The sequence below is a fragment of the Marinococcus sp. LNHM5E3-2.1 genome, from assembly GCF_056034365.1.
The window spans coordinates 1-56,486 of sequence record NZ_JBQLIB010000012.1; the positions used below are offsets into that span (position 1 = coordinate 1).

Annotated in this window: 60 protein-coding genes, 5 tRNA genes, 1 pseudogene and 2 riboswitches; of the genes and pseudogenes, 49 read left to right on the top strand and 17 right to left on the bottom strand. The window is 47.5% G+C overall.

Annotated features, from left to right (window positions below):
• From ACTRXH_RS12605 to ACTRXH_RS12690, 18 genes are all read left to right on the top strand, one after another.
• A partial coding sequence (locus ACTRXH_RS12605; protein ID WP_474282424.1) for a Na/Pi cotransporter family protein occupies positions 1-729 on the top strand: 729 nt, incomplete at its 5' end.
• A 94-nt stretch (positions 730-823) separates the two neighbouring features.
• Positions 824-1,306 (top strand): DUF456 domain-containing protein, encoded by a 483-nt coding sequence (locus ACTRXH_RS12610; protein ID WP_474261797.1) that lies wholly within the window; start codon positions 824-826, stop codon positions 1,304-1,306.
• A gap of 78 nt (positions 1,307-1,384) precedes the next feature.
• Positions 1,385-1,459: transfer RNA gene (locus ACTRXH_RS12615), tRNA-Asn, on the top strand.
• A 1-nt stretch (position 1,460) separates the two neighbouring features.
• A tRNA-Met gene (locus ACTRXH_RS12620) sits at positions 1,461-1,537 on the top strand.
• A gap of 21 nt (positions 1,538-1,558) precedes the next feature.
• Positions 1,559-1,634, top strand: a tRNA-His gene (locus ACTRXH_RS12625).
• Between the two features lie 24 nt (positions 1,635-1,658).
• A tRNA-Ile gene (locus ACTRXH_RS12630) sits at positions 1,659-1,735 on the top strand.
• Positions 1,736-1,765: 30 nt separating this feature from the next.
• Positions 1,766-1,858: transfer RNA gene (locus ACTRXH_RS12635), tRNA-Ser, on the top strand.
• Between the two features lie 361 nt (positions 1,859-2,219).
• Positions 2,220-2,831, top strand: coding sequence for a superoxide dismutase (locus ACTRXH_RS12640; protein ID WP_091611828.1), 612 nt, complete (start codon positions 2,220-2,222; stop codon positions 2,829-2,831).
• A gap of 142 nt (positions 2,832-2,973) precedes the next feature.
• A complete protein-coding gene (locus tag ACTRXH_RS12645) occupies positions 2,974-5,100 on the top strand; it encodes a peptidoglycan D,D-transpeptidase FtsI family protein (protein ID WP_474282426.1) in 2,127 nt (708 codons plus the stop codon).
• A gap of 184 nt (positions 5,101-5,284) precedes the next feature.
• Positions 5,285-5,434 carry a 50S ribosomal protein L33 gene (rpmG, locus tag ACTRXH_RS12650; protein ID WP_298787882.1) on the top strand — a complete coding sequence of 50 codons (150 nt, stop codon included), beginning with the start codon at positions 5,285-5,287 and terminating at the stop codon, positions 5,432-5,434.
• Positions 5,435-5,517: 83 nt separating this feature from the next.
• Positions 5,518-6,081 (top strand): 5-formyltetrahydrofolate cyclo-ligase, encoded by a 564-nt coding sequence (locus ACTRXH_RS12655; RefSeq protein WP_474282428.1) that lies wholly within the window; start codon positions 5,518-5,520, stop codon positions 6,079-6,081.
• Positions 6,071-6,841 (top strand): DUF92 domain-containing protein, encoded by a 771-nt coding sequence (locus ACTRXH_RS12660; protein WP_474282430.1) that lies wholly within the window; start codon positions 6,071-6,073, stop codon positions 6,839-6,841. The genes ACTRXH_RS12655 and ACTRXH_RS12660 overlap by 11 nt, the downstream gene beginning before the upstream one ends.
• Positions 6,842-6,896: 55 nt before the next feature.
• Complete coding sequence (locus ACTRXH_RS12665; protein WP_474282432.1) at positions 6,897-7,652, top strand: HAD family hydrolase; 756 nt, start codon at positions 6,897-6,899, stop codon at positions 7,650-7,652.
• The gene (locus tag ACTRXH_RS12670) at positions 7,645-8,826 is read left to right on the top strand and encodes a rhomboid family intramembrane serine protease (protein ID WP_474261802.1); all 1,182 of its coding nucleotides are present in this window, start codon (positions 7,645-7,647) and stop codon (positions 8,824-8,826) included. Before ACTRXH_RS12665 ends, ACTRXH_RS12670 begins: the two co-directional genes overlap by 8 nt.
• A gap of 60 nt (positions 8,827-8,886) precedes the next feature.
• Positions 8,887-9,087 carry a YqgQ family protein gene (locus ACTRXH_RS12675; RefSeq protein ID WP_298787873.1) on the top strand — a complete coding sequence of 67 codons (201 nt, stop codon included), beginning with the start codon at positions 8,887-8,889 and terminating at the stop codon, positions 9,085-9,087.
• 4 nt (positions 9,088-9,091) lie between these two features.
• A complete protein-coding gene (locus tag ACTRXH_RS12680; protein ID WP_474261803.1) occupies positions 9,092-10,063 on the top strand; it encodes an ROK family glucokinase in 972 nt (323 codons plus the stop codon).
• 36 nt (positions 10,064-10,099) lie between these two features.
• Positions 10,100-11,518 (top strand): aspartate ammonia-lyase, encoded by a 1,419-nt coding sequence (aspA, locus tag ACTRXH_RS12685; RefSeq protein WP_474282434.1) that lies wholly within the window; start codon positions 10,100-10,102, stop codon positions 11,516-11,518.
• 9 nt (positions 11,519-11,527) lie between these two features.
• A complete protein-coding gene (locus ACTRXH_RS12690) occupies positions 11,528-12,550 on the top strand; it encodes an MTH1187 family thiamine-binding protein (RefSeq protein ID WP_474282436.1) in 1,023 nt (340 codons plus the stop codon).
• Positions 12,551-12,614: 64 nt separating this feature from the next.
• On the opposite strand, the gene ACTRXH_RS12695 is transcribed toward ACTRXH_RS12690, so the two are convergent.
• The 8 genes from ACTRXH_RS12695 to comGA are packed head-to-tail and all read right to left on the bottom strand — an operon-like array spanning position 12,615 to position 16,642.
• Positions 12,615-13,031 carry a hypothetical protein gene (locus tag ACTRXH_RS12695; protein WP_474282438.1) on the bottom strand — a complete coding sequence of 139 codons (417 nt, stop codon included), beginning with the start codon at positions 13,029-13,031 and terminating at the stop codon, positions 12,615-12,617.
• Entirely contained in the window at positions 12,964-13,476 is a 513-nt protein-coding gene (locus ACTRXH_RS12700; protein WP_474282440.1) for a competence type IV pilus minor pilin ComGF, read from the bottom strand. Before ACTRXH_RS12700 ends, ACTRXH_RS12695 begins: the two co-directional genes overlap by 68 nt.
• A complete protein-coding gene (locus tag ACTRXH_RS12705) occupies positions 13,379-13,705 on the bottom strand; it encodes a hypothetical protein (RefSeq protein ID WP_474261808.1) in 327 nt (108 codons plus the stop codon). Before ACTRXH_RS12705 ends, ACTRXH_RS12700 begins: the two co-directional genes overlap by 98 nt.
• Positions 13,689-14,141 (bottom strand): competence type IV pilus minor pilin ComGD, encoded by a 453-nt coding sequence (gene comGD, locus ACTRXH_RS12710; protein WP_474261809.1) that lies wholly within the window; start codon positions 14,139-14,141, stop codon positions 13,689-13,691. The genes ACTRXH_RS12705 and comGD overlap by 17 nt, the downstream gene beginning before the upstream one ends.
• Positions 14,141-14,440 carry a competence type IV pilus major pilin ComGC gene (gene comGC, locus ACTRXH_RS12715; RefSeq protein ID WP_091611794.1) on the bottom strand — a complete coding sequence of 100 codons (300 nt, stop codon included), beginning with the start codon at positions 14,438-14,440 and terminating at the stop codon, positions 14,141-14,143. Before comGC ends, comGD begins: the two co-directional genes overlap by 1 nt.
• On the bottom strand, positions 14,433-14,585 hold the full coding sequence (locus ACTRXH_RS12720) for a hypothetical protein (RefSeq protein WP_474261811.1): 153 nt from the start codon (positions 14,583-14,585) through the stop codon (positions 14,433-14,435). Before ACTRXH_RS12720 ends, comGC begins: the two co-directional genes overlap by 8 nt.
• A 15-nt stretch (positions 14,586-14,600) precedes the next feature.
• Positions 14,601-15,641, bottom strand: coding sequence for a competence type IV pilus assembly protein ComGB (gene comGB, locus ACTRXH_RS12725; protein WP_474282442.1), 1,041 nt, complete (start codon positions 15,639-15,641; stop codon positions 14,601-14,603).
• The gene (gene comGA / locus ACTRXH_RS12730) at positions 15,638-16,642 is read right to left on the bottom strand and encodes a competence type IV pilus ATPase ComGA (RefSeq protein WP_474282444.1); all 1,005 of its coding nucleotides are present in this window, start codon (positions 16,640-16,642) and stop codon (positions 15,638-15,640) included. Before comGA ends, comGB begins: the two co-directional genes overlap by 4 nt.
• Positions 16,643-16,949: 307 nt before the next feature.
• Here comGA and ACTRXH_RS12735 point away from each other — a divergent pair, with 307 nt between their 5' ends.
• From ACTRXH_RS12735 to ACTRXH_RS12760, 6 genes and pseudogenes are all read left to right on the top strand, one after another.
• Positions 16,950-18,803, top strand: coding sequence for an assimilatory sulfite reductase (NADPH) flavoprotein subunit (locus tag ACTRXH_RS12735; protein WP_474282446.1), 1,854 nt, complete (start codon positions 16,950-16,952; stop codon positions 18,801-18,803).
• Between the two features lie 27 nt (positions 18,804-18,830).
• Complete coding sequence (cysI, locus tag ACTRXH_RS12740; protein ID WP_474261816.1) at positions 18,831-20,549, top strand: assimilatory sulfite reductase (NADPH) hemoprotein subunit; 1,719 nt, start codon at positions 18,831-18,833, stop codon at positions 20,547-20,549.
• A gap of 171 nt (positions 20,550-20,720) precedes the next feature.
• Positions 20,721-21,173 (top strand): N-acetyltransferase family protein, encoded by a 453-nt coding sequence (locus tag ACTRXH_RS12745; RefSeq protein ID WP_474261818.1) that lies wholly within the window; start codon positions 20,721-20,723, stop codon positions 21,171-21,173.
• A 127-nt stretch (positions 21,174-21,300) separates the two neighbouring features.
• Positions 21,301-22,608, top strand: coding sequence for a Na+/H+ antiporter family protein (locus tag ACTRXH_RS12750; RefSeq protein WP_474282448.1), 1,308 nt, complete (start codon positions 21,301-21,303; stop codon positions 22,606-22,608).
• A 354-nt stretch (positions 22,609-22,962) separates the two neighbouring features.
• Positions 22,963-23,049 (top strand): annotated as a pseudogene (locus ACTRXH_RS12755) (Na-translocating system protein MpsC family protein); the annotation flags it as partial.
• A 99-nt stretch (positions 23,050-23,148) separates the two neighbouring features.
• A complete protein-coding gene (locus ACTRXH_RS12760) occupies positions 23,149-23,658 on the top strand; it encodes a Na-translocating system protein MpsC family protein (protein ID WP_474261878.1) in 510 nt (169 codons plus the stop codon).
• A 34-nt stretch (positions 23,659-23,692) separates the two neighbouring features.
• On the opposite strand, the gene ACTRXH_RS12765 is transcribed toward ACTRXH_RS12760, so the two are convergent.
• Entirely contained in the window at positions 23,693-24,544 is an 852-nt protein-coding gene (locus ACTRXH_RS12765) for a glycosyltransferase family 8 protein (RefSeq protein WP_474282450.1), read from the bottom strand.
• A 384-nt stretch (positions 24,545-24,928) separates the two neighbouring features.
• Here ACTRXH_RS12765 and cynS point away from each other — a divergent pair, with 384 nt between their 5' ends.
• Complete coding sequence (gene cynS / locus ACTRXH_RS12770; protein WP_462867746.1) at positions 24,929-25,375, top strand: cyanase; 447 nt, start codon at positions 24,929-24,931, stop codon at positions 25,373-25,375.
• A 75-nt stretch (positions 25,376-25,450) separates the two neighbouring features.
• Here cynS and ACTRXH_RS12775 read toward each other — a convergent pair whose 3' ends face one another.
• The 4 genes from ACTRXH_RS12775 to ACTRXH_RS12790 all read right to left on the bottom strand — a co-directional run bounded on the left by ACTRXH_RS12775 (position 25,451) and on the right by ACTRXH_RS12790 (position 28,817).
• Complete coding sequence (locus ACTRXH_RS12775) at positions 25,451-26,158, bottom strand: 3D domain-containing protein (RefSeq protein ID WP_474282452.1); 708 nt, start codon at positions 26,156-26,158, stop codon at positions 25,451-25,453.
• A 519-nt stretch (positions 26,159-26,677) separates the two neighbouring features.
• A complete protein-coding gene (locus ACTRXH_RS12780; protein ID WP_474282454.1) occupies positions 26,678-27,040 on the bottom strand; it encodes a DUF2513 domain-containing protein in 363 nt (120 codons plus the stop codon).
• 158 nt (positions 27,041-27,198) lie between these two features.
• Positions 27,199-28,329, bottom strand: coding sequence for a 5-methyltetrahydropteroyltriglutamate--homocysteine S-methyltransferase (locus ACTRXH_RS12785; RefSeq protein WP_474282456.1), 1,131 nt, complete (start codon positions 28,327-28,329; stop codon positions 27,199-27,201).
• A 155-nt stretch (positions 28,330-28,484) separates the two neighbouring features.
• Positions 28,485-28,817, bottom strand: a complete 333-nt coding sequence (locus tag ACTRXH_RS12790; protein WP_474282458.1) for a hypothetical protein — start codon at positions 28,815-28,817, stop codon at positions 28,485-28,487.
• Between the two features lie 156 nt (positions 28,818-28,973).
• On the opposite strand from ACTRXH_RS12790, the gene ACTRXH_RS12795 reads away from it, so the two are divergent.
• Together ACTRXH_RS12795 and ACTRXH_RS12800 are read left to right on the top strand one after the other, a co-directional pair.
• Positions 28,974-29,447: a hypothetical protein gene (locus ACTRXH_RS12795; RefSeq protein ID WP_474282460.1), complete on the top strand. Its 474-nt coding sequence runs from the start codon at positions 28,974-28,976 to the stop codon at positions 29,445-29,447.
• A gap of 95 nt (positions 29,448-29,542) precedes the next feature.
• A complete protein-coding gene (locus ACTRXH_RS12800) occupies positions 29,543-30,685 on the top strand; it encodes a CapA family protein (protein ID WP_474282462.1) in 1,143 nt (380 codons plus the stop codon).
• Between the two features lie 100 nt (positions 30,686-30,785).
• On the opposite strand, the gene ACTRXH_RS12805 is transcribed toward ACTRXH_RS12800, so the two are convergent.
• Positions 30,786-31,427: an MBL fold metallo-hydrolase gene (locus ACTRXH_RS12805; RefSeq protein ID WP_474261826.1), complete on the bottom strand. Its 642-nt coding sequence runs from the start codon at positions 31,425-31,427 to the stop codon at positions 30,786-30,788.
• A gap of 193 nt (positions 31,428-31,620) precedes the next feature.
• Positions 31,621-31,709, top strand: a riboswitch (glycine riboswitch).
• A 3-nt stretch (positions 31,710-31,712) separates the two neighbouring features.
• Positions 31,713-31,800, top strand: a riboswitch (glycine riboswitch).
• An 81-nt stretch (positions 31,801-31,881) separates the two neighbouring features.
• On the opposite strand from ACTRXH_RS12805, the gene gcvT reads away from it, so the two are divergent.
• The 3 genes from gcvT to gcvPB are packed head-to-tail and all read left to right on the top strand — an operon-like array spanning position 31,882 to position 35,835.
• Positions 31,882-32,988 (top strand): glycine cleavage system aminomethyltransferase GcvT, encoded by a 1,107-nt coding sequence (gene gcvT, locus ACTRXH_RS12810; protein ID WP_474282464.1) that lies wholly within the window; start codon positions 31,882-31,884, stop codon positions 32,986-32,988.
• A 17-nt stretch (positions 32,989-33,005) separates the two neighbouring features.
• Positions 33,006-34,367, top strand: coding sequence for an aminomethyl-transferring glycine dehydrogenase subunit GcvPA (gene gcvPA, locus ACTRXH_RS12815; protein ID WP_474282466.1), 1,362 nt, complete (start codon positions 33,006-33,008; stop codon positions 34,365-34,367).
• Entirely contained in the window at positions 34,354-35,835 is a 1,482-nt protein-coding gene (gene gcvPB, locus ACTRXH_RS12820; RefSeq protein ID WP_474282468.1) for an aminomethyl-transferring glycine dehydrogenase subunit GcvPB, read from the top strand. The genes gcvPA and gcvPB overlap by 14 nt, the downstream gene beginning before the upstream one ends.
• Before the next feature lie 69 nt (positions 35,836-35,904).
• Here gcvPB and ACTRXH_RS12825 read toward each other — a convergent pair whose 3' ends face one another.
• Positions 35,905-36,297: a rhodanese-like domain-containing protein gene (locus ACTRXH_RS12825; RefSeq protein WP_474282470.1), complete on the bottom strand. Its 393-nt coding sequence runs from the start codon at positions 36,295-36,297 to the stop codon at positions 35,905-35,907.
• 164 nt (positions 36,298-36,461) lie between these two features.
• Between ACTRXH_RS12825 and ACTRXH_RS12830 the strand changes: the two genes are divergently transcribed.
• Positions 36,462-37,298, top strand: a complete 837-nt coding sequence (locus ACTRXH_RS12830) for a lipoate--protein ligase family protein (protein WP_474282472.1) — start codon at positions 36,462-36,464, stop codon at positions 37,296-37,298.
• Positions 37,299-37,375: 77 nt separating this feature from the next.
• Here the strand turns inward: ACTRXH_RS12830 and dat are convergent, their stop codons facing one another.
• On the bottom strand, positions 37,376-38,251 hold the full coding sequence (dat, locus tag ACTRXH_RS12835; RefSeq protein ID WP_474261833.1) for a D-amino-acid transaminase: 876 nt from the start codon (positions 38,249-38,251) through the stop codon (positions 37,376-37,378).
• A gap of 235 nt (positions 38,252-38,486) precedes the next feature.
• Here dat and mntR point away from each other — a divergent pair, with 235 nt between their 5' ends.
• Complete coding sequence (gene mntR, locus ACTRXH_RS12840; protein ID WP_322525818.1) at positions 38,487-38,903, top strand: transcriptional regulator MntR; 417 nt, start codon at positions 38,487-38,489, stop codon at positions 38,901-38,903.
• 19 nt (positions 38,904-38,922) lie between these two features.
• On the opposite strand, the gene ACTRXH_RS12845 is transcribed toward mntR, so the two are convergent.
• A complete protein-coding gene (locus ACTRXH_RS12845) occupies positions 38,923-39,294 on the bottom strand; it encodes a hypothetical protein (RefSeq protein ID WP_022793589.1) in 372 nt (123 codons plus the stop codon).
• A gap of 441 nt (positions 39,295-39,735) precedes the next feature.
• On the opposite strand from ACTRXH_RS12845, the gene ACTRXH_RS12850 reads away from it, so the two are divergent.
• The 17 genes from ACTRXH_RS12850 (at position 39,736) to lpdA (ending at position 56,474) form a co-directional block, all read left to right on the top strand.
• Entirely contained in the window at positions 39,736-40,806 is a 1,071-nt protein-coding gene (locus ACTRXH_RS12850; protein WP_474282475.1) for a M24 family metallopeptidase, read from the top strand.
• A 74-nt stretch (positions 40,807-40,880) separates the two neighbouring features.
• Positions 40,881-41,438 (top strand): elongation factor P, encoded by a 558-nt coding sequence (gene efp / locus ACTRXH_RS12855; RefSeq protein WP_474282477.1) that lies wholly within the window; start codon positions 40,881-40,883, stop codon positions 41,436-41,438.
• Between the two features lie 140 nt (positions 41,439-41,578).
• Positions 41,579-41,962 carry a hypothetical protein gene (locus ACTRXH_RS12860; protein WP_322525822.1) on the top strand — a complete coding sequence of 128 codons (384 nt, stop codon included), beginning with the start codon at positions 41,579-41,581 and terminating at the stop codon, positions 41,960-41,962.
• Between the two features lie 30 nt (positions 41,963-41,992).
• Positions 41,993-42,397, top strand: coding sequence for an Asp23/Gls24 family envelope stress response protein (locus ACTRXH_RS12865; protein ID WP_474261837.1), 405 nt, complete (start codon positions 41,993-41,995; stop codon positions 42,395-42,397).
• A 96-nt stretch (positions 42,398-42,493) separates the two neighbouring features.
• Positions 42,494-42,907 carry a transcription antitermination factor NusB gene (gene nusB / locus ACTRXH_RS12870; protein ID WP_022793584.1) on the top strand — a complete coding sequence of 138 codons (414 nt, stop codon included), beginning with the start codon at positions 42,494-42,496 and terminating at the stop codon, positions 42,905-42,907.
• On the top strand, positions 42,904-43,764 hold the full coding sequence (gene folD / locus ACTRXH_RS12875; RefSeq protein ID WP_474282479.1) for a bifunctional methylenetetrahydrofolate dehydrogenase/methenyltetrahydrofolate cyclohydrolase FolD: 861 nt from the start codon (positions 42,904-42,906) through the stop codon (positions 43,762-43,764). Before nusB ends, folD begins: the two co-directional genes overlap by 4 nt.
• Positions 43,765-43,768: 4 nt before the next feature.
• Positions 43,769-45,154, top strand: coding sequence for an exodeoxyribonuclease VII large subunit (gene xseA / locus ACTRXH_RS12880; protein ID WP_474282481.1), 1,386 nt, complete (start codon positions 43,769-43,771; stop codon positions 45,152-45,154).
• Positions 45,155-45,156: 2 nt separating this feature from the next.
• Entirely contained in the window at positions 45,157-45,390 is a 234-nt protein-coding gene (gene xseB / locus ACTRXH_RS12885) for an exodeoxyribonuclease VII small subunit (RefSeq protein WP_474282483.1), read from the top strand.
• Entirely contained in the window at positions 45,387-46,274 is an 888-nt protein-coding gene (locus tag ACTRXH_RS12890) for a polyprenyl synthetase family protein (protein WP_474282485.1), read from the top strand. The genes xseB and ACTRXH_RS12890 overlap by 4 nt, the downstream gene beginning before the upstream one ends.
• 858 nt (positions 46,275-47,132) lie before the next feature.
• The gene (locus ACTRXH_RS12895) at positions 47,133-47,744 is read left to right on the top strand and encodes a hypothetical protein (RefSeq protein WP_474282487.1); all 612 of its coding nucleotides are present in this window, start codon (positions 47,133-47,135) and stop codon (positions 47,742-47,744) included.
• Positions 47,745-47,754: 10 nt separating this feature from the next.
• On the top strand, positions 47,755-49,653 hold the full coding sequence (dxs, locus tag ACTRXH_RS12900) for a 1-deoxy-D-xylulose-5-phosphate synthase (protein WP_474261842.1): 1,899 nt from the start codon (positions 47,755-47,757) through the stop codon (positions 49,651-49,653).
• A complete protein-coding gene (locus tag ACTRXH_RS12905) occupies positions 49,650-50,477 on the top strand; it encodes a TlyA family RNA methyltransferase (RefSeq protein ID WP_474261843.1) in 828 nt (275 codons plus the stop codon). The genes dxs and ACTRXH_RS12905 overlap by 4 nt, the downstream gene beginning before the upstream one ends.
• Before the next feature lie 143 nt (positions 50,478-50,620).
• Positions 50,621-51,070: a transcriptional regulator AhrC/ArgR gene (gene ahrC, locus ACTRXH_RS12910; protein ID WP_079476774.1), complete on the top strand. Its 450-nt coding sequence runs from the start codon at positions 50,621-50,623 to the stop codon at positions 51,068-51,070.
• A 25-nt stretch (positions 51,071-51,095) separates the two neighbouring features.
• The gene (recN, locus tag ACTRXH_RS12915; protein WP_474282489.1) at positions 51,096-52,820 is read left to right on the top strand and encodes a DNA repair protein RecN; all 1,725 of its coding nucleotides are present in this window, start codon (positions 51,096-51,098) and stop codon (positions 52,818-52,820) included.
• Positions 52,821-52,952: 132 nt separating this feature from the next.
• Complete coding sequence (gene spo0A / locus ACTRXH_RS12920) at positions 52,953-53,723, top strand: sporulation transcription factor Spo0A (protein WP_474261845.1); 771 nt, start codon at positions 52,953-52,955, stop codon at positions 53,721-53,723.
• A gap of 30 nt (positions 53,724-53,753) precedes the next feature.
• On the top strand, positions 53,754-54,854 hold the full coding sequence (locus ACTRXH_RS12925; RefSeq protein ID WP_474282491.1) for a Leu/Phe/Val dehydrogenase: 1,101 nt from the start codon (positions 53,754-53,756) through the stop codon (positions 54,852-54,854).
• 204 nt (positions 54,855-55,058) lie between these two features.
• Entirely contained in the window at positions 55,059-56,474 is a 1,416-nt protein-coding gene (gene lpdA / locus ACTRXH_RS12930) for a dihydrolipoyl dehydrogenase (protein WP_474282493.1), read from the top strand.
• Positions 56,475-56,486: the final 12 nt, after the last annotated feature.

The window sequence follows — 56,486 nt, forward strand, 5'->3', positions numbered from 1 at the left end:
GGGGCGCTGGCCTACCTGGTCACGAAGCTCGTGCCGGGCAAAGGGGACGAAATCGAGTACAAAGCCAAGCACCTCGATCCGGCCTTTATCCAGCAGTCCCCGGCGATCGCGCTCGACCAGGCGAAGCTCGAAACCCTGCGGATGGCGGAATATGCAGGTAAAGGCCTCCAGAAGAGCGAAAGTTACCTGGAGACCAAAAATAAAAAGGACGCGGAAAACATCGTCCGGTACGAAGAAGCGATCAACAATCTCGACAAAAATATTACGGATTATTTGATCGGTATTTCCGCCCGCTCTTTGTCTAAGGAAAATTCGCGGAAACACTCAGTTGTGATGGATACTGTCCGCGACATTGAACGTGTCGGCGATCACATGGAAAATGTGATGGAGCTTGTGGACTATCAGCTGACCAATAAAGTGACGCTTTCAGAAGAAGCGTACAAAGACTTAAATGAAATGTTCACGCTGACGATCAGCACATTTAACCGTGCTGTCGAAGCACTTGAAAAAGATGATTATGAGATTGCCCAGCAGGTTGCCAGACAGGAAGAAGATATCGATAAGATGGAGCGGAAGCTGCGTAAAAAACACATCCTGCGTCTGAATGAAGGCAGGTGCTCTGGTTCTGCCGGTATCGTGTTTGTCGACATGATCAGTAATTTAGAGCGTATCGGCGACCATTCTGTAAATATTGCCGAAACGGTACTGGATGACCGGGAGGTTTCATAAGAAAAAGAAGGAGGATTGCCTCCTTCTTTTTTATTGATTATATAGAGAGAAAAGCGGCTATAGAATTATCATACATCTGCAAAGGGAGGTACGTATGGAACTGATATGGTATTTACTGGGGATTGCCTGCTACACACTGGCGCTTGTCGCGGTTGTTTATCCGATTCTGCCGGGTGGTATTTTTCACGCAGCTGCTGCCCTTATGTTTGCACTGGGCTATGGGTTTGCAGATATCGGTGTAGTTTACTGGGTGATTCAGGCAGTTATTGCGGTGCTGCTGTTTGTAATTGATTACGCGGCTAATTATTATGGTATCCAGCGGAGTGGAGGTACGAAATACGGCATCTGGGGGAGCCTGATCGGTCTGGTTGTCGGCCCGTTTATCATTCCGGTCGCCGGCATTCTGATTGGCGCACTTGCCGGAGCTGTTATTGGAGAGTTAATCGGAGGCCAGAAATCGTGGAAGCAGCTTGGTAAAATTGGTGTAGGATCTGTCGGCGGGTTTGTCGCAAGCGTTGTTATAAAGGGCGGTATATTGCTAGTGAATGCCATTTATATTATAATAATTCTTGTTTAAAGAAATACAAAAATCTGTTTGACGCGTTTTTAAGGAAATGATATAGTAATTACTGTCGTAAAAACGGCAGTAACACATTCCGCAGTAGCTCAGTGGTAGAGCAATCGGCTGTTAACCGATTGGTCGCAGGTTCGAATCCTGCCTGCGGAGCCATGGCGGCGTAGCTCAGCTGGCTAGAGCGTACGGTTCATACCCGTGAGGTCGGGGGTTCGATCCCCTCCGCCGCTACCAATATATTTACATACTCATACGGCGGTTGTGGCGAAGTGGTTAACGCACCGGATTGTGGTTCCGGCATTCGTGGGTTCAATTCCCATCAACCGCCCCATTTTTTTGTCTGCAATGCTTTTAAGGACCCTTAGCTCAGTTGGTTAGAGCAGACGGCTCATAACCGTCCGGTCGTAGGTTCGAGTCCTACAGGGTCCACCACTTTAAGAATCAGTGGGTAAATATGCATCTGGAGGAATACCCAAGTACGGCTGAAGGGGACGGTCTCGAAAACCGTTAGGAGCTTTACGGCTCGCGAGGGTTCGAATCCCTCTTCCTCCGCCATTATTATATTAAATACTAATTTTTATATAACTGGACAGCTAACTTTTCCGCAAATGCCGGAGAAGTTTTTTTATTTTGAAGACAGCTCTGGGCGGGACGTGGCAAATCGGGAATATAGACGCTTTTGAGAGGCTGGTTTTTCCATGTGCAGCGAAAGCTGGTTAGATTTTTATGTTTAAAGAAGAAGTATAAGGGAATAATTAACTTTGGCAGGCTTTCTAGTTGATTACAGCAGAAAGCCGATTTGAAAAATAAGAATTGTTTTGGTAAAGTAAAAGTAGACTAAGTGTAATTTTGTATACTAAATTAACGCAAAGTCACTTTGAACAAATCACCAGAACTTTCAAGGAGGGCATTTTGTATGAGTACACATCAACTACCAGATCTACCTTATGCACCAAACGCATTGGAGCCTCATATTGATGAGCAGACAATGAATATTCACCATGATAAACACCACAACACGTATGTGACAAAATTAAATTCAGCCTTGGAAAATCACAGCGATCTTCAAAACAAGAGCGTTGATGAACTGATCAGCGATTTGAACGCTGTACCTGAAGATATCCGTACCGCAGTAAGAAATAACGGCGGCGGCCACTCCAACCACTCCATCTTCTGGAAGCTTCTCAGCCCTAATGGCGGCGGCGAACCAAAAGGCGAAGTGGCAGATGCCATTAAGAGCAAATGGGGAAGCTTTGACAAGTTCAAAGAAGAATTCGGCGCAACAGCAGTTGGACGTTTTGGTTCCGGCTGGGCTTGGCTCGTATTAAACAACGGCGAGCTTGAGCTTATGGATACGCTCAACCAGGATTCACCGATCATGGAAGGTAAAACTCCACTTCTCGGCCTGGATGTCTGGGAGCACGCGTATTACCTGAAGTATCAAAACCGTCGTCCGGATTATGTAGCAGCATTCTGGAATGTTGTAAACTGGGACGAAGTTGAAAAGAACTATCAGGCAGCTAAATAATATATTTAAAGAGTCCGTTCCCGGAAACCGGGAACGGATTTTTTCTGTTTAGGAAGAGAGCAGAAGTTCGGCAGCGGCTTTTTTCTATGCTATACTTAACTGGAAACAAGCAAACTTACATATATTAAGAGAGGGATTGCGTGTGGCTTCCAGAAAAAATAAAAAACCTTCCATTCCTTTTCGGCTGAACGTACTTTTTTTCGCTGTTTTTATATTGTTTTCAATATTAATCCTGCGGCTTGGCTACGTACAGATCGTTGAAGGTGATACGTACGAAGAGGATGTGAATGAAACGGCCTCCACATCGGCGAGCCGGGTCGATGCCCCGCGCGGAATTATGTACGACCGCAATGGAACCGAGCTGGTGGATAATAATCTTATTCTGACTTTAACGTATACGAACCAGAGAAGCTATGAGGACGAAGAACGCCTTCAGACGGCTGAAGAACTGGCTGAACTGATTGAATTTGATGAAGAGGAAACAGACCGTGAGAGCATGCCGGAAAGAAACTTGCAGGACTACTGGCTGTTAACTCGTGAAAGTGAAGCAAAGGAGCTTGTCTCAGACAAAGAAGAAGAGCGCCTGATGGAAAACGATAAAGATCCATATGAAGTACAGCTCGATCGGATTACAGAGGAACAATTGAATGATATCAGTGACGAAGAGCTGGAAGTTGTAGCCATCTGGAGTGAAATGATTTCGGGGTACTATGACTCGCCGCAGCGTGTTAAACGGGATTTGACAGAAGAAGAGGCCACGGCGATCAGCGCCCGTCTCGATGAACTTGATGGTGTGGATGTAACGAGGGACTTCCGGCGTGACTATCAGTATACGCAGGCCTTCCAGAGCCTTTACGGAAAAGTGGGGTCAATTCCTGAAGAAACCGTAACCGAGTTTCTTGCTAAAGGGTATCAGCGCTCCGATGAGGTTGGCCAGAGCTTTCTCGAGGAATACTATGAAGACACGCTGAGAGGCAAAAAGGGAACTGTCAGCGGTGAGGATGATGACGCCGAGGAGACGAATAACGGAAGCCGTGGCAATGACCTCGTGTTGTCGATTGACATGGATCTGCAGCAGGAAGTACAGACGATACTTGATAATCAGATGGGGCAGTCGGAGGGATCGTTTCCAAACGATCAGCAGGCCTATGTGACTGCAATCGATCCGAATACCGGGGAAATACTTGCTATGAACGGTTATGATGATCAACTCGGGAACGTAACGAATACGTACGAGATGGGGTCGACAATCAAACCGGCAACAGGCATGATCGGCCTCCAAGAGGAAGTTATCACGGAAGATACAAAAATTAATGACAGGCCGATTGACCTTCCAGGCCCAGGAGGACAAGTCGAATCTTCTCACGAAATCGGCACAATAGATATTGTCGGTGCTATCCAGGAATCATCCAACATATTTATGTCCGAAATTGCGATGCGGCTGATGGACTATGAGTATGGAAGCGGCGATGGTTTCAACGATCAAAAGGTGGACGAGGCATATGCGACAATGAGAGACTATTATCATCAGTTCGGGCTTGGGGTGGAAACTAGCATCGATCTGCCATCAGAAGCTACTGGTTTAAATGCTGGGAGGCAGGTGCCGGGCAGCTTGTTGTTCTTCTCCTTCGGCCAGCTTGACACGTACACACCGCTGCAGCTGGCGCAGTATTCCGCGACTATTGCTTCCGACGGTAAACGGATGGAGCCTCACCTCGTGAAAGAAATTCGTGAACCAAACCGTAATACGGACGAAATGGGTGCAGTGCTTCACCAGTTTGAACCAGAAATGCTGAACCGGGTTAATATTGACAAAGAATACTTTGATATTGCCCAGGAAGGTATGTACGATGTGGTAAACACGGATTTGGGAACCGCGGACAGCTATTTCACGGACGTAAATATGGAAATTGCCGGGAAAACAGGGACGGCCCAGCGCAGTGTCCGCAGAGAAAGCGACAATGAAGTAGTAGAGGTAAACAACCAGACCTTTATCGCCTACGGGCCGTATGAAGACCCGGAGATAGCGATTGCGGTAGTGGTTCCTAACGCTTATTCGAGTGATGAGGGTGGACGCTCGGGTATCGCCAACAGCATTGCCGCTGATACGATGCAGGCATATGTGAATCTTAAGGAAGAACGTCCGGGAGCCGGAAACAGCGAAGACGAAGCTGAAGGTGAAAATGAAGAAAATGGCGAAACCACGGACGACAATGAAGAAAACGCAGGAGACGAAGAAAACTCCGGCGGCGACGGGGAAGAACAGTAATCCTGCTGGAATAAAAGACTGCAGCAAGTTGTTTTGTTCTTAACACTTTTTACTGATTTGCCGCTTTTACAAAAAATATTCTTAACTTTCCTGAGAAAAACTAACATCACAGACTTGAAGCACAAATAGGAATCTGATAGTATTACTAAGTATGAAAAATGTACGAAAGTAGGGAGGGAATCACATGCGTGTACAAGTAACGCTTGCCTGCACAGAGACTGGTGACCGTAATTACATCACCAGCAAAAATAAACGCACAAACCCTGAGCGTATTGAGTTGAACAAATATTCTCCTCGTTTAGGAAAGCACACTCTTCATCGCGAAACGAAATAAGCAGCAGGAGATTACATCTCCCAGCTGCTTTTTCTTTTGTCTTTAAAGCATGGTCCAATGAAAAGACATGGGAGGGCAAATAATTGAATAAACATATGCTCCGGCAGCAGGTAAACAGCGCCTATCAAAATCTTTCCGGAAGTGATCGCCTGGCGGCAGAAAAAAAGATTTATGAGTACTTATTCCAATGGAGCGGATGGAAACAGGCGGAGACGATTGCTGTAACTGTTTCGCTCAAAAATGAAATAAATACCGGGCCGATTATTGAAACGGGATGGCAGCAGGGAAAGCGGATGTGTGTACCTAAAATTGAACCTGAGCAACGCGGAATGGATTTTTATGAAATACAGGAATTCGGTGAGCTCGAGCGCTCGATCGGTCAGATATATGAGCCTAAAAAAAGTGTCTGTCCCCTGGTGCCTCCGGAGCAGCTGGATCTTGTTCTTGTGCCTGGTCTTGTATTTAACAGGCAGGGCTACCGCGTTGGGTTCGGGGGCGGATACTATGACCGCTTTTTAAACCGGGCGGATTTTGCTACGGCCTCCCTGATTCATCCTTTTCAGCTTCAGGAGTGTATTCCGGTGGAAGCGCACGACGTGCCGGTCCAAACCCTTATCAGCAGCGAAGGCCTTATTCATGTGGGGTGAAACGGCACTCGGTTTAGTATTCGTGCTGTTTTTAATGATGATTTGGCAAAAAGGATCATTAACGTTTACCGCAACGGTATCAGCCGGAGTGCTCGGCACGCTTATATACACATGGACAGGATGGCTGGGGGCAGCAGCGCTGCTTACTTTTTTTGTAAGTTCGACAGCTCTGTCACGTTTAAATAAACAGGAAAAGGAACAGCGGGACAGCGGGCAGGTATGGGCGAATGGAGGACCGATGCTTATATTTGCTGCTTTGTCCAGCGCCGCTTCTTGGGAAGGGTTTTTAGCTGCTGCTGCAGGTGCAGCGGCGGCAGCAAATGCGGATACGTGGGCGTCAGAGCTTGGCCGCCGGTTTGGTGGCCGGCCGTTTCACGTGCGCAGCCGAAAACGAATAGAAAACGGTTTTTCCGGAGCGGTTTCCGGAGCAGGAACGCTGGGAGCTTTTGGCGGTGCTTTGCTTGTGGGAGGGGTAGTTTATTTTATTTCTTCGGAGCCGAATGTCTTTATGCTTATTGCTGTAAGTGCTGCTGGCGTATGCGGCTGCTTTATTGATACATTTCTCGGAGCCTATACAGAACGGATGAATCGCTGCAGCGTATGTGGGTCCTATACGGAAGCTGCAGTCCATCATGGAAGGGAAACCATTCACGCCTCGGGCATTTCATGGATGACAAACAACGCTGTGAATGCGTTAAGCTCCTTTGGAGGCGGTGTGGTGGTTGTGGTGCTGTACATTGTTTCTTTCTTTTCCTTTTGATTTCGCCTTTAGCGGGAGGTTGCTATAATAGAAGGAAGAAAGGTGGCACAAGTACATGCGCTGGACAACGATTTGTTTCGATCTGGACAATACCCTCTACGATCACGAAAAAGCTTTTCAAAAAACAATCAAAGCTGTGTTTGTTTCCATCAGACAGCAGATGAATAAAGAAGCTCCGTTCGTTCATGAAGATAAGTGGTTCGAGGTGTTTAAATATCACTGTGATTTGTTTTGGCGGGAATACGAGGAAGGCACTCTTACGCAGGAGCAGTACCGGGTAAAGCGGTATGCAGAAACGATGCACGTGTTTGGGCTCCCGGCGTCACGCCGGGAAGCACTCGAGTTTCATCAGGAGTATGAGCAGCGGCTGCCGGAATTCAGCGAACTGTTTGAGAGTGTACCTGGTTTGTTGGAATCGCTCACAAAAAGCAGCGTCCGCCTCGGTATTATTACAAATGGGTCAGAGAAACTGCAGAAAGAAAAGTTTTATCAGCTTGAGCTTGATCGCTGGATCGACCACCGTCATCTTTTTATTTCTGAAATGGCCGAAGCTCCGAAGCCGAAAGCGGCAATTTTTGATGAAGCGCTGCAGCTTATGGATAGCCGGAAAAAACGGGCGCTGTTTGTCGGTGACTCGTGGGCCCACGATATAAGGGGAGCGGAAAATGCAGGATGGGAAGCTATCTATGTGAACACCCGCGGGGAGAAAGCAGGACCTTCGGCAAATACAGTAAAAGAGTTTAGCGAATTCAATCAGGCAGCATCATATTTAAGAGAAATAGTGGAAGAAGGACGGCGTTCGGATGTCTAAACGGGAAGCTCACCAGTTTTGGAAATTTACAGAGCAGCTTATGGAGGAAGAATCCTTCCGCCTGATTGACGTCGGTCCGGACCGGAAGCGCGTATGGCTTCAGGGGGATGTGGACGGACAACCCTGGATTGTGCGCATGGCACGGGTGGAATATGAACGTCTCGGGCGGCTGGAAGAAGACAGGCATGAAGCGGAAAAAAGCTTTCACGGGTGGAAACGGCGGCTCGCCTTAAGGAAAGCAAAATTTGCGAACGTATATATTACTTCTTATCCTCCGGCAGATATGACAGAGCCGATGGAGAGCGGAGACCGCGAAGCCCGCTCCTTTTTGTTCGCCGATGACAACGGGCGGGGCCTGGCGGATGCGCCCCCTTCTGTCAGTACGTATCTAAAAACCAATGAATGGGCATGGGGCGGCCTGGAAGAAGAGCTCGAACCCGAAGAGCATGAACAAAGAGCCTCCTTTTACCGCCGGCAGGCGGAAAAAAAGCAGCGGGAGCTTGAAGAGCAGGACATGTCCTTTTTTTCAAGCGGGAAGCCGATTGTGACCTATATTGTGCTGGCACTGCTTGCCATGATTTTTTTAGTGCTGGAGCAATCGGGAAGCAGTATGAACGTCAACACTCTCATCGAGCTTGGAGCGAAATACAATCCGGGAATTGTAGACGGAGAATGGTGGCGCCTGGTTACTGCTATGTTCCTTCATATCGGTTTTCTGCATTTGTTTATGAACAGCCTGGCGTTGTTTTTTATTGGCGGCATCACAGAACGTATTTACGGCACAACGCGCTTTATTATCATTTATTTTGCCGCAGGTGTATTTGCATCGACGGTCAGCTTTGCTATGAATGAACAGGTGTCAGCCGGAGCCAGTGGTGCTATCTTTGGCTGTTTCGGGGCCCTTTTATATCTGGGACTTGCCCATCAACGGCTGTTTTTCCGTACACTTGGCATGAACGTGCTTGTCATACTCGGGATTAACCTGATATTTGGGTTTACCGTGCAGGCAGTGGATAACGGGGCCCATATTGGCGGTCTTGTCGGTGGATTTATAGCCTCCGTTCTTGTGCATCTTCCGGGACACCGATGGCAGTTTGTGCGTGTAGGAGCGTTTGCGTTTTTTGTTTTGGCGTTTGCCATCTTTTTTGCGATCGGTATGTACCGGTGGAATTAATCAAAATACGTAGTAGAAAAACGCCTTTCGCTTGCTATAATGAAAGGAAGCAGGATAACTATGGAATCCATGACAGAAATCCGGATGTGGCTGCGCACGGTCGGGGCCTTCATCTATACGAAAAATCGTTTAATGGATTTAGACTTAATGGAAGAAGAAATCAGAGAAGCCTATAAAAACGGACTTTTGGATGTCAGGATGTATCAGACTGCTTTATTAACGATAAAAAGAGAACGACGAATCGAGCAGGAAAAGGGGTAGACAAATGGCTGAAAATTACGTGATCGGAATCGATATCGGCGGCACCGCGGTAAAAATGGCGCTTTTTGACCAGGACGGGGGCATGCAGCATAAATGGAGCATCACGACCAGCAAGGAAGAAAACGGAAAATACGTGCTCGATGAAATTGCCGCATCGATCGAGCATGAACTGAATGAAAAGCAAATTCCACTGACGAAAATCGCCGGCGCCGGTGCGGGGCTTCCCGGCTTTATCGACATAGAAAATGGCATTATCGAATTCGCAACAAACATAGGGTGGAAGGATTACCCGGTCGCTCGTATTCTCGAAGAAAAGCTCGGTTTTCCCGTGGCGCTCGATAACGATGCCAATCTTGCAGCGGCGGGCGAATACTGGAAAGGGGCCGGGACAGACGTCCGGGATATGATTTTTATCACGCTCGGCACGGGCGTCGGAGGAGGAATTGTGCTTAACGGGGATTTGGTGAACGGCAAAGATAATATGGCTGGGGAAATCGGCCATATTACCGTGAAACCGGAGGGAGGCCGGCTTTGTAACTGCGGCAAACGCGGCTGTCTGGAAACCATCTCTTCAGCAACAGGCATGGTGCGCGGGGCCCTGGAGCATATCGACGAAGCCGAAGGTTCTCCGATTTATGATGTGCACCAGCGTGGGGAAGAGATTACGACTAAGGATTTGTTCGCCTATGCCACATCCGCTGACCCGTATTGTGCCGGCGTGATTGACCACGCCATGTATTACCTGGGACTTGCCGTCGGCAATATGGCCAACACCCTGAATCCGGAGCGAATCGTGATCGGCGGCGGTGTGGCTGCTGCCGGAGATGACTTACTGCAGACGCTGCGCGCTCATTTTGATATGTTTGCGCTCGACAAAGTCAAAAGAGGAACAGATTTTGTTATTGCCGATCTTGGGAACGACGCGGGGGTGGCAGGAGCCGCGTGGCTGGCTAAAAATCATTACTTGAACGGATAAAATAGAAAAAATGATCGTTAAAAAGGGGCTAAAAACATGGAAAACTACCGTGTGGAACGTGACTTTTTAGGAGAAAAGAAAGTACCTAAAGATGCTTATTACGGAATTCAGACACTGAGGGCAAAAGAAAACTTTCCAATAACCGGCTATCCGCCGCACACGGAATTGATTAAAGGATTCGGCTACGTAAAAAAAGCAGCGGCAACTGCCAACGCGGAAGTGGGCTTTTTGAATGAATCAATTGCTCAGGCGGTCACAGAAGCAGCAGACGAAGTGATCGAAGGTAAATTTGATGATCAATTTATCGTGGACTCTATTCAGGGAGGGGCGGGGACCTCCTTTAACATGAACGCAAACGAAGTTATTGCTAACCGCGCCATTGAATTACTGGGCGGTGAAAAAGGGGATTACCTTCGGGTGAGTCCGAATTCCCACGTAAACATGGCTCAGTCCACCAACGACTCATTTCCTACAGCTATTCACATTTCGGCTCTTCGTCTTTCACAGGGTCTTGTAACTGCGCTCGATAATTTGATCGAAGCGATGGGCGAAAAAGAAGAAGAGTTTGACAATGTTATCAAAATGGGACGTACGCATCTGCAGGACGCCGTGCCGATCCGCCTTGGTCAGGAATTTGGTGCCTACCGACGGGTGCTGACAAGAGACCTGCGCCGCATTAAGCGGTCAGTGGATCATTTGTATGAAATTAACCTCGGGGCCACAGCTGTGGGCACAGGGCTCAATGCGATGCCCGAATACATTGACCGTGTAGCAGAAATTCTTGCTGAGCAGACAGGGATGCCATTTTACAGTGCAACTGACCTTGTGGACGCAACGCAAAATACGGATTCCTACACCGAACTGTCAGCGGCACTCAAAGTACATGCGATTAACCTGTCCAAGATGGCAAACGATCTCCGGCTGATGAGCTCCGGGCCCAGAACCGGCCTGAATGAAATTAACCTCCCGTCCCGACAGCCGGGTTCCTCCATTATGCCGGGGAAGGTGAACCCAGTCATGTGCGAACTAATTAATCAGATCTCATTTCAGGTCATTGGCAATGACCATACGATCAGCCATGCTTCGGAAGCCGGTCAGCTCGAACTGAATGTAATGGAGCCGGTGCTCGTATTTAATCTGCTTCAATCCCTTTCAGTGCTGCAGAATGGTCTGAAAGTGTTCCGGGAATTTACTATTGAAGGAATAACAGCCAATATTGAACACTGCCGGAGCATGGTAGAACGAAGCGTAGGCATTATTACAGCCATCAACCCGCACGTTGGGTATGAAACAGCTGCGAGAATCGCAAGAGAAGCGATTGAAACGGATCAGAGCGTACGCTCGATCTGCATCGAACGGGGAATATTGTCTGAAGAAGAACTCGATGAAATTTTAGATGCCAAGGAAATGACCAAGCCGGGGATCGCAGGTTCACGATTCATGTACGGCGAGTAACAGCCGTACATGAAAATTCGCGGGCTTTCCTATCAGCGCGGCGTGTTTTTCTTTGGAGCTTCTTTTATCAGCAGAGCCTATGTTGGCAGTGAAGGAAAGATACATGCCGAACTGCTTCCCCTTTCCATGCGGTCTTACTTAAAAGTGGCGGCAGTGGTTATAGGGGCGATGCCCGTCTGGTACAAGCTCACAGCTGCGGCCTGGCTCACAGCGGTCTTATTTCAACTGCTTCCTTTGTATTCGTTTTTACTATTTATCATGGGGACTCACTTTATTTTTCCGCAGCAGCTCAAAAAGTTTCACGGCGCAGAGCATAAGGTTTTCAGCTTTACCGGCGTCCCTAAAAAAAGCTCGTGGAAAAGAGTGGGGAGGGCATCGATCACAAACCGTCACTGCTCCACGAACATTGTTTTTATATACTTCGTTTTGTTTCTTGTCATGGCGTCTCCGGTTTACATTGTTTCTTCTCCGGGAAATGTTTTTATAGCTGTCAGCGCTTATATATCACTGCCAATGGCTTTTGCGGCAGAAGAAGTGCTCCAGCGGCATTTTGCCGGCAGCAGAAACACATGGCTGAAGCCTTCGTATTGGCTTCAACGAAATATTACATGTTCCGTGCCGGAGAAGGTACACGTTCAAACTGCGATTACAGCGTTTCGGATGCTTGCTGAACGTGAATTTCCGGGCCGGCTTGGAAGAAAACGAAAGGAGCAGTTATCTATGGCAATTGTTGATGTGACAGTCTCTCCTATAGACAAACAGGGAACCGGGATGTCGGACACAGTAGCAAAAATTCAGGACGTGCTTGAAAAACACAATGATAAAATTGATATTGAAATGACGCCAATGAGTACACTTCTCGAAGGAAATATTGACGATCTGCTTCAGGCCGTCAGAGAAATACACGAAATTCCTTTTGAAGAAGGCTATCAGCGTGTATCAACAAATATTCGCATTGACGACCGCCGTGATGCAGAAGGCAAGCAGATGAAAAAGAAAATGGAATCAGTACGGAATGCACGAAAGCAGTAACCAATACGGAATGCACGAAAGCAGTAACCAATACTGAAAGCCGGCAGAATTAACTCTGCCGGCTTTATCTATGTTCTGGGTAAGAAAGAGCTTTATAAACAGAGGCTTTCCAATCTGCGGTGTAAGTTACCTGCTTGGAAAATCCCAGGCGGTGACGGGCAGTGAATTTGATTTCGCCGCTCCTGGATTCTTTCCATTCGACGGTGCCATCCGGCATCGATACGGTGCCGGATTCAGAAGGTGCTTCAATATAAATATTTTCGGCATTCCGGATCATCCATTTTGCATCCAGGGATCCAAACTCCTCATTTTGCTGCAGAAGCTGAAGCTTCAAAAGTCCGGCAGCCAGTACCATAAACAAGAAAATGAATAAAAGAAAGAAAATAGTGGAGGGAAGAACAAAGCCTTCACGTTTATAAAGGGAAGAGCTTCTTCGTAGCTGCATGATAGGAAAGAAACGACTGAAGATGCTGCCCATCATTTAAAATCACCTCCACGTCTGCGCCGTAGTCTCCTGTCTCTACAAAAAAAGCAGAAGCTCCCTGGAGCATAATTTCAAATCCTTCGTTATCCACCCGGCGTACGATCCGCCCGTTAGACATAAAATATTCGTACGTATTTTGTCTGGATTCAATATAAAACCGTTGCTTCTCATACGTTAATGACTGAGCAATTTGCATATCTTCTTCCATTTGCTGAACGAATAAACGTGCTTCGGTATCGGGAGCCGGGACATCAGTTAAAAGAAGGCTGCTGAATTTAGCAGCGGCCAGTGCCCACAGGCTGAACAGCAAAAGAGTTATAATCATTTCAGGAAGTGTGACCCCTTTATTGCTTCGGAAGGACGTAAACGCACTGTTTGTTCCGGCTCCCTTCGATCGAAGTACACACTTTGTATCCTTCCTCGTATTCTTTAATGTGAACATGAATCCTTCCTTTCGAATAGGAAGCAGCATTGACGGCGGGAGAGGCAGACTGGTGAATGCGCCCTGCTTCCTTTTCCATCACATACAGCTGCTCGTAGTACAGCTGCTGGCTGCTCCAGGTCTGATAAGTCTGATGAAGAAGAGGGAGCATAAATAAAGTGACAGCGAACAGAAGCGAGAGGGCACTGACGGCTTCGATCAGCGTGAATCCATTACGAAGATGTCTCAACCCGGAGCCGCCCCCTTCCAATTTGAAATATAAACCGGTATGACCGTGACGGGCCGTGAAGGGCTACAGTACCAGCTTTTTTAATATTTCCTTTCTCCGTATAAGACAATGTATGGAACTGCAGCTTAGAGGCAGTAGGAGCAAAAAAGCCCTCGGGGATGTCACGCTGGATCAAAGGTTCACTGCGGTCGTTGCCTATAAGGGCGTAGTAGCCCTCATCTTCCTTCCAATCGAGACGGGTGGATATATGGTGAGTATAAGCATAGTGCTGGCTGTAAACGAGATCAGCCTGTAGCTGCTGGACGAAATGCTCTTCACGTGCGCTTTCATAGGCCGAAGAGAAATGAATAAATGGCACAGCAGCAAGCACACTAAACACAAGCAGTACTACGACAGCCTCAGGAAAGGTGTAGCCCTTCGAACTGAAAAGAGGCATCAGGATCCTTTACTTACGGCTCCGTTGTTATATACAAGCGGAGTGTTGTCCGGGCAGGTGGTCGTTTCAACATAGTCAGCTTCAACGAGATCCTGAAGAGAAGACGGCTCGCTGCCGTATTCAACTTCATAAGCAGCAGCCTGGGTTTCTAAAAGCTGGATGGTGGCGTCGCATCCTTTGGACTGGGCGACCTGGTTGTTTGTACCGATGTTCGGGATAGCAATTAAAAGAAGCACAGTAATAATGAGCAGCACAATCAGCATTTCCACCATAGTAAAACCTTTATTGTTTTTAAGCATATGTTTTTTCCTTTCTGGAAGAGCGGGATTGGCGAAGCATCTTTAATAAAGAAGCAATGTCTTCTTCTTTCTGCGTTTCAAGATCCGTCAAGCGTTTTTCAAGTACCGAGAGTCGTTCAGAAAAATAATCGTGAGGGGTTTGCATGGATGGTCACTCCTTTTACTGTATGGAAGTAATCATGTGATACATAGGTAAAAATACTGCAGCGAAAAGACTTAAAATCAGAATGCCGACTGAAAAGAAAAGAATAGGCTGGGCAGTCATGGTCATCCGCTGGATGTCTGTTTCGAGTTTATGCTGCGTCTGGCTGCTGTATTGCACAAGCACCTGGCCGAGCGCTCCAATAGACTGGCCGTACTGCACCGCCTGTCCGAGGCTTTCAAGGTACCATGACTGCCGGAATGTTTCCGGCAGAGGAGTCCCGGCAGCGAGCATCTGTTCAATACGCGCACCTTCTTCCTGTATTAACTGGGAATGCTTTTGATTTTTTAACACCAGACAGCTTTCGGAAAGAGACAATCCATTTAAGAGCAGGTAGCCGAACTGTTCGGCGAAAGAAGCGGTAGTTCTCATAGTAATAAAAGGATGGAGAAACGGCAGCCTGGTCCAAAAAAGAGTCCGATGAGAGGCAGGTTTCGGGCGGACAGCCAAAACATAAAATACTCCGAGGCCAGCGAGCAGAATAAAAACAAAGGCAAAGAAAAAAGGAGCGGCGGAAATCATTTTCATCACCATCCGGGTGTAAAAAGGGAGCTCCATGCTCAGCTGTTCAAACAGCTCGAGAAACTGGGGAAAAAGGTAGCGGACAAACACATAAGCGAGAATTATCAGCAGCCACAGAAGAAATAACGGGTAGTACAGAACTTTACGGAAGCTGCTCCAGGCCTCGAGGCGGCTCATATAATGATTACCCGCTGCAGTTAATCCTTCAGAGAGACGGCCGGACTGCTCCGCAAAATAAACAAAAGCAGCAATGTCCGAGGGGAAATGGTGTTCAAGTAAAAGCTCATGCAGCTCCCGGCCGCTGCGGAGATGTCTTCGTATGCTGCGCAGGGAAGCAGTGACGAAAGCGGGCTGTTCCCAGGAAAGCATCTGTATGGATTGATCCAGATGATATCCGCTGCCGAGCAGATCGCCCAGCTGTTGAAGAAATAGTGCTTTAGCCTCCGGCTTCCAGCTTCTTTTTAACAGCTTGCTCATACCCTGGTCTCCGCAAAGGCTTCCTTGTCGAACAAGCCGAGCGCATAACCCCGCTTCAGCTGCTCATTTATCCGGGGTGACTCGAGTGGTTTATTGGAATCAAGCATGGAATGGATATCCTGTCGGGTGGAAAAATCAAATAGCGCTAAGCGTCCGGGGGTGGAAAGAGAAGTGGTGGAAATAAGCCGTTGGTGGGCAATGAAGGTGGTGGTTTCAAGGAGGTCCGTTTTTGAAAGGCCAAGGTCCAGCAGTCTGCGGAGGACCCCAAAGGTACTGCCAGCATGCAGCGTAGTGAGCACCAGATGGCCGGTAAGTGCTGCCCGCAGTGCCAGCTTTGCTGTTTCAGTGTCACGTATTTCTCCGATCATAATAACGTCTGGATCATGTCTCATAGAAGCCTTCAGAAGTGATGCGTAGGTAAGCCCCGCTTTTTCGTTGACCTCGGTTTGAATGCAGCCGGGTATCCGGAGCTCTACAGGGTCTTCGATTGTAATAATGCGCTGCGTGTGGGAGGTGAGCAGGTGCTCGAGCATGGCGTAAAGGGTGGTGGATTTTCCAGACCCGGTGGCGCCAGTCAAAAGAACCAGTCCTTTACGGGAGGCAAGAACGTCTTCGAACGAGCGTGTAGTGGTGGAAGTTAAAAACAGCTGCGGGAGGGTGAATTGAAAAGTCTGTGGAAGCAGCCGGATAGAAAAGCTTTCCATACGTTCTGAAGGCATGGTGGAAAAACGGAGATGGACAGGGGGATGAAGCGAGCGGTAAGTAAGTGAACCATCCTGCGGACGCCTTCGTTCGCCGATATCCATACCGGCTCTGAACTTTAAGTGCGTAATAAGCCTGTGAGCAAAAGCCGAGGAATACGTATCTGAAAGCTCAAGGCGTCCATGGATACGAAAATAGAGAGAGGCTTCTGAATAAGACGGCAGCAGATGAATATCTGATGCGCCGGCGGCCGCTGCCTGATGGATCAATTGCCGTGTAAATGATTCGATGTTGGTCAAGGCCTCACCTTCTTTCTGAAAAGTAATTTTATTATATGGTAAAACAAAGGAATAATCTACCATTTTTTTCAATGTATTAATTTTTTAAGGAAAGCGTAACGGAAGCAGTGGTGTGATAAAATATAAAGGGCTTCGCAATATTCCGTCAGGAATTTAAAACCAACTTGACACATAAGAATTATACGGATAAAATTGACCATAATAAAATGACCAGTTTATATACATGGATAAAATAAAGCTAAAGAGAAAATTATTTTGTCCTTAGAACGATTAGATTGCAGTTAAATTTATTTGTGAGGTGGAGAGAGTGCAATTGCAGGTTACGAATAGTCCTTTTAGCCAGGAGCAGGTAGATTTACTGAACCAGCTCCTGCCGACATTAACAGAAAATCAGAAAATTTGGTTAAGCGGATATTTAGCTTCCCAGGCAGCTTCGGGTGCTGCGCCGGCAGCAGCTGAAGCGCCAGCTGTCCAGGAAGCAGTTGTACCCCAGGCATCCCAGGCAGACGCGGCTTCCAAGGAAGTGACCATTTTATTTGGCTCCCAGACCGGTAACGGCCAAATGATTGCAGAAGACAGCTCAAGAAGACTGAAAGATCAGGGCTACAATGTAACTGTAAGTTCGATGGACGATTTTAAGACGAAAAACATGAAAAAGGTGGAAAACCTACTAGTCATCGTAAGTACGCATGGAGAAGGCGATCCTCCGGATAACGCTATTTCCTTCCATGAGTTTCTGAACGGGCGTAAGGCTCCGAAGCTCGAAGATGCACGTTTTTCCGTACTTGCGCTTGGAGACACCTCCTACGAATATTTCTGCCAGACAGGCAAGGATTTTGATCAGCGGCTAGAAGAGCTTGGAGGCACCCGTCTGTATCCAAGAGTAGACTGCGATGTTGATTTTGACGACGACGCCGAAGAATGGATCCAGGGTGTTCTTTCGAGCCTGAATGAGCTCCAGGAGGAAACGGTGCAGACGGCAGCAGCCCCTGCAGGAGCGGCCGCGCCAGCTGCCCCTGCCACGGAACAGCCGGCATATTCAAGAACTAATCCGTTCCGGGCGGAAATATTGGAAAATATTAATTTAAATGGCCGGGGCTCAGCAAAGGAAACCCGTCATGTAGAGCTTTCACTTGAAGGGTCAGGCCTGACTTTTGAGCCTGGGGACAGCCTCGGCATGTTCCCGGAAAATGATCCGCTTCTGGTTGACCAGCTGATTCGCGAAATGGACTGGAATCCGGAAGAAACAGTAGTATTAAACAAGCAGGGTGATATCCGGTCGCTTCGTGAAGCACTCCTCTCTCATTTTGAAATTACGGTTTTAACGAAACCGCTGCTTGAAAAAATGAGCAAGCTGACAAACAACGAAAAACTCCCGGAGCTTTTGGAAACAGAACAGGCGGATGACCTGCGCTCATACCTTGAAGGGCGCGACCTTCTGGATCTGTTGAAGGACTACGGGCCATGGCAGGGAGGAGCTGCAGACGTGGTCGGTAATTTACGGAAAATACCGCCGCGCCTGTACTCGATTGCAAGCAGCCCATCCGCCAATCCTGATGAAGTGCATTTAACCGTAGGGGCTGTCCGCTACGATGCGCATGGCAGACCACGTACAGGTGTCTGCTCCGGACAGTGTGCAGAACGTACGGAACCGGGAGATACGCTGCCTATTTATATTCAGCACAACCCGAATTTCAAACTTCCGGATAATCCGTCTGCCCCTGTTATTATGGTAGGGCCGGGTACTGGTATTGCACCTTTCCGTTCATTTGTTGAAGAACGTGAAGAAGTGGAGGCGGACGGAAAATCATGGCTGTTCTTCGGAGACCAGCATTTCCGGACGGACTTTTTGTATCAGACTGAATGGCAGCAATGGCTTGACGAGGGCTCGTTATCAAAAATGGATGTAGCCTTTTCACGGGATAACGAAGAAAAGGTATACGTCCAGCACCGGATTCTCGAAAATAGCGGAGAAGTTTATCAATGGCTGCAGGACGGGGCGTTTCTGTACATCTGTGGAGATGAAAAGCGGATGGCCCATGACGTTCATGAAGCCCTGGTGACGGTGCTTGAAAAAGAAGGAAATATGACACATGAAGAAGCTGAAGCGTACATGCTCGATCTGCAGCAGCAAAAACGCTACCAGCGTGATGTATATTAATAACTACCGGGGAGGAACCAAACGCATATGTCAGAATACAGCAGCTTAAAAAACATTCAGGATGCCCCGTTAGATGGAATGGAGCACTTGAAAAAAGACAGTAACTTCTTACGCGGTACGCTTGTTAAAACGATGGCAAACCCTATTACTGCGAGCATTCCTGAAGCAGATGGAAAGCTGATGAAGTTTCACGGCAGCTACATGCAGGACGACCGGGACCTGCGCAACGAACGCCGCCAGCAAAAGCTTGAACCAGCCTATCAGTTTATGCTCCGTGTCCGCCTGCCGGCCGGCGTTATTACGCCGGAGCAGTGGCTCACAATGGATGAAGTGTCGCATAAATACGGAAATGGTACTCTCCGGCTGACTACACGCCAGACGTTTCAAATGCACGGGATTCTCAAATGGAATATGAAAAAAAATCTGCAGGAAATTAATGCAGCCATGATGGACTCCATCGCCGCCTGTGGGGACGTGAACAGAAACGTTATGTGCAATGTGAACCCCAATCAATCCGATGTGCACGGGGAAGTTTATGAGTATTCCAAACAAATTAGCGACCATCTGCTGCCGCGCACAACGGCTTATCATGAAATATGGCTTGATGAAGAGAAAGTAGCAGACAGCAAAGAAGAAGTGGAGCCCATTTACGGCGAAACGTATCTCCCAAGAAAATTCAAGATCGGGGTGGCTGTTCCGCCGTCCAACGATATTGACGTTTTCTCCCAGGACATCGGCTACATTGCCATTGTGGAAAACGGGGAGCTGCAGGGTTTTAACGTATCAGTCGGCGGCGGCATGGGAATGACGCACGGAGAGCCGGATACTTATCCGCAGCTTGGACGCGTTATTGGCTATGTGCCAAAAGATGAAGCGGTAAATACAGCGGAAAAACTGCTGACGATTCAGCGCGATTACGGCAACCGCTCCAACCGGAAAAACGCCCGTTTCAAATATACGATTGACCGCTACGGGGTCGAATGGCTGAAAAGCGAATTGAATGAACGGCTCGGCTATGAAATAGAGGCTGCCCGCCCGTATGAATTTGAAAGCAACGGAGACGAATATGGATGGATCAAAGGCAACGACGGTAAGTGGCACTTTACTCTCTTTATTGAAAATGGACGAATCAAGGATGAAGAAAATTATCAATTGATGACCGGGCTGCGGGAAATAGCCAAAATTCATACCGGCGACTTTAGGATGACGCCGAACCAGAACGTGGTCATATCCGATATTACGAGCTATAAAAAACGACAGATCAGCAAATTGATCGAGGATTACGGGCTGACAGACGGAAAGCATTATTCCGCTCTCCGCCGCAATTCCATGGCCTGTGTTTCCTTTCCGACCTGTGGACTTGCCATGGCGGAAGCAGAGCGCTATCTTCCGTCTCTGGTCGATAAACTTGAAGTAATGCTTGAAGAGCAGGGCCTGCGGGATGAGGATATTATTATCCGTATGACGGGCTGTCCAAATGGATGTGCCCGTTCAGCGCTCGGAGAGATCGGCTTTATCGGAAAAGCACCCGGAAAATACAATATGTATCTAGGTGCAAGCTTTACCGGCGACCGCCTGAGCAAGCTTTACCGGGAAAACATCGGGGAAGAGGAAATTTTAAGTGAACTTGAACCGATGATTGCCCGTTTTGCGAAGGAGCGTCACGAGGGAGAGCACTTTGGGGACTTTGTCATCCGTGCAGACTACGTTAAAGCAACTACAGACGGAATAAATTTTCATGACTGATAACAACGGGGGCGCGCTTAGGCGGCTCCCGTTTTTCTATGAATATAAAAGGAATATTTTTTCTTCAGTGCTTTTTTTCAGGGTTGTATCCTGTTTCCATGTGCCATAAGATGAAATATAGTGCGTTAAAACAATTATACGCAAGGTAATAGAACTATGCAGGAGGCCGTCATGAGTATAAGAATACGAACCGTAGAAGCAGAAGACATTCCCAGTCTAGCAGCAGTCATGCAGACTTATATTGTGGATCATTACGAGCATCCGGATCCCGGCATCAGCAAATTAAAAACGTTAATCAAAAAGCTTTTGGCCCAGCCGGAAATCGGCATCCAGTTTATTGTGGAACATTACGGCGACTTGATCGGTTTTGCTACCTTATATCAGACATTCAGCACCCTTCAGGTTAAAAAAACAGCGATTTTAAACGATCTGTATATTTCTCCCGAATTCCAGGGACAGCATTACGGGAAAGAGCTTCTCGAATTTGTCCTTTCTTACGTGCAGTCGGAGGATTTTGCCGGCATGGTGCTTGAAACAGACCGGACCAACAAAAAAGCACGGAGACTTTACGAATCGCTCGGCGGAGCTAAAAGCGCATGGACGCATTACGAGTGGGAATTTTAAATAAAGCAAAACATTTTACTCTGATAAAGTTTGAGCAGACTAAAGGATCTATGCTAAAATCTTCTTTGTGCGTTTAATTTACATAGTTGTACGTAAACGATAAAAGAAGAGAAACGAGGGAAACAAAGTGGAGTACGCAGTTATAGTTTCAGTCCTGGTATTGATTGTACTCAGCCTCTTCCGGCTGAATGTCATTCTGGCACTGATGGGAGCAGCAGTGGCGGCAGGACTGTTGGCCGGCCTGTCATTCACTGATACCATTGAAATGCTCGTATCCGGCATGGGCGGGAGGGCTGACACCGCTCTCAGCTACATTCTGCTCGGTGTTTTTGCAGTTATGATTGGCTATTCGGGTATTACAGGATTTTTAGTGACGAATCTGGTAAAGCTGTTAAAAAATAAACGGGCTGCTTTGCTTCTGACAATTGCCGGAGTGGCATGTTTATCACAAAACCTTATTCCGGTACATATTGCTTTTATTCCAATACTTATACCGCCGCTTCTGCATTTGTTTGATCATATGAAAATCAACCGGCGGGCCGTGGCCGTGAGTTTGACGTTCGGCTTAAAGGCGCCGTATATCCTGATTCCTGCAGGATACGGGTTAATTTTTCACGATATTATTTTTGAAAGCATGAACGAAAATGGCATGGATATTGATTTCGGTCAGATCTGGCAGGCAATGATTATTCCAGTAGGCGGAATGGTGGTCGGTCTGCTGATAGCTGTGTTCGTGACGTACCGCAAAGACAAAGAAATGAACACCGGAAGCATAGATGTTACGGAAGCAGAAGCTTCCCTGAAGGATACGAAAAAATTTCAGCTGTCGCACCTGTTAACGCTGATAGCGATTGTATTGGCGCTATTAGTACAGGTATGGACAGAGTCCCTGGTGATTGGTGCATTGATGGGTATTGCAGCTATGTTTATCTTCCGGATCGTTCCGGTGAAAGAGGCCGACCAGACGGTGAACGATGGAGTTCGCATGATGGGAATGATCGCCTTTGTAATGCTGCTTGCCTCCGGTTATGCAACTGTGCTGCAGGAGACCGGAGCAGTAGAGCAGTTAGTGACAGTTACATCGGACGTTCTTGGAGGCAGCCAGATGCTCGGGGCTTTGGTGATGCTTTTAACTGGACTGCTGATTACCATGGGCATTGGCTCTTCATTCGGGACGATTCCGATTCTTGCGGCGTTGTTTGTGCCACTGAGTGCCACGCTCGGCTTCTCTCCGCTTGCCACTGCAGCTTTAATCGGCACCGCGGGGGCGATTGGGGATGCAGGCTCACCGGCTTCTGACAGTACGCTAGGTCCAACTGCAGGCTTAAATGCCGATGGACGCCATGATCATATATGGGACACATGTGTACCAACATTTCTACACTTCAACATTCCGTTGTTTATCTGCGGACTGGCTGCAGCTTTTCTTCTGTAGGATCCCCGCAGCAAATGGATTGCAAAATTAGTCCAAAACAGGTAAAGTAAAACATGAATAAATAATGTATGTTTTATATGAACGATAGAAATTTTTAGACAATAGGGCTGAAAATAAGTCGTTACACTGCCAGGAAATGAACCCCGGGAGTCGTCTCTGGCGGCTCCCTGTAAAATTTAATACACAGTAAATGATGCAGGATCGTTAGACAGTTGAGCTAAACGGTAAGCTACAAAGGATATTTTTCCTCTGTGGCTTTTTTTATGCTTTTATAAGCCTGCGTTTCTTCTGTGAAGACCGCGCAAGAGCAAAAGCAAAACAAAATGAGGTTTGGAAGAAAAGGAGAAGAATGTGATGTCAGAAATAAAGGAAGTACAATCAGCGATAGCTGGATATATTGGAAAGGTTTTGAGGGAAAGCTTTGGAAAAGGTCCGATCTCAGTACATACTACGTGGGCTCCGCCTTATTTTTGTGTCCATATCCGTGATTTTTTGGTACCGATGGAACAAATTTTAATCCAAAAAAATGAGGGCAGGAAAGTGGAAGAATTGAGAGAGATGCTGATGAGCGTTCTTTATGCAGATATAAAATCAGAACTCGAAGCGGTCACAGGGAAGGAAATACTTGATATTTATACAAACTGGAATCTCGATCAACGCTCTGGAGTAATTTTCGGTACAGTTGATGCGCCTGCGGAATCCGGGATCGTGGAAAAGTGGCAGGAGGAATTAAACAGCGTCGTAAAAAAAGCAGGAGAAAACAAAGAAGGTCTGTCTGCTTCGGTAAATACAAAACCTTTAAATCACCGTGTAGTGCTGATTGAACGAACGAATGTATTGACCCCGGTAGAACGCCAGCTTCTTGAAGAAGGATATGCAGAGAAAGTGGAAGAAGCAAAAACCTCCCTCGTAAAAGGTATCATCGAAGAAACAGATTTACTGACACGGATGCCGCGGGAAGTGATCGATCCATTTATTATCTGGGACGTGGATAAAGACATTAATTATTTAATATTTGTCTGCAGCAGCAAGGAGTCTGAAACAAAATAAAGCCGCTCTTTTGATTAAAAGAGCGGCACTGGTATTAAAGGGAAGTAGGCTTTACGACAATTTCATCTTTTTGGGTAGCGTATTCATGATACAAATGCTTTAAAGGGTGTTTAGTGTTTGGCTGCCAGGGTTTTTCCGGGCCGGTAAAATGAATAACAGCCGGCTTTTCGGCAGCGCTCATCACCTTTTTCCCCTGACGGGTATCAGGCACAGCCTTCAAAAACATATCGGTCATTGTATTCCATTTAGGATGAAGCTCAAACCAATGATTGTAAAGCACAGCGTTTAAGCCGTCCTGATCGTGATAAAGCATCCGGCTCTCATGCTTTTGGATAAACTGTACGACCTGATCGGTCACCTGGTGTTTTTTCCAATTCGGCACGTGAATCATCATAACGCCGGAATTGAAATATTTAGCTTCCGGCGGCATGAACAAATCGTCGTTACGGTAAAATCCGCCGAAGTTTTCTGCTGCAGCAATAACCTGGCGCCGCAAAGGAATCTTCCATAAAATTGTAATGTCTTCCTGAATGATAGTATCGCAGTCGATATACAATACTTTGTCTGCATCCGTAAACAAGTACGGTATGGACAACCGGTAATAGGCAGCATTGGTAATATGATAAGAATATTTGTGATTCGCCTGAAAAAGGTTTTTATATTTGTTTGTGTCGATGGCGTGAAAAACGACACGGGATTTAAAATGGGCTCCGAGCTGCTCGAGCATTTGCTTTTGATAGCTGCTCCAGCCGGTTTCAATAATGTGAAATTCGATTCTCTCCGGCATCGTAGTGTTCGTGAGCAGAGAGGTAAAAGAAACGGCTGTGTGTTCTGCATAGTTGGCGTCAGCTACAGTCGTAACAATATAGGGAGAATAATAAGACATAACAAGCACTCCTTCGTGGGGTAATAGAAATAATCTGTTTTAGTCACAGAAGCACCCGGTGCATGTCTGGAACTAAAAAGAATCAGCTGTCAGGCTTTTTCTTTTCAGCTTATGATTAGCTCCCAATGGTCTAACTCATTGCTGCTGAAGCAGGTTTTATTCACTTTTAAAAACAGCATAAAAATATGCAGGTAACTATACATATATCCTTCATGCATCTTTTTGAAACAAAATGATAGCGAATGAATAAAAAATAAGCTTTTGGAACTAGGGTTAAAGCAGGTGGAATGGAAGATGTCTAAAAGAAGATGGCAAAAAGCATGTATCAGAGGAATGGCTGCATGTTAAAGTGAAGGAGAACAGAATAAGGAAGGGGACAAAATAATGGAAATGAGTGAAGTCACCGCCAAGCTGATAGAAGCAAAAAACAGGAAGCGAGCTACTTATCAGGATCTAGCTGAAGCTGTGGGCCGCAATAAAACCTGGGTTGCTGCTGTTATTCAGGGACAGGCATCAATGGACGAAAAAGAAGCAGACGCGCTCATTAACTACCTCGAAGTTCCTTATGAAGAAATCAAGCATGAACTGATGGCTGTACCGTACAAAGGTTCTTTAAGCGAAGGGGTTCCAACAGACCCGCTTATTTACCGTTTTCACGAAATTACTCAGGTATACGGAACGACATTAAAGGAAATCATTCATGAGGAGTTTGGTGATGGTATTATGAGCGCCATCGATTTTAAAATGGATGTAGAACGCGAGGAAGACCCAAAAGGAGACCGGGTGGTTGTCACATTGAACGGCAAATTTCTACCATATACTAAGTGGTAAACGAGTAAATACAATAGAGCCGCCTTTCCATCAAAATGGTAAGGCGGCTCTATATTTATAAAGCTTATAAGTAGATTAATCTATTACAGTTACTTCCACGCTTCGGCGGCCGAAGGAATAAGCTTCGGACTTGCTTGGAACGTGAACGTCAATACGGTTTCCGTTTATCGCTCCGCCGGTATCCGCTGCGGTATAAGTACCCATACCTTCAATTTGTACTTCAGAGCCAAGTGGAATAACGTCAGGGTCTACAGCGATTACTTTCGCATAGCGGTTGGTATTTAGGTTTACACCGGTAGCTGTAATACCGCTGCAGCCTGCGCAGTCTGCTGTATAAGCAGTGGCTTCGACTGTCATGGACTCTCCGCCGGAGGTATCTTCAGAACTGCTGCTTTCGGAAGTGGAGGCAGATTCTACTGCTTCATTATCACTGTCGTCTGCTTCAGAGCTTTCTTCAACATCGTTTTCACTTGAGCTGCTGGAGCTTTCTCCGTACAGCGCTGCTTTTGTATTTGGCCCGATGATGCCGTCGACCGTAAGACCTTCATCAGCCTGAAAATCACGTACAGCTGCTGCAGTAATCGAACCAAAAATCCCGTCTACTTCATAATCGTAATATCCTTTATCATCGAGTACAGATTGGGCTTCGGATACAGAGTCATTGGAGTCCCCCTGGACTAGCAGGCTGTCTGATGCGTCACTTACCGCTGGTGCTGCAAAAGCTAGAGCTGTACCAAGAACTGCGCCGCCGATCCAATGTGAAGCTTTCGTAGATTTCATCATGGTTGAAAAATTCCTCCTCGGAGAGTATAAAAATTTTTTTATTTAGTAAGCATTAAGGGTGAATGGACATAAACGAATTAGTATAGGATGCGTATATTTTGAAATAACCTATCGCACGTTTGTAAATTTAACTCGCAGGAGAAGAACTTTCAAGCGAATAGGACGAATGTAATGCAAACGTAACAAGATTAAGCTTTATGAAATATATGAGAAATTATGTGTAATATTTATAAAAAGCTTATAAATAAAGGGTTTCAGGGCAATTGAACTTAAGATTTCAGTGAAAAAATGAATGTAATATTACAAATGAAAAACGTGAGAAAAATAACCTAATTTTGATTTTTCATGAGGAATGAACTAATCTATAAAAATCAGTAAAGCCAAAATATGCTGCAGAAGAAAAAAGGGACAGGGCGGAGAGAAAACACTCCGGCAGTACAACAAAAAACCCCCTGAATCATCAGGAGGCCTGCAGAAAGCTATGTGGAAAAACATAAATCGTGAGAAATTAGTTGTGCGTCAGTCGTTGCTTAAATGCTGATAAAGAGTGATTTTAAGTAAATCTGTCAGGACAGTCAGAGGGATATTTGACATCGACCATCCTTTTTCCATGGCTTTTTCCTTTGTTCTGTTCCAAATATTGTCGTCTTCGGCAACATCGATGAAATCATGGCCGGCAAATGTAATTTTAATATTATGGTAGCTTGTCACCTGCTTACTCAAGGTTTTATGCCGGGTAGCCTCGATCAGGCCTCCATCGGTGAGCAGATACATATAATAATCGGTTTCTTCGTTTTTAGATGTGAGGCTGAATCCGGGCTTTTGCTCTTTCAGATCAATCAAAAGCTTCCTGATTGATTCCATGTCTCTTTCCATAACCATTTTATCTTCCACCTTTTTTATACTTACTGAAATTATAATATTGGGACTGGCTTAAATGCCAGAAAAGATTTACGTACCCGGGTGCTTTGATAAGAAATATTGTCATACGCACCTGTTAAAAAAGAAGCCGGGAAACGCCGGCTTCTTTTTCCGAATGCTTATTGCCAGACGTCTTCGGCAAGAGAAACAACGTGGCGAACTTTCGCCCATTGCTCTTCTTCAGTGAGGATATTGCCTTCTTCGGTAGAAGCAAAGCCGCATTGAGGGCTTAAACCAAGTTGTTCAAGTGGTACATATTTTTCTGCTTCCTGCAGTCTGGATTTAATTAAATCCGTATCCTCAAGTTCAGGGAATTTTGAAGTGATTAAACCGAGAACTACCTGAAGATCGCTGCGGTTCACATACTTTAAAGGCTCAAAGCCTCCGGAGCGCTCGTCATCAAATTCCAGCAGGAGGGCGTCGACGTTTAATTTACTGAACATATATTCTGAAACGGCGTCGTAGCTGCCGCTGGATGCATAGGTGGACTTGTAGTTGCCGCGGCAGACATGCATATATATCCGCATATCTTCAGGTTTATCAGCGATCGCTTCATTGACAGTGTTTACAAACATTTCCAGCGTTTCTTTCGGGTCCAGGCCTCGTGCTTCAAGCAGGCCGCCGGAAAGTACGAGGTCCTTATCCTTTTCAGCTCCGAGAAATAAAGACCAGGTTGTATCATCAAACTGAAGGTGGCGGCAGCCAGCCTTGTAAAGAGCCTGTATCGTATCCTTGTACACCTGCACGAGGTCTGAAAACAGCTCAGCTTCCGACTGATAGACATTTTTTTCTTCTTCGGTTACAGTCCGGAAAATAAACATGCTCGGACTTGGAACTGTCACGCGGGCGGCGTGCTCCCCTTTCAGGCTGTGCAGAAATTCGTACTCGCGGACAACAGGGTGGTCGCTGAAGGCTAATTTATTAACAACTTTAACCCCCTCGGCTTTTGTTTCCGTATTGTCGCTGAATACAAGCCCATGGTCCAATTTAATAAATTCTGCCCCTTCGACCTCCTGCATAAAATCGAGATGGAACCATGCGCGGCGGAATTCACCATCTGTTACGACCGGAAGACCAGCTTCTTTTTGTTTTTCAACAAGAGCAGCAATTTCTTCATTTTCAATGTCCCATAGCGCCCTGGCGCTTAACTCTCCCTCTGTGTACTGCTGGCGGGCTTTTTTGAGTCGCTCCGGACGGAGAAAGCTTCCTACGTGTTCTGCGCGAAACGGTGCTTTTGTCAAACCATCCACTCCTCTGTAATATGTAATGAGTCAAAAATACCTGTATATTTTGCCTACTAATAGTATATGGAAGCCGATGATGTTTTGTCTACAGAAACCGTTGGAAGCAGAGCGTACTTCCAGGAAAATGAAAAACGGTAGTAACTTCTTTCTTAGCAGGCAGGCTAAGGACGCCGCTGAAAGACAATCACCGGCTCCCCGAGGTCGTTTGTGTGACAAACAGTCTTGTAAGCGGAAAATAAACGGTAAAGGCCGTTAAAGCCTTTCAATTTGATTACAAACGCAATATCTTTCATACTCAACTTTTCTCCAGTGAGAGCGTAAATCGTTTTTTTCGGCCGGAAGCTGTTGTCCATTTTGTCAGCGGTCTGCTTATCGATTTGCTGAAAAATGAGAATAGCTTTGAGCTGGCTTGCAAATTCGCCTTCTGCCTTCATGGCAGGGGCTTTTTTCTTTCGCGCCCGGTTTAGCGCGGACGGTTTTTCTACGAGGGTCATTATAAAATTCCTCCTGACAATAGTTTGCTGCTTTTCTTTCCATACCCCGAAAGCTGCCTCATTCAACCCAGCCGTTTATAGCGTTTTGAAGGAAGTTTATGAGAATAGAAAACCGTGAATAAAATAATCATCTCCAGCAGAAAGAAGGAACGGCCTGTGATTGAAATATTGATTGAACATGTACCGAGTACACTGCTGCATCTGCTGACCGGCGCGGCAGTAATGTATATATTTTACGGAAATCCGGATTTAATTGTTTCACAACGCTTGAAGGTGATGGCATTCGGTGTGATGGTGATTGTGCCTGATATCCCGAAGCTGTTTGGTAATTATATTTTTCATACGCTGCTGACGGTGCCATTTATTGCGGCAGCGTTCGCTCCGGTTGTCCGCCACGTGCTCGGGGGAGGATTCCCAAAAGCCTGGACAGCTTCATTTTTTACGCTGGCCGTCGGCTCCATGCTGATTGACTTTCTGGGAAACGGTACTCAGTTTTTATTCCCAATAACCTCGAAGAATTTTTCTTACCCTCTGCTTTATCAGGAATGGTGGGTAATCGTACCGCTTGCGGGTGTCCTGGGGACGCTGGCTGTATGTGGAAAAAGAAATATTTCGCCCCGGCAGACATAAAAAATACATGAAAACCTCTTCAATTCCAATGAATATATTAGTAAACTTATAGTATATTTAGACTAGGAATTCTATTTAAAAGAAAAGAGGATGTCATGCGAAAATTGTATTATGGATTGACGTGCGGGATTTTCCTTTTGAGTGGCTGCAGCAGCGCCGGGGAAAATGAAAATTCTGAGACACAGAATGAAGCCTCGGAGGCGCAGAATGAAAATTCAGAAGCACAGACAGAAGAAGATTCCAAAAATCAGAAGCAGGAAGATGAAAGCATTACGATTGGCGCGGCGGGAGACGTTTTGCTGCACGGGCGTGTATATAAAAGAATGGAAGAAGACGGGGAGTACGATTTCACTCCGGCGCTGAAGGCAGTTGCTCCGATGCTTGAAGAACCGGATTACACGATTGTGAACCAGGAATCAATACCCGGCGGCGAGGAGCTTGGTTTATCGGCTTATCCTTCCTTTAACAGTCCATATGCAATTGTAGACGACCTTCAGGATGCCGGAGTGGACATGCTCTCCGGAGCCAATAACCATACGCTTGACCGTGGAATGGAGGCTGTAAACAATGCGATTAATCATTATGAGCAGACAGGTATGGGTTACGTAGGAATCTATAAGGACGAGGAAGATGCAGAGCGGCAGCGTATTGTAAATGTGAAGGACGTAGACATGGGGGTGCTTTCCTATACATACGGGCTGAACGGCATCGAGGTGCCGGAGGGGCATGAATATGTCGTGCAGAAAATTGATAAAGAACAAATACAGGAAGATGTCGAAGCGATGAGAGATGACGCGGACATCGTAGTCGTCAATATGCACTGGGGAAATGAATACGAGCGCCTTCCGAATGAAGAACAAAAAGAGCTGGCCCAATTTCTTGCAGACCAGGAAGTGGACGTAGTTATTGGTCATCACCCTCACGTGCTTCAGCCGATGGAATGGGTGGAGGGTGAAGAAGGAAATGAAACGCTTGTTTATTATTCTCTCGGCAATTTCTACTCCGGTCAGGATCAGGAATATACCGATACAGGCGGTATTGCTACATTCGATGTGGAAAAAGACGGCGAAGACGTGAAGATTACAGAGCCTAACGTTGATTTTACCCAGGTTGTACCGGGCCCTGAGGATCAGTACACAGTGAAGCCGATGGCCGAAGCAGACCACCCTGCTGAAGGTGGTGAAACCGAAGAGGATCTGCGCGAGCATGTGTATCAATGGATCGAAGCAAACGATTAAAATACTAACCGTCTGAAACTGGGCGGGAATGCATAAATAATTTCATTTACTGTATTAAGATATTAAAAGACCTCTAATTTTAAATCAGAGGTCTTTATTTTTATGCGCCAAACCCATTAATGAACGGGTTGGAATCCATTTCGGCTTCGATATCGGTGAAGGGGCCGTGGCCGCAGGCTACTATTGTATTTTCCGGGAGTTCAAGCAGCTGCTCGTGAATAGAGGCTAGCAGAGTATCCATGTCGCCTCCGTAAAGGTCAGTACGTCCAACACCACCTGAAAACAATACATCGCCGGAGAAGACTGTGTTGGTTTCTTTATGCCAATAGGAAACACTTCCCGGCGAATGGCCCGGTGTATGAAGCCATTGGAATTCAAAGCTGCCGAATTGAAGCGTTCCTTCGGACTGCAGAAGGTGATCCGCGGGCTTTGCAGTAAACGCAGCCTCCGGCATCATGCGTCCGGAGCCGTTTTTTTGGGCGTCCCCAGGCCAGTCCCTTTCATGCTCATGAAGATAAACAGGGATATTGTAGGCTTCCCGCACGGCATCAAGCGCACCGATATGATCAAAATGGGCGTGTGTTAACAGAATGACAACAGGACGCATCTCGTTTTCCTGAAGATAGGTGAGCAGTTTATCGGCATCCCCGGCCGGATCAATAATTACGGCGTTTTTATCATTATCGTACAGAACATAGCAGTTTGTCTGCAGTGGTCCCAGTGGAAGCTGTTTCCAGTTCATAGTTTCCCTCCAATTTTTATGCTGATTTTAGTATAAACAATATTACAGTGAGAAGAAATGATTGATCCAAAGTGATAAACGAATGATGCAGTACAATTTATCGGAAATGTTCGGGTTAATTTTTTTCAGCATTGGTTTTTATCTGAATTAGTGATAGAATATGAGCAAATAAAGATGTACATATAATGCGCGGATGATGGTAAGGGGAGAGACTGCCAGGCAGCGCCGAAGGAGCAAGCCGTAACAGGTGAATCTCTCAGGCAAACAGACTCTTACTGGACGCTCCTCTGGAGAGCGCTTCTTTTAGAAGCCACCCACGAAGACACTCTTTCCGTACGACGGAAAGGAGAAACTTTCTGGTTATAGGACAGAGCTTCCATATCTTATGGAGTTCTGTCTTTTTTATGCTTTTTCTTGTTTTGATTTTTCAGAAAATAATGATGAGGTGATTTTCTTGGCAGAATTAAAACGAACACCCCTGTATCCGGTATATGAAAAACACGGAGCAAAAACCGTCGATTTTGGCGGATGGGAAATGGCTGTTCAGTTTTCCGGCATCAAAGACGAACACGAGGCGGTTCGTACAAAGGCTGGTCTGTTCGATGTTTCCCATATGGGTGAGGCGATCGTAGAAGGAGAGGGTGCTGCTGAATTTCTGCAGTATATGCTCACAAACAACATAAAAAATGCAGAACCCGGAAAAGCACTTTATACCGCCATGTGTTATGAAGATGGAGGTACGGTTGACGATCTGCTCGTGTACCAGCTCGAAAAAGAAAAATACATGCTCGTTTTGAACGCAGCTAACATTGAAAAAGATCAGGAATGGCTTCGCCGCCACGTAACGAAAAACGTAAGTATTACCGATATTTCGAAAGAAACTGCACTAATCGCTGTACAGGGCCCGGTGGCAGAAACGGTGCTGCAGAAAGTAACCGATGCTTCTCTTGCAGAGATTCTGCCATTTCGTTTTGCTGCCGGTGCTTCAGTCGGAGAAGCGGAAAATATTATCATCTCAAGAACCGGCTATACCGGAGAAGACGGCTTTGAATTATACTGCCAGGCTGAAGAGGCCATCCGCTGCTGGGAGACGATCATGGAAGCAGGAGAATCCGAAGGACTCATTCCATGCGGTCTCGGCGCTAGAGACACCCTGAGGTTTGAAGCGAAGCTGCCGCTCTACGGCCAGGAGCTGAGCGCAAATATTACGCCGCTTGAAGCAGGCATCGGCTTTTGCGTAAAGCTGAAGCAGGAAGATAATTTCATTGGTAAAGAAGCTTTAAAAAAACAAAAAGAAGCGGGATTAAAACGTAAACTTGTCGGGATCGAAATGGTTGATAAAGCAATTCCGCGCCCGGGTTACATGGTACACAATGATGACGGAAAGGAAATCGGCTGGGTAACTACGGGCACTCAGTCGCCGACGCTGAAAGCAAATGTGGGACTTGCACTTCTGAATATTGGATGGACGAATCTCGGTCAGGCTGTCGAAGTGGATGTGCGGGGTAAAGCCAAACGCGCAAAAGTGGCAGCTGTGCCCTTTTATAAACGGGAAAAATAAACAGAGGAGGCACCAGAATGGATTATCGCTATCTGCCGGTAACCGGCGAGGATAAAGAAGAAATGCTTAAAACGATCGGTGTGGATTCGATCGGTGAATTGTTTGAGGACGTACCGGAAAATATTCGCTTTTCCAAAGAAATGAATCTGCCGAAGGCTCTTGGCGAAACGGATCTTCTAAAGGAAATGAAGCGCCTCAGTAACAGAAATACCAGCGTGCAGGACTGCGTCTCCTATCTCGGGGCAGGGGTGTACGAGCATTATATACCGACAGTCGTCGATCATGTGCTCCGGCGCTCGGAATTTTACACGGCATATACTCCGTACCAGCCGGAGATTTCGCAGGGCGAGCTGCAGGCAATCTTTGAATTTCAAACGATGATCAGTGAACTTACGGGAATGGATATCGCTAATTCGTCTATGTATGACGGACCGACAGCGCTCGCAGAAGCAGCACTGATGGCCGCAAGTGAAAACAGGGGGAGGCGCCGTACCATCGTCGTCTCTGGAACGGTTCACCCTGAAGCGCTCGATGTATTGAGCACATACGCTGCCGGGCCCGGACTTACAGTGAAAATCGTTCCCGAAAAGGACGGGCATACGGACATGGCTAAGCTTGAAGACATGATTGATGCTGATACCGCAGGAGTGATTGTGCAGTACCCAAACTTTTACGGTACTATTGAAGATTTAGCTGCTGTAAGGCAGGCAGCCGATAAAGAAAACTCGCTGATGATTGTGTCGGCAAATCCCCTTGCGCTCGGCGTCCTGACGCCGCCGGGAAGTTTCGGAGCGGATATTGTGGCAGGAGACGCTCAGCCGCTTGGTATTCCAATGCAGTTTGGCGGACCGCACTGCGGATTTTTTGCCACCACTAAAAAGCATATTCGGAAGGTCCCCGGGCGTCTTGTCGGACAGACGGAGGATGAAGACGGAAGCCGGGGTTATGTACTGACGCTGCAGGCAAGAGAGCAGCATATCCGCCGGGATAAAGCGACATCCAACATTTGTTCAAACCAGGCTCTGAACGCGCTGGCTGCTTCTGTCGCAATGACGGCTCTCGGTAAAAAAGGGCTGAAGGAAACGGCAGAAAGAAATGTTAAAAGTGCTCATTTCTTTAAACAGCTGCTCAAACAAAAAGGCATTGAGCTTGTCCATGAGGCACCATCGTTTAATGAATTTGTGGTTGACCTCGGCCGTCCAGTGGCAGAAGTGAATGAACAGCTATTCAGGCAGGGGATCATCGGCGGGTATGATTTAGGTGAAGTGTCGGCGGATAAAAAAGGCCAGATGCTCGTATGTGTGACTGAACTTCGCACAAGAGAGCAGCTGGAAACATTTGCCAAACATTTGGAGGTGCTTGTACATGAAACAGCCTAACCAGCCGTTAATTTTCGAACAAAGCAAACCAGGGAGGGTAGCGTATTCCCTTCCTGAGACAAATATACCTGAACAAAGCCTGAGCGATATTTTGCCCGGGGCTAATATCCGGGAAGAAGAGCCGGCACTGCCGGAAGTATCTGAACTGCAGTTGATGAGACATTATACGGCGCTTTCGAATCGAAATTACGGAGTGGATTCGGGCTTTTACCCGCTCGGGTCCTGCACGATGAAATACAATCCGAAAATCAATGAAGAAACGGCCCGCATGGCCGGTTTTGCCGCGACGCATCCGTACCAGCCGGAAGCACAGGTGCAGGGGAATCTCGAAATGATGTACGACCTGCAGCAGGCGCTTGCTGAAATAACCGGTATGGATGAAGTGACGCTGCAGCCGGCGGCCGGTGCCCAGGGAGAGTGGACCGGTTTGATGCTGATCCGGGCGCTTCACGAAGCGAACGGAGAAACGGGACGCACGGAAGTAATCGTGCCCGACTCTGCGCACGGAACGAACCCTGCTTCAGCAACGGTGGCAGGATTCGATCATGTAACGGTCCGGACCGATGCACGCGGCCTGGTGGACCTTGAGCATTTAAAAGAAGTAACGAGCGAAAAAACGGCTGCCCTCATGCTCACGAACCCGAATACACTCGGTTTATTTGAGGAAGATATTATGGAAATGGCCGATACGGTCCATCAGGCTGGCGGCCGGCTCTATTATGATGGGGCGAACTCCAATGCTATTATGGGCATCACAAGACCCGGGGACATGGGATTTGATGTCGTTCACCTGAACCTGCATAAAACATTCACGGGCCCTCACGGAGGCGGTGGGCCCGGCAGCGGGCCGGTTGGCGTAAAAAAAGAGCTGATCCCTTATCTGCCGGGGCCGGTGCTTGCAAAAGAAAATGATAAGTACTACTGGGATAAAGACCGTCCGCATTCCATCGGCCGCGTCAAGCCGTATTACGGTAACTTTGGCATTAACGTACGTGCCTACACGTATATCCGTACGATGGGAGCAGAGGGACTCAAAAGAGTATCAGAGTATGCTGTATTAAACGCCAATTATCTAATGAGACGGCTTGAGCCGTATTTTGACCTCCCATACGGCCGTCACTGCAAGCACGAATTTGTGATTTCGGGCCGCCGCCAGAAGAAGCTCGGCGTACGTACGCTCGATATGGCTAAACGCCTGCTTGATTATGGTTACCATCCGCCGACCATTTATTTTCCGATCAACGTCGAAGAGTGCATGATGATCGAGCCGACGGAAACCGAAGCGAAAGAAACGCTTGATGCGTTCGCAGACGCCATGATCGGGATTGCCAGAGAAGCAGAGGAAGACCCGGAAATGGTGCAGGAGGCGCCTCACACTACCGTAGTCGGAAGGCTGGACGAGACGCTGGCAGCACGTAAGCCAGTGCTGACATATAATACTGAAACGTCGCTCAAGTCCATGAAATAAATAAATCGATGAGGTTTGCGGACTTCAAAGATATAAAAAAAGGAAGAGCATGCCAGCTCTTCCTTTTAATTATGCGCTTTTTTTCTTTTTGCTGATCTTACCTGTCCAACGCTTGAATCCGCCTTTCAGGTGATAGATATCCCGGTTTCCCTTATGCTTTTTGATCAATTTTGCAGCTTGCTTTGAACGCATGCCGGATTGGCAGTATAAATAAACAGGCTGGTCTTCCCGGATCTCCACCATCCGCTGCTTCATCTGGGAAACAGGAATGTTCCGGGCCCCGAGGATGTGGCCGCCGTCATATTCTTTCGGCTCACGCACATCGATAAGCTGGGCTTTGCGATAGCCTTTAATAAAATCTTCCTGTGGTAATGCAGTTAAGTCTTTCGGGCCGACAAACCGTCGTACAATAAGAAAAACTAATACCGCAATAAGCACTATCCATAGCCATTCAAATATCATATATATTATTTCACCTCTTTCCGGGTCGATTGCAGATTAATTATAACGCATAACCCTGGTACTTTGCTAGATTTCTAATTAACGGGCTGTCATTTTTATATATAGAAAGCAGTGATCTCTGCTACAATGGAAATGGAAAAATCGAGAAAGAGAGATGAACATTAATGGCAAAAGATACTTGGCTTTTTATAGATTCAGGCAATCAGTCACCAGCATATAACATGGCGCTCGATGAAAAACTGCTGCAATGGCACAGTGAAGGACTGATTCCGCCGGTAATCAGATTTTATGGTTGGAATCCGCCTACGCTTTCGGTCGGTTACTTCCAAAAGGCGAAGAAAGATATTGATATGGATGCAGTGGAAAAGCACGGCGTAGGTTTTGTGCGCCGGCCGACGGGAGGTCGGGCGGTTTTGCATGATCAGGAGCTGACCTACAGCATCATCGTGTCAGAAGATCATCCCGAAATGCCGGAAACGGTGACAGAAGCCTACCGCGTACTGTCGGAAGGGATTCTGCAGGGATTTTTAAAGCTCGGCCTGGATGCTTATTTTTCCGTGCCGAAAACGAAGGAAGAAGAGGATTCTTTGAAAAATCCCCGTTCGGCTAATTGTTTTGATGCCTCATCGTGGTATGAGCTGGTGGTGGAGGACCGGAAAATTGCGGGGAGTGCCCAGACGAGACAGCGCGGCGTTATCCTTCAGCACGGTTCGATTATTCTGGATCTTGATGAGGATAAATTGTTCGATTTGTTTAAATATCCGAGCGAGCGCGTGCGGGAAAGAATGCAGAAAACCTTTAAAAATAAAGCTGTAGCAATTAATGAGCTGACGGATACACCATTTACCCTTGGCGATCTGCGCGAAGCATTTAAGGAAGGATTTGCCGACGGTCTGAATGCCGGCCTTGAAGAATATGAGCTGACAACCGACCAGGAACAAGAGGTGCAGCAGCTGGCCGCAGAGCGCTACCAGTCAGAGGAATGGAATTTCAGGCGCTGATACAGTGCATAAATCACGAAATAAAAATACAAAAGACCGCTCCGGAGCGGTCTTTTGTTGATTACGCATATAAATACTCAGTTATAGGTGACAAGCGGCTGGGTATCCCCTGCTTCGAATAGTTCTACCTCCCGTCGGAATTCTCCAAGCAGCTCTCTCGTTACGGGAGAGTCTCCGTATCCGGCTTCAAATGAGCCCTGAATGGACCGCACAGGCACAATTTCAATCGAAGTGCTCGTCATAAACATTTCGTCAGCCTCCTGGGCCTCCCCGATAGTAAACGGACGTTGTTCAACGGGAATATTCAGCTGCTTTGCAAGCTGAAGCACATAGCGTTTAGTGATACCTTCGAGAATATAATTGCTCTGCGGATGGGTAATAATCGTTTCATCTTTAACAATAAAGGCGTTAGTGGAAGAGCCTTCCGTAATAACGTCTCCGCGGTGCTGGAGGGCCTCTGCGCAGTGGTGGTCCTCTGCGGCCCGTTTGGCAAGGACGTTTCCGAGCAGGTTAATGGTCTTTATGTCACAGCGAAGCCAGCGGATGTCTTCAGTGGCGTACACATCAATACCGTCGGACTGCTTAGCAAACGGCACTTCGGCCGCTTTTGTAAAACCGGTTAATACAGGCGCATTGCCGCGTTCATACAAATGATCCCGGGCCTGGATTCCTCTGGTCAGCTGAAAGTAAATATAGCCCGTGGTAAGCCCGTTTTTATCAATCAACCGGCGGAGAAGCGATTTCATAGTATCGGGGGAATAGGGAACTGCCAGGTCAAGTTTAGAGGCACTGTCCTGAAAACGCTCAAGATGACCTTCCTGGAGGAATAATTTCCCGTTATATACCCGGATTACTTCATAAATACCGTCGCCGAAATAATAGCCGCGGTCGTCAAATGAAATAGCGGCTTCCTCTTTTGGGATGATGGATTCGTTATACATCACATAGCTCATGAATGCTGCCTCCTTCAATACTTTATATTGTACAAGATTGCAGATGCGAAAAAAAGAAAAGCCCTTCAAAAGGGAAAGAATTATTCAGAAAACAAAAAAGTTTCTTAGGGGCAATTTTGAAATATGGGTTAATAATAAGAAAAAGAAGGTTTGTTTTTTAGAAATAGTTTCGTTAAAATGAAGAAAGCCAATTTTTTTGTGTGACGGTTTTTATCATATTTATTGGAGGGTCTCGATGCCGACTCCTAGTATGGAAGATTATTTAGAGCGGATCTATCAACTGATTGAATCAAAAGGTTATGCGCGTGTCTCAGACATTGCAGAGACGCTGGAAGTGCATCCTTCCTCGGTAACAAAAATGGTCCAAAAACTCGATAAAATGGAATATCTGATTTATGAACGGTATCGGGGACTTGTGCTGACTTCAAAAGGAAATAAAATAGGTAAGCGTCTGGTTTACAGGCATGAACTGCTTGAGAAGTTTTTACATATTATCGGTGTGGAAGAGGATAAAATATATGCCGATGTGGAAGGAATTGAACATCATCTCAGCTGGGATGCGATTGACCGTATTGGAGATGTTCTTCAGTATTTTGAAGAGGATGACGAACGTGTGCAGGCGCTGCGCGACATTCAGCGTTCGTATGAATAAAAAAGATCAGGCGTTTATTTTACGCCCGATCTTTTTTTCGGTTTTTGTTTCCCTGAATTACTTTCAGGTTTGCATCGTTTCGTCGTTTACTGGAGTTTTTAGCGGATTTTTTCTTCTGCTGCTTCTGGGCCTGTTTGAAATTTTTCGCCTGATTTCCTTTCGCTGCCCCCGGCCGTCCCGAAGCAGCATTAGAGCCGGCTTGGTATTGGTTCATCATCGCTCGCTTCATGATAACTTTTGTGAAAAGGAAATATAATCCAACAGCGATAGCTGCACCAATAACAAGATAGAGAAGCAGACCAAGCGGGTCTGTTACGAGCCGGTAACCCACCCCTAAAATGGCAAGTCCCAGCACAACAGTGGCAATGGGATTTTTCAGCGCTTGCTGCATGGAACACACCTCTCGTTTCGTTAAAATTTTCATGCGTTATCAGCGGGCAGGGACAGTTATATCGAAAATTAATCAAATAGTATAGTACATTAAATAGTAAAAATCAGAGATGCCCTGATATCCTTCTTGCTAAATCAAACAGCTTCCTTGAGAAGATTTACTTCCATACCCGCTGGGTGAGGCGGTGAAACTTTCTGCAGAGGCATAAGGAGGTAGGGGGGATATAGTGTTAATAGAAATAGTACTTAAATTTTACAATAAAGATTTGAAATGCGCTACTTTTAAACATTCTCTCACAGTAATATTAATATTCCCATATTCTAACGAAAATACACGTGATATATAAATGAAGCTCTCCACCCTCCTAATGCCTGTTTCCCTTCCGGGCGTTGTGTTACGATAAACAGGGAAGCAAAGTTAATCGAAAAAGAGGTGTCGGTAATGCATGAAATCACAGCACGTATTCGGGAAGACCTTGAACATAAAAAGCTCGACGCTCTAGTGATACAAAGCCCTTATAATCGCCGTTATGTGAGTGGTTTTACCGGTTCAGCCGGTACGCTGGTTATCACAAAAAAATCGGCCCGGCTGATTACGGATTTTCGTTATGTGGAGCAGGCTAACGATGAAGCCCTTGATTTCGAGGTGGTGGAGCAGAAAGGTTCGGCATGGGATATGGTCGAAGAGATCGCCCAGAGTGAAGAAGTGACCTCCATCGGATTTGAAAAGCAGCATGTAACCTATGCACAGTTTGAAGATATGAGAGAAAAATTAAGCGGATCCCTTTCTCCGGTATCGGGAATTGTGGAAAAGCAGCGGGCGTACAAATCTAAAGAAGAAGTGGATAAGCTGCAGACAGCGGTCAATATTGCTGAGGATGCGTTTGAACACATTAAATCGATCATTGCCCCGAACATGACCGAGCTTGATGTAAGTAACGAGCTGGAATTTTACATGAGAAAAAACGGTGCAGCTGGATCTTCATTTGATATTATCGTTGCTTCGGGCTGGAGAGGCGCTCTTCCTCACGGTATCGCTTCCGATAAAGTGATAGAGGATGGGGAGCTGGTGACGCTTGATTTTGGGGCTTATGTGGACGGATACTGCTCGGACATTACAAGAACCCTCGCTGTCGGTGAACCCAATGACGACCTGAAAAAAATATATCAAACCGTATATGAAGCCCAGGTGAAGGCCGTGGAGCAGATTGGGCCGGGAATGACCGGAAAAGAAGCAGATGCGATCGCGCGGGAGCATATTAATAAAGAAGGTTTCGGCGAGCGCTTTGGCCACAGTCTCGGGCATGGACTCGGTATGGAAGTGCATGAACAGCCGGGCGTTTCCCCGAAAAGCGATGTGCAGCTCGAGCCGGGCATGGTGATTACCATTGAACCGGGGATTTATGTACCGGAGCTTGGCGGCGTTCGAATAGAAGACGACGTTCTTATTACCGAAACAGGCATCCGGAAGCTCAGCTACTCCGCAAAAGAGCTGACGATTGTCGGCAATTAACCGGGAGTGCGTATAAAAAAACGCACAGCTGTGATATAGTAATAATCGATCAATTGAAGAGTGGAGGAACGTTTATGGTTTCAGTTAATGATTTTAAAACAGGACTCACCATCGAAACAGACGGCGATATCTGGACAGTGGTCGAATTCCAGCACGTAAAGCCTGGAAAAGGGGCAGCATTTGTCCGCTCCAAACTCCGCAGTCTGCGTACGGGTAACATTCAGGAAAAAACTTTCCGCGCGGGTGAAAAAGTGAATAATGCCCACATCGAACGCCGGAAAATGCAGTATTTGTATGCGAGCGGTGATGTGCATACATTTATGGATATGGAGACGTTTGACCAAATGGAATTGACGAGCGAGCAGCTGAAGTATGAATTAAACTTTCTGAAAGAAAACATGGAAGTGTCCATCACCAGTTATGGGACTGAAACACTTGGTGTTGAAGTGCCTAACACGGTAGAGCTTGAAGTCAAAGAAACAGACCCAAGTATTAAAGGTAACACTCAGTCCGGAGGATCCAAGCCGGCAGTGGTAGAAACCGGCTATCGTCTGCAGGTCCCTATTTTCATTGAAGAAGGCGAGCGGATCGTGGTCGATACAAGGACCGGCTCATACGCCTCCCGTGCCTAAAAACTAACGGCCTGCCATTGGGGAGGCCGTTTTTTCTTGAACAAATAGACGCAGGTGGCTCCGGACCGGTGAAATTGCAGAATCACCGTGATATAATGGAATGGAATTTTGAGCGGTAATACGGAAAGAGAGGCTATTATATGGAATGGAATGATTTAACGGAAGGCGCAAAAGCGGTACTTGAACAGACCCGCAATATGAAAAGCGACCAAATACAGATCGTGGAATTTGAAATAGGGTTTGAGCACCAGTACGGAGAACCCGGCCATGAATATACGGTATCGATTCAGGAAGAAGATTACCAAAGCATTAAACAGTTTGCTGAAGAAAATGAGTACGGAGAAAAGTATCATATGGCCCGGAATAAGGATATTGTCAAATTGATTCTGCTTGAAAAAGGAAAAATTCCTGATAATCTTTCTGAGTATCCCGTATTCCGCCAATATAAATACGAATATGTACAAAAGCAGAAAGAAGCGGAAGAAAAAGAAAGAGCAGAAGCAGAGGCGGAGCAGGACGAATAAAATCATGCTGCATAGAAAGCGGGGAGCGCTGTGAGCGAATACACGCTGCTTACGATAGGCGAAGAAAAAGAAAGCCTGGGAAATATTGAGATCGCCCGGGACGTGATTGAAGTAGTGGCAAGCATTGCCGCGCTCGAAGTCGAAGGGGTATACGACCTGCAGGGCAGCATCGCAGATGATGTAGCAGAGCGTCTCGGCCGGAAATCATACGGCAAAGGTGTGAAGATAGACTTGACTGAAAGCGGGGCGGTGGTAACGATCAGCATGCTGATTCATTACGGAAGCTCTGTGCCCGTTACGGCTAAGCAGGTACAGGAAAACATTCAGCAGACCGTACGGGGCATGACAGATATTCACATCGATGCGGTGAACGTACACATTATCGGCCTGCAGTTCCCTGAAGAAGAGCAGCCGTTACAGGAACAGGAAAAATGAACAGGGGGGCTCTCCCGCAACCGTTTTTCGGGGCAGCCGTCCTTCTTTCATTTACGAATACGGCTCCGGGTACATAGGAGAAAAGGAGAACACGAAATGAATCGACGTTTAGCCAGGCTTCGGTCCGTACAGGCACTGTACCAGATGGATATTACAGATGTTGATGCAGACCAGGCAATAAAAAATTCCATGCTCGAGGATGAAGAAGCAGATGAATTTCTGATTTCTGCGGTGCATGGCGTATGGGAACACCTAGTAGAAATTGATGAACGGCTCGTAGATCAGCTTGAACACTGGACTCTTGAACGGGTTGGGAACGTGGACCGGGCTATTTTAAGAGAGTGCGTTCATGAGATGTTATATGTACCTGATATTCCACTGCATGTCAGCGTCAATGAAGCCATTGAACTGGCCAAAGCATTCGGTGGTGTAGAGGCAGGGAAATTTGTCAACGGCGTGTTGTCGAATATTTTAAGCGATTGTGAGCGTGAAGGGAGAGAGAGCGAATGAGTGCCCAGCTGATCAGCGGCAAAGAAGTAGCAGCTTCATTGCGTGAGGAAATCAAGCAGGAGGTCGCCTCCTGGAATAACGGAGAGCAAATACCGGGGCTTGCCGTGGTTTTAGTAGGAGATAATCCGGCTTCGAGGTCGTACGTCAAAGGAAAGCAGAAGGCGTCTAAAGAAGTCGGTATCCATTCAGAATTAAAAGAACTGCCGGAATCGGTTACTGAAGAAGAACTTTTGCAGGTTGTAAAGGATTATAACGACAATGAAGATATCCACGGAATTTTGGTGCAGCTGCCGCTGCCGGATCACATTTCGGATAAAAAAGTAATTGAAACCATTTCGCCTGATAAAGATGTAGATGGGTTTCATCCCATTAACATCGGCCGGATGATGACCGGCCAGGAGGCGTTTCTTCCCTGTACTCCATACGGCATTATTAAAATGCTTGAATACACCGGGGTTTCAATTGAAGGCAAACACGCTGTCGTTCTCGGACGAAGCAATATCGTCGGTAAACCGATGGGTCAGCTGCTTTTAAATAAAAATGCTACGGTTACCCACTGCCATTCACGCACGAAAGACCTGGAGTCCTACATGCAGTCGGCAGATATTTTGATTGCGGCCATCGGCCGGCAGGAGTTCGTTAAAGGAAAAGATGTTAAACCGGGAGCTGTCGTGATAGACGTCGGGATGAACCGTAAGGAGGACGGTAAGCTTTGCGGAGACGTTGATTTTAAAGAAGTGAGCGAGAAAGCCTCATACCTCACGCCGGTACCGGGAGGCGTCGGTCCGATGACGATTACGATGCTCCTCTACAACACACTGCAATCTGCTAAACGTTTTCACCGGCAGGAGGCATAAGGCCATGCAGTCACCTGCAGATAAATGGCTCTCCGTTTCCCAGCTGACGGGTGCGATCAAGCGTTCTATCGAACAGAACCCAGGGCTGCAGAAAGTATGGCTCCGCGGAGAAATCTCAAACTTTAAAAAGCACAGCAGGGGTCACATGTATTTCACCCTGAAGGACGAGCAGGCGAGAATATCGGCGGTTATGTTTGCCGGAAAAAACAAAAATCTTTCTTTTATTCCGGAAAACGGCATGAAGGTTCTCGTAACAGGCAGCGTCTCTGTGTATGAGCCTTTCGGGCAGTACCAGATGTATGTGAACGCGATGGAGCCGGATGGGATCGGACAGCTGTACGTGCGCTTTGAACAGCTGAAAAAACAGCTGGAGGCCGAAGGGCTGTTTGCACCGGAGCATAAGCGTTCTCTCCCACCCATCCCAAGGCATATTGTCGTAATCACGTCGCCGACCGGTGCAGCCATACGGGATATTGTATCCACCCTGAAGCGACGTTTTCCCCCGGTGAAAATCACATTGTTCCCTGTGCTGGTGCAGGGGGAACAGGCGCCGGGATCGATCACCCGGGCTCTTGAGAGAGTCGAAAAAATGACTAGCGCAGATGTAGTCATCGTTGGACGCGGAGGCGGCTCTATCGAAGACCTGTGGGCGTTTAATGAAGAAGTGGTGGCACGAGCCATCCGGAACGTAAGCGTGCCGGTGATTTCCGCTGTGGGACACGAAACAGATGTTACGATTGCCGACTTTACTGCGGATGTGCGGGCAGCGACGCCAACAGCGGCTGCTGAGATAGCTGTCCCGATGATCAGTGAACTCGAGGAAAAAGTCCGGCAACTGCAGAATCGCCTGCACCGGCAGATGAATTATAAAATACAGGAGCAGCGCACCCGGCTTGCCAAGCTCCGTCGCTCGTATGCATTTAAATACCCGGCCCGCCTGTTTGAGCAAAAAGAACAGGATCTTGACCGGATGATGGAAAGGCTTGAAAAGCAGGCGCTGCAGACGATAAAAACAAGCAGGCAGAAGCTTGAAGAAACAGAAAAGCGGCTTATGCGCCAGCACCCCGAGCGCTTAATCGAACTTGAACGCGAGCGGATGCACGAAAAGCGGGCCCGGCTGCAAAAAGCGATGAATCAGCAGGTGGAGCGGAAAAAAGCCACTTTTGCAAAATCACTGCAGGCGCTTGAGCTGCTGAATCCGCTGGCTATTTTACAGCGCGGCTACAATGTTGCTTACGACGAAAATGATAAGGTGCTGTCTTCGATTGCCCAGGCAGAAGAAGGAAGCAGCCTGCGGATGTATATGACGGATGGGTATCTGCAATGTGAAGTTAAAGAAAAAGGGGAAGATGGCTTTGAGGCACTTTCCCGTCCGGAAAAGGAGCGGTAATCTTGGCAGAACAAGAACAAACTTTTGAACAGGCGATGGAAAAGCTCGAGCAGATCGTAGAACGGCTCGAGGAAGGCGAAGTGCCTCTGGAAAAAGCGATCACGATGTATCAGGAGGGCATGACGCTTTCCAACACGTGTCATGAAAAGCTGCAGAAGGTTGAAAAGCAGATGGACGAAATTGTGGATGAGAACGGAGAGGTAACACCGTTTGAAAACGAGGAACCGGGCGAATGAGTGCAGATCTCCAGCATTTTTTCGATACATACCGGCCGTCTGTCGACCGGGCTCTGACTGACCGGGTACGTGCATTAAAAACGCCGGAGACGCTGAAAGAAGCGATGCTTTATTCTCTCGAAGCAGGAGGGAAACGTGTGCGTCCGCTGCTTTCACTGGCTGTGCTGCAATGCTACCGCCCGGTGGAAGAAGAGGATCTTCCGGCCGCGTCTGCCGTAGAGCTGATTCATACGTATTCGCTCGTCCATGATGATCTGCCGTCGATGGACGATGATGACTGGCGCCGGGGACAGCCGACGAATCATAAAAAATTCGGGGAAGCCGCGGCCATTTTAGCGGGTGATGCTCTGCAGACGACAGCCTTTTCCTGGATTGTGGAAGCCGGCCGGCCGGCTTCTGCCGCTGCCAGACTGCAGCTGGTACAGGAGCTGGCTGAGGCCTCCGGAAGCGAAGGCATGGTTGGCGGTCAGATGGCCGACCTCGAAGGGGAAAGGCAGTCTCTCACCCTGGAGGAGCTCGAATACATTCATCATCATAAAACGGGAGATCTGTTGACCTACGCAGCAGTTTCCGGATCGCTGATAGCAGAAGCTGTAGACGAAGATGTGGAAAACTGGCGTGCATTTGGCCGGGAACTCGGTCTCGTTTTTCAAATTAAGGATGACATTCTGGATGTAGAGGGCTCTCTCGAGGAAATGGGAAAGTCCTCCGGAAGCGATGAAACGAAAGAAAAAAGCACGTATCCAAAGCTGCTGACGCTTGAAGGGGCAAAAGAGAAACTCGCCCATCATATTGAACAGGCGGAAAAGCTGCTCGGGCGCATGACGGTAGACACGTCCCTTTTAACAGCATTTCTCCAATATGTTGGTCAGCGTAATCACTAAAGCAGAACGAATTAGTTTTCAGGACAGAAAAACCATGCTAAAATAACTTTGAAAAGTTGAATGGTGCAGTATCCTAGTCGGTTCTCCATTTTCGAAGGCGGGCCTAAAAATCCGCTGAAGGGCACATCGATGAAGTTCCTGGCGTCGGCTTGCGGCGCCCAGCCCTGGGTCGGTGCTGGGAGTTAAGGCGTAAGGGCGATCCACAATGGCATGTGGGCGCGAACCCTTTCGCCGTGGAGGCTGCGGTTATGCATCCGGGTCATCCTGGAAGACGGATACCGTCCCGGACGCATGCCGCGGTAAGACCTGTTGCAAGGGCCAAGGGAAGGCCTTTCGACAGCGTAGCCTGCCTTGAGTGGAACAGTGGGGAGGTTGTTCAATTGGTATCATACCGGTCGGCCAACTGGTATGGGACCCAACAACTGAAACTTGTTCTGCAAAAGAGGATAAGAAAGTGGCACGGAACTGCCGGGGAAAACCCCTAGGCTGTTTGACGCACGTCCGGAGTGGATTGCAGTGTGGTCTGAGTGGTAATTCAGTCGAACTGCCGGTGACGGCGTTCACCAGGCATTAAAGGGAAACCACCGATTCGGCGACGAATTGGCTGCCTGGTGGGAAATCCTACTGGACCTAAGCCACAAGGTTTACGCTCCGGGCGACCATTCAACTTTATACATAAGTAGTTGAAGAAGCGCTGACAGGCGCTTTTTTCTTTTACGTGAGTGTTTGAGGGGAAAGCAGAGAAAAGCTTAAATGTATGTTATTTAGGGTATAAACAATCAGGCCAGAGCACAAAATGATATTAAAAGAATGAGATGTACGTTATGATAAAAACAAAGAATTTGGTGATAAGTGAAGATGAATAGTTTATGGAAAAAATCACTCCGGTGGAGTACGTTAATTGGGTTTGTTACTCTGATACTTGCAGCAATCTTCTCGGTAGTCTCGACAGCAGTGCTTTCGGGGGTTGGCTGGGCGATTGGCATGGTAGTCGTGCTGATCATCGTATTTACCGGTGTCATCTTTGATGTGATCGGTGTAGCTGCCACCGCGGCAAAGCCGAGACCATTCAATGCAATGGCCGCTAAAAAAGTTCCCGGGGCCTCCCACAGTGTTTTTATTCAGCGGAACGCCGACCGGGTTGCGAACTTTTGTGCCGACGTGATCGGCGATATCAGCGGGGTTGTAAGCGGGACGGCCAGCTCGGCAGTTGTTGTGCAGCTTGGTATGACCATTGGCACAAATAACAGCTCCAACGGCCAGCTGGTTCTAAGTACTATATTCACCGCTGTCGTGGCAGCGCTCACAGTCAGCGGGAAAGCACTTGGGAAAACACTAGCGATTACGTATGCGAATAATATTGTTTTTCAGGTCGGAAGAGTCTTGTATTTTATTGAAAATAAGTTAAAAATTAAGCTGATTCCAAAGAAAAGAAGATGGAATTCATCAACAGAAAAACATAGCAGGTAGGGGGATTTAAATGAACCTGGAAACGATCCAAGACCCTGGATTCATGAAGGAATACAATGATAAAGAGCTAAAAGCACTCGGGGAAGACATACGGGCTTTTCTAATTGAAAAATTATCCGTTACGGGCGGCCATCTCGGTCCCAATCTCGGAGTAGTGGAATTAACGCTCACCCTGCATCAGCTGTACAACACGCCAAAAGACAAACTCATCTGGGACGTCGGGCACCAGTCCTACGTGCACAAAATTTTAACTGGACGCGCGGATCGCTTTGATTCGCTGCGCCAGTACCAGGGGCTTTGCGGCTTCCCTAAACGCTCAGAAAGTGAACATGACGTATGGGAGACTGGCCACAGCTCGACGTCGCTGTCTGCGGCAGAGGGAATGGCGCTTGCGAATCAGCTGAAGGGCGAAGATGCCAAAGTAGCAGCTATTATTGGTGATGGAGCCCTTACTGGCGGTATGGCTCTTGAAGCACTTAACCATATCGGGCATGAACAGACGGACGTTACTATTATTCTGAACGACAATGAGATGTCGATTTCTCCGAACGTAGGGGCACTCCACAGTATGCTCGGCCGTATTCGGACAGCCGGTACTTACCGCAGAACGAAAGAAGACGTCGACCATATGCTGCGCAGAATTCCTGCGTTCGGGTCGAAGCTTGCTTCCTATGCCGACCGGATGAAAGACAGCATGAAGCAGATGGTTCTGTCCGGCATGTTTTTTGAAGAGCTTGGATTTACGTATCTCGGTCCAGTGGATGGTCACGATCTCGATGACCTGCACGCTAACATTAAATATGCCAGAGACACTAACGGACCGGTGATTGTGCATGTACTCTCCAAAAAAGGCAAAGGCTACACACCGGCGGAGGAGGATGCCAAAGGAACGTGGCACGGTCTTGGGCCCTATAAGATTGAATCCGGTGAAGTAATTAAAAAACCGGCAGCCGCGCCTGCCTACAGTGCCGTATTCAGCAATACCCTGCAAAAAATAGCAGAACAGGATTCGCGTCTGGTGGCCATAACAGCGGCTATGGCCGGCGGTACGAAGCTCGACACGTTTGCGGACAAATTCCCGGATCGCATGTTTGACGTAGGCATCGCCGAACAGCACGCTACGACGATGTCTGGAGCGCTTGCCACGCAGGGAATGAAGCCGGTGTTCGGCGTGTACTCCACGTTTTTGCAGCGGGGCTACGACCAGCTTGTTCATGACGTCTGCCGCCAGAATCTGAATGTGCTCTTTGGCATTGACCGTGCAGGACTGGTCGGCGCTGATGGAGAGACGCACCAGGGCGTGTTTGATATTGCATACCTGCGGCATTTACCGAATATGAAAATATTGATGCCGAAGGATGAAAATGAACTGCAGCATATGCTGTACTCGGCTTTCCATAATGACGATGGCCCGACAGCTGTCCGCTATCCGCGTGGTAACGGCCTCGGAGTGGAGATGGATGAAGAGTTTCAAATGATTCCTTATGGCAAATGGGAAATCGTCCGTGAAGGGACGGACTGTACGATCCTCTCGTTTGGAACAATGCTTCCAATCGTAGAGGAGGCAGCTGCTTTGTTAAGCAGCCAGGGCACAGATGTCCGTATCGTTAATGCCCGTTCAGCCAAGCCGCTTGATGATGAAATGCTCGAAGAATTAGCTGAAGAAGGTAAGCCGGTGCTGACAGTCGAAGAAGCAGCACTGAAGGGCAGCTTCGGAAGTGCCGTGCTTGAATATATGGCCGACCATGAGCATGACTCGCTTCCAATCCGCCGGATGGGCATTGCCGACTACTATGTAGAGCATGGCAGTGTGCCGGAGCTTTATGAAGAACTGGGCCTCACGCCAGAGAAAGTAGCGGAAAAAGTGGCGGCGATGACCAGTAAAGAAAGAACAAATATCCGCGGATGAATAAAGAACGCATTGATACGCTGGTAGTGCAGAAGGGACTATTTGATTCCCGGGAAAAAGCTAAACGGGCAATTATGGCAGGTCTTGTACTGGCAGATGATGAAGTGGTGGACAAGCCCGGCGCAAAAATAAGTGATGAGGCAGCTTTACGCCTGAAGGGAAAGCAGATGCCCTACGTCAGCCGGGGCGGATTAAAGCTGGAAAAAGCTATTGAGTCTTTTCAGCTGGAGCTGCAGGACGCTGTGGTGCTCGATGTCGGAGCTTCTACCGGGGGCTTCACCGACTGCGCGCTGCAAAACGGGGCTTCTATGGTATATGCGTTGGATGTCGGCTACAATCAGCTCGCCTGGAAGCTTCGCCAGGACCCCCGGGTAGAGGTGATGGAAAGAGTGAATTTCAGGTACCTGGATAAAAGTCAGCTGACGCGCGGGCTTCCCGGGCTGCTGATCGCTGACGTATCCTTTATCTCTCTGGAAAAGCTTTTCCCGGTGATGCCGCAGGTGCTGGCCGCAGGTGCCGGCTTTTGCGTACTCATCAAGCCGCAGTTTGAAGCGGGACGGGAAAAGGTTGGCAGAAAAGGCATTGTCAGGGACCCCGCGGTGCACAGGGAGGTACTGAAAAAAACAATTCAGTCAGCCGAAAGCTATAACTTAGTGCCGGAAGCGCTCGATTTTTCACCGATTACCGGGGGAGACGGCAATATTGAATACCTGCTGTATGGTTCGGTATTAAGCGATAAGCCGTCTCCTCTCAGTGAAGAGCAAATAGAAGCTGTAGTCCGTGATGCACATGAATCATTCAAGAAAAAACTGGAACCTTCGTAAACGCCGATACCCTTCGGCGTTTTTTTTGTTTAACTCACGGTTTTGAAAGAATTTTTAAATCATGGCATGCTATTTACTCATAAACTTGTATAATTATAATGAAATAGTTATGATGAAAGTAGTTTTGCACGGGAGGTTTCGGGATGAATAAGGGACAAAGACATATAAAAATCAGGGAATTGATTTCAAATACAGACATAGAAACGCAGGATGATTTAGTAGCGAGACTCCGGGGGGATGGCTACAACGTAACCCAGGCGACGGTGTCACGGGATATTAAAGAGCTTCACCTTGTGAAGGTGCCGATGATTGATGGCAGATACAAGTACAGCCTGCCTGCCGATCAGCGCTTCAACCCTATGCAGAAATTAAAACGGGCGCTCGTGGACAGCTTTGTCGGCATTGACCATTCGGAGAATTTAATTGTCATGAAAACACTGCCGGGCAACGCCAATGCTGTAGGTGCACTCATTGATAATCTGGACTGGGAAAATATTATGGGAACCATTTGCGGGGATGATACGATTCTCATTATATGCAAGCAGAAGGAAAATTCGCCGGAGATTGTAAACCGATTTTTAGAAATGCTTTAACGCTAATTGGAAATGGGGTACAGAAATGCTTGAAGAAATTTCCATCAAAAATTTTGCCATTATCGAAGAGTTAACCGTTTCATTTGAAAATGGATTAACAGTATTAAGCGGTGAAACGGGTGCCGGAAAATCCATCATCATTGATGCGATCGGCCTGCTTATCGGTGGAAGGGGATCGGCTGAATATGTACGCCACGGAGAAAAACGGGCAGAAATGGAAGGGCTGTTCCGCCTGGAGGATAACCACCCCGCAGTTGAAAAATTAGAGGCCGCAGGCATTGATATTGAAGATGATATGGTCGTTTTGCGCCGGGATATTACGCATCAGGGCAAGAGCATCTGCCGCATCAACGGTAAATTGGTGACGCTTGCTGTATTAAGGGAAACAGGCCACAGCCTCGTAGATATCCATGGCCAGCATGAACATCAGGATCTGATGCATGCTGAACGTCATCAGCAGATGCTTGACCGGTTCGGGAAAACGGAGCTTGAAGAAGCGCTTGAAGACTATCAAAAACGCTACTACCGTTTTGGACAGCTGCAGGCCAAATTAAAGCAGCTGAAGGAAAGTGACCAGGAAACAGCAAACCGGCTGGATTTTATTCAATACCAGCTTCAGGAAATTGAGGCCGCCGGCCTTCAGCCTGGTGAAGATGAAGATCTGGAAAAAGAACGTCACATTCTGGCCAACAGCGAAAAACTGTTTGAGGCGATCCGGGGAGCCTATGATCACCTGTACGGTGAAGGGAAAGCCCTCGACTGGGCAGGTATGGCCGTATCGAGCGTGGAAGAAGCCGCAGAAATCGATACAGATCTCGGAGAGCTTTCCGAATCAATCAGCTCGGCTTATTACATGATGGAAGAGGCAACGTTTACGCTTCGGGACAAAGCTGATTCCATGGCGTTTGACCCTGAGAGGTTAAACGAAGTGGAAAACCGGCTCGATGAGTTGAATAAGCTGAAAAGAAAATACGGAGATTCCGTTGAAGAAATTTTAGTGTATGCCTCCAAAATCGAAGAGGAAATCGATTCACTCGCCAATAAAGAAGAGCGAATCGCCGAATATGAGCAGGCGCTTTCCCAGGCAGCAGAAGAGCTGATTGCCGAAGCAAAAACATTAACCGATCTTCGCCGCCAGGCGGGTCATTCGCTTGCCGGCAGTGTGCAGCAGGAGCTTCAGGCACTATACATGGAGAAGGCTGCAATGGAAGTGCAGATTTCACCTCTCAGCCGGGGGAAAACCTATCAGACGCCGGAGGGGGAAACGTGGGTATTTAATGAAAAGGGAGCAGACAAGATTGAGTTCCTTATTTCAGCCAATGCAGGTGAGCCGTTAAAGCCGCTCGCAAAAGTAGCTTCCGGCGGGGAGATTTCCAGGATCATGCTGGCATTGAAAACGATCCTTTCCGGCTTCCAGCACGTTACTTCCCTGATTTTTGACGAGGTTGATACGGGTGTAAGCGGCCGGGTTGCCCAGGCGATTGCGGAAAAAATCCATCTGGTTTCCAGAGGCTCCCAGGTACTTTGCATCACCCATCTGCCACAGGTAGCTGCAATGGCAGACAGCCATTTGTATATTCAAAAAGAAGAAAAAGAAGAAAGAGTCCAAACGATCGTTACACCGTTAACGTCAGATTATAAAATCGATGAAATCGCCCGGATGATTTCGGGAGTCGAAGTGACGGCACTGACAAGAGAAAATGCGACTGAACTGCTGGAAATGGCTGAAAAAGCTAAAAGCAATGTGTAGCCCCAATAGAATGTGTCCGCCTGAAAAAGACAACTGCTGAAGTTGTCTTTTTCTATGCGACACGCTATGGTAAAATAATGTCGAAAGGAAAATGGAACGTGGCAGAGCCTGCGGCAAAAGGAGCGGAAAGAAATGATACGGGTCGTAGTGGCCGACGATAACAAAGAACTCGTCGAAGTATTAATTGAACATATAGAAGAACAGGAAGACATGGAAATAGCAGGGACGGCCCATAACGGGGAAGAGGCGCTCGAGGTAGTGGAACAAAAACGGCCGGAGGTCTTACTCCTTGATATTATTATGCCGCATCGGGACGGGCTTTCTGTATTAACGGCATTAAAAAATAAACATACTGTTAACACGAAAGTTATTATGTTAACTGCATTCGGTCAGGAGGATGTAACAAAAAAAGCGGTGGAGCTCGGGGCTGCCTATTACGTTTTAAAGCCATTTGATATGGAAGCACTGATGGCAAATATCCGGGATGTGCATAGAGAAAGCCTGAATTCCCAGGTGCTGATTGAGGATATGCCGGAAAAATCCTCTGGCCGTCGGTCGGTGGAAGAACGTATTAAGGATATTATTCAATATGTTGGTATTCCCTCCCATATTAAAGGCTATGTATATATGCAGGAAGCAGTGAAACTTGTGGTGGATGATATGCAGATGATTAACGCGGTCACCAAACAGCTGTATCCTGAAATTGCCCGGAAATTTCAGACGACGCCAAGCCGGGTCGAACGGGCGTTAAGACATGCCATCGTTGTTGCATGGGACCGCGGCCATACGCAGGCAATATCCGATCTGTTCGGCTGGAGCCAGGACGGTGCCTTGCCCTACAAGCCTTCAAACAGTGAATTTATCGCAGTAGTAGCCGACCGGCTTCGCACAGAGCAGATATAAATGTGAATTTACAAAAAAGGAGAACGAAAAATGGAATTGTTTGAACGTATGGAGCTGCACGATTATGAGCAGGTAGTTGTCTGCCAGGACCGGAATTCAGGATTAAAGGCAATTATTGCGATACATGATACGACCCTCGGCCCGGCTTTAGGTGGCACAAGGATGTGGACGTATGAGAATGAAGAAGCAGCGTTTGAGGACGTGCTGCGTCTCGCCAAAGGGATGACGTACAAAAATGCAGCAGCCGGGTTGAATCTTGGCGGAGGAAAAGCTGTGATTATAGGAGATGCCCGCACAGATAAGAATGAAGAGATGTTTCGTGCATTCGGTCGTTATATTGAAGGTCTTGCCGGGCGCTACATTACGGCAGAGGATGTCGGTACGACAGAGCATGATATGGATATTATCCACGAAGAGACGAACTTTGTGACCGGGATTTCCCTTTCTTCTGCTTCCGGTTCGAGCGGGAATCCTTCACCGGTCACCGCACGGGGTGTGTATCAGGGCATGAAAGCAGCGGCGAAGGAAGCCTTCGGTACCGACAGCCTTGCCGGCCGAACGATAGCAGTTCAGGGCGTGGGGCACGTATCATTTGAAATGTGCAGATTTCTTCATGAAGAAGGAGCCTCATTAATTGTAACGGATATCCGGGAAGCTTCAGTGGAGCGTGCTGTTCACACCTACGGAGCAACAGCAGTGGCGCCGGAAGAAATTTACGATGTTCCATGCGATATTTTCAGCCCGTGTGCGCTGGGAGGCGGATTGAATGAACGTACCATCCCCCGTCTTCAGGCAAAAGTTGTAGCAGGAGCAGCGAACAATCAGCTGCAGACGGAAGAGGACGGCATCCGTTTAGAGGATCGTGGCATCGTTTATGCCCCGGATTACATTATCAATGCAGGCGGCGTAATTAACATCGCCGACGAGCTCTACGGGTACGACCGCGAGAGAGCTATGAAGAAAGTTGACGGTATTTACGATAATATTGTTCGAGTGTTTGAAATTGCGGGACGCGACGGAATCCCATCGTTCCAGGCCGCCAATCGGCTGGCCGAAGAGCGCATTGAATCCATCAAGCGTTCAAGGAAACAGTTTCTGCCCCACTCGCGGCACATTTTAACGAACCGGTAAAGCAGCCTGAGCGCTGCTTTTTTTATTTTAGCACCAGGGTCTGTTTTACGGCTGATCAAAAGGATGTGCTATAATAATCTCCAAATGCCAAAACTTCTCTTCACCAGATCTATTTTCGTGCTATGATGAAACGGAAAAATCCATTAAAATAAAGTAGAGATAAATGAATAAAATCCTGGGTGAAAGCCCGCAGGAGGAATTTTTATGGCTAAAGAATATGACCTGGTCATATTAGGAGCTGGTACCGGCGGATATGTGGCCGCTGTGCATGCAGCAAAAAGAGGATTATCGACGGCGGTAGTAGAAGCCCGGGACATCGGAGGCACCTGCCTGCACCGTGGATGCATACCAAGTAAATCGTACTTAAAAAGCGCAGAAGTATATAAAATGATGCAGGAAAGTCTGGACTACGGCGTAGAAGCAGACAATGTGAGCCTGCAGTTCGGAAAGGTACGCGAAAAAAAGAACCAGACGGTACAACAATTACATAAAGGAGTCCAGCATCTGCTCTCTAGGCACCAGGTGGATGTATATTACGGACACGGGCGCATACTCGGGGCTTCCATATTTTCTCCAACGGCAAGCACCATTTCAGTGGAGACAGAAACAGAAGGAGAAAATATTATGCTGCAGCCCAAACAGATTATGCTCGCCACAGGCTCCCGTCCGGCGACGGTGCCAGGACTCGATATTGATGGCGAATACATTTTGTCCTCCGAGGAATTGCTCGAAGCAGAAAAGCTTCCTTCGTCAATCGTTATTGTCGGAGGAGGAGTTATTGGCGTGGAATGGGCTTCAATGCTTCAGGATTTCGGCGTAGAGGTACAGATGGTGGAACTCGGCGATCGCCTGCTTCCGATGATGGACGAGGCCGTGTCAAAAGAGGCGGAAAAACGCTTGAAGAAAAAAGGGGTCCGTGTTTATACAAATACACAGCTCGACCCTTCGTCTCTTACGAAAAACGGAGAAATAGCGGTCCGTACAGCATCCGGAGAGGCACTGGCGGCTGAGAAGATGCTCGTCGCTGTCGGAAGAAACGGCAACACGGGAGATCTGGGGCTCCACAATACAGAAGTCGAAGTACAGAACAGCTTCATCCAGACGTCCGACATGTACCAGACGAAGGAATCGCATATGTACGCTATCGGCGACGTTATCGGCGGCATGCAGCTCGCTCACGTGGCCTCACGGGAAGGCATCATTGCTGTAGAGCATATGCTCGGAAATCACCCTGAGCCCCTTAACTATAAGCACGTTCCTTCCTGTGTCTACTCGGATCCTGAAATGGCTTCCGTAGGCTGGACAGAGCGTGAAGCCGAAGATGCCGGGCTGGATATTAAAACAAGCACCGTTCCTTTTCAGGCGATAGGCAAGGCGCTAATAGAAAGTGATCCGGAAGGATTTATGAAAATGATTGTAGATAAAGACACTGAAGACGTGCTCGGCGTTCATATTGTTGGAAAAAAAGCGACCGAATTGATCAATGAAGGAGCACTTGCAGTCTATATGAATGCTGCACACCTTGAAATACAGGGAGCCGTGCATGCGCATCCGACATTGGCGGAAATTTATGCTGAAGGTGCCCTGGCTGTAGACGGAAAAGCTATTCACCACGGGTGAAATAACGAGGAG

Coding starts and splice junctions, on each gene's coding strand:
- ACTRXH_RS12695 (WP_474282438.1), bottom strand. CDS start 13,031: ATGATGGGCAGCATCTTCAGTCGTTTCTTTCCTATCATGCAGCTACGA.
- ACTRXH_RS12640 (WP_091611828.1), top strand. CDS start 2,220: ATGAGTACACATCAACTACCAGATCTACCTTATGCACCAAACGCATTG.
- ACTRXH_RS12890 (WP_474282485.1), top strand. CDS start 45,387: ATGAGTGCAGATCTCCAGCATTTTTTCGATACATACCGGCCGTCTGTC.
- ACTRXH_RS12830 (WP_474282472.1), top strand. CDS start 36,462: ATGGCAAAAGATACTTGGCTTTTTATAGATTCAGGCAATCAGTCACCA.
- cysI (WP_474261816.1), top strand. CDS start 18,831: ATGTCAGAATACAGCAGCTTAAAAAACATTCAGGATGCCCCGTTAGAT.
- nusB (WP_022793584.1), top strand. CDS start 42,494: ATGAATCGACGTTTAGCCAGGCTTCGGTCCGTACAGGCACTGTACCAG.
- rpmG (WP_298787882.1), top strand. CDS start 5,285: ATGCGTGTACAAGTAACGCTTGCCTGCACAGAGACTGGTGACCGTAAT.
- ACTRXH_RS12690 (WP_474282436.1), top strand. CDS start 11,528: ATGAAAATTCGCGGGCTTTCCTATCAGCGCGGCGTGTTTTTCTTTGGA.
- ACTRXH_RS12700 (WP_474282440.1), bottom strand. CDS start 13,476: ATGTTCACATTAAAGAATACGAGGAAGGATACAAAGTGTGTACTTCGA.
- ACTRXH_RS12720 (WP_474261811.1), bottom strand. CDS start 14,585: ATGCAAACCCCTCACGATTATTTTTCTGAACGACTCTCGGTACTTGAA.
- ahrC (WP_079476774.1), top strand. CDS start 50,621: ATGAATAAGGGACAAAGACATATAAAAATCAGGGAATTGATTTCAAAT.
- dxs (WP_474261842.1), top strand. CDS start 47,755: ATGAACCTGGAAACGATCCAAGACCCTGGATTCATGAAGGAATACAAT.
- mntR (WP_322525818.1), top strand. CDS start 38,487: ATGCCGACTCCTAGTATGGAAGATTATTTAGAGCGGATCTATCAACTG.
- gcvPA (WP_474282466.1), top strand. CDS start 33,006: ATGGATTATCGCTATCTGCCGGTAACCGGCGAGGATAAAGAAGAAATG.
- ACTRXH_RS12665 (WP_474282432.1), top strand. CDS start 6,897: ATGCGCTGGACAACGATTTGTTTCGATCTGGACAATACCCTCTACGAT.
- xseA (WP_474282481.1), top strand. CDS start 43,769: ATGCAGTCACCTGCAGATAAATGGCTCTCCGTTTCCCAGCTGACGGGT.
- comGD (WP_474261809.1), bottom strand. CDS start 14,141: ATGCCTCTTTTCAGTTCGAAGGGCTACACCTTTCCTGAGGCTGTCGTA.
- comGB (WP_474282442.1), bottom strand. CDS start 15,641: ATGAGCAAGCTGTTAAAAAGAAGCTGGAAGCCGGAGGCTAAAGCACTA.
- ACTRXH_RS12850 (WP_474282475.1), top strand. CDS start 39,736: ATGCATGAAATCACAGCACGTATTCGGGAAGACCTTGAACATAAAAAG.
- ACTRXH_RS12775 (WP_474282452.1), bottom strand. CDS start 26,158: ATGATGAAATCTACGAAAGCTTCACATTGGATCGGCGGCGCAGTTCTT.
- ACTRXH_RS12845 (WP_022793589.1), bottom strand. CDS start 39,294: ATGCAGCAAGCGCTGAAAAATCCCATTGCCACTGTTGTGCTGGGACTT.
- comGC (WP_091611794.1), bottom strand. CDS start 14,440: ATGCTTAAAAACAATAAAGGTTTTACTATGGTGGAAATGCTGATTGTG.
- dat (WP_474261833.1), bottom strand. CDS start 38,251: ATGAGCTATGTGATGTATAACGAATCCATCATCCCAAAAGAGGAAGCC.
- ACTRXH_RS12780 (WP_474282454.1), bottom strand. CDS start 27,040: ATGGTTATGGAAAGAGACATGGAATCAATCAGGAAGCTTTTGATTGAT.
- ACTRXH_RS12805 (WP_474261826.1), bottom strand. CDS start 31,427: ATGAACTGGAAACAGCTTCCACTGGGACCACTGCAGACAAACTGCTAT.
- ACTRXH_RS12745 (WP_474261818.1), top strand. CDS start 20,721: ATGAGTATAAGAATACGAACCGTAGAAGCAGAAGACATTCCCAGTCTA.
- spo0A (WP_474261845.1), top strand. CDS start 52,953: ATGATACGGGTCGTAGTGGCCGACGATAACAAAGAACTCGTCGAAGTA.
- aspA (WP_474282434.1), top strand. CDS start 10,100: ATGGAAAACTACCGTGTGGAACGTGACTTTTTAGGAGAAAAGAAAGTA.
- ACTRXH_RS12680 (WP_474261803.1), top strand. CDS start 9,092: ATGGCTGAAAATTACGTGATCGGAATCGATATCGGCGGCACCGCGGTA.
- ACTRXH_RS12825 (WP_474282470.1), bottom strand. CDS start 36,297: ATGATATTTGAATGGCTATGGATAGTGCTTATTGCGGTATTAGTTTTT.
- gcvPB (WP_474282468.1), top strand. CDS start 34,354: ATGAAACAGCCTAACCAGCCGTTAATTTTCGAACAAAGCAAACCAGGG.
- ACTRXH_RS12895 (WP_474282487.1), top strand. CDS start 47,133: ATGAATAGTTTATGGAAAAAATCACTCCGGTGGAGTACGTTAATTGGG.
- ACTRXH_RS12800 (WP_474282462.1), top strand. CDS start 29,543: ATGCGAAAATTGTATTATGGATTGACGTGCGGGATTTTCCTTTTGAGT.
- ACTRXH_RS12660 (WP_474282430.1), top strand. CDS start 6,071: ATGTGGGGTGAAACGGCACTCGGTTTAGTATTCGTGCTGTTTTTAATG.
- folD (WP_474282479.1), top strand. CDS start 42,904: ATGAGTGCCCAGCTGATCAGCGGCAAAGAAGTAGCAGCTTCATTGCGT.
- cynS (WP_462867746.1), top strand. CDS start 24,929: ATGGAAATGAGTGAAGTCACCGCCAAGCTGATAGAAGCAAAAAACAGG.
- ACTRXH_RS12610 (WP_474261797.1), top strand. CDS start 824: ATGGAACTGATATGGTATTTACTGGGGATTGCCTGCTACACACTGGCG.
- ACTRXH_RS12765 (WP_474282450.1), bottom strand. CDS start 24,544: ATGTCTTATTATTCTCCCTATATTGTTACGACTGTAGCTGACGCCAAC.
- ACTRXH_RS12675 (WP_298787873.1), top strand. CDS start 8,887: ATGGAATCCATGACAGAAATCCGGATGTGGCTGCGCACGGTCGGGGCC.
- efp (WP_474282477.1), top strand. CDS start 40,881: ATGGTTTCAGTTAATGATTTTAAAACAGGACTCACCATCGAAACAGAC.
- ACTRXH_RS12790 (WP_474282458.1), bottom strand. CDS start 28,817: ATGACCCTCGTAGAAAAACCGTCCGCGCTAAACCGGGCGCGAAAGAAA.
- ACTRXH_RS12905 (WP_474261843.1), top strand. CDS start 49,650: ATGAATAAAGAACGCATTGATACGCTGGTAGTGCAGAAGGGACTATTT.
- ACTRXH_RS12925 (WP_474282491.1), top strand. CDS start 53,754: ATGGAATTGTTTGAACGTATGGAGCTGCACGATTATGAGCAGGTAGTT.
- ACTRXH_RS12860 (WP_322525822.1), top strand. CDS start 41,579: ATGGAATGGAATGATTTAACGGAAGGCGCAAAAGCGGTACTTGAACAG.
- recN (WP_474282489.1), top strand. CDS start 51,096: ATGCTTGAAGAAATTTCCATCAAAAATTTTGCCATTATCGAAGAGTTA.
- lpdA (WP_474282493.1), top strand. CDS start 55,059: ATGGCTAAAGAATATGACCTGGTCATATTAGGAGCTGGTACCGGCGGA.
- ACTRXH_RS12670 (WP_474261802.1), top strand. CDS start 7,645: ATGTCTAAACGGGAAGCTCACCAGTTTTGGAAATTTACAGAGCAGCTT.